We start from the raw sequence: 57,671 nt of genomic DNA on the forward strand, positions 1-57,671 counted from the left end.
CGATATTTTTACCTTTCGACAACCTGCTTAATGCGTTCATCAGCTGTATTGTCGGTTTGTATTTGCCAATGGCAGCAAACGCACTTAACGGTCTAAAATACGCACGCAGGTCTTCGTGCAGCATCTGCTTGGTTACTTTCATCTAAAATCTCCCAAAATTTTTCATCAGAGCACGCAAAGCGTTCTTTCAATACCTAAGCTTGACTGTCACTCAAGGCCAAATGCCTGCTTGAGCACATCGAAATAGATAGTGTGGGCACGACGGGAAACACGAGCACCAGGCACCTTAAACTCAAAGGCGTGAGTGCCGCCCGGGAACACATGCAGCTCGGCGGCCACTCCGGCTTCTAGCAGGCGGCGGGCATAGTCTATATTTTCATCCAGAAACAGATCCAGACTGCCAATGCCGATATAAGCAGGCGGTAGGTTGGAGAGGTCCTCAACCCTTGATGGAACCGCATAGCCGGGTAGATTTTCAGGCTTCTGGTCTCCCAGGTAGGCGTCCCAGCCCTTGCGGTTTGAATCTCTATCCCAGGCTATACCGGTTAATTCAAAGTGTGTTGAAGGCTGATCATTGCGGTCATCCAGCATCGGGCAGAACAGCAACTGGAACATCAACTCCAGCTCACCACGGTCTCGTACCATCAGTGCCAGAGCCGCCGCAAGTCCCGCCCCAGCGCTTACCCCACCCACTGCGATACGCTTGGGATCAATATTCAACTGTTCAGTGTTTACCGTCATCCATTGCAGCGCGGCATAACAGTCGTTGAGCGGCGCGGGAAAAGGATGCTCCGGGGCAAGCCGGTATTCAACCGCAACAATGGTACAGCCAACACCATCGGCCATCATCTGCATCAGTGGCACTTCCAAGTCGATAGTGCCCAGTACATAACCACCGCCGTGTATCCACAACATGGCCGGCGCCGGGTTACTGATATTGGTGGGCTGATAGACCCTGACGCGAACCTCCGGGTCCTGCTCCAACCCGGGGATGTTGTGATCTTTGAAGGGGACATGCGCTAGCAGAGGACTATCCGCCAGGCGGGCCTCGAGATATTTATTAAAGAGGACACGGCTGGTGGGCAGGTCTGCCCAGAGATCAAAGTCCATCACTGCTTCCGGTTCAACCAGTAGTTCTGGATCTATCAAATGTTTAACCATGCCACGTAGCCTCTCTATAGTCTGTAATAGATGTCACATTAGACTTGTAATTAGTCAGAAAATAGTCGAATACTACTGAAAATCAGCAAAATACTACTGCCATGGATTTGGGGTGCCTCAAATATCGACAGTACGATTCAACGTTACATTTCGCATTTCGTTTTTGAGCAAACACCTCCCATAAACAAAAATACAGCGTGACCTTCTTTTGGGGAGAAGGCCGCTCTGAATTTAAAGTCATGCCACTAAGTTTCTCCACTTAATAGCATGGCTGGTTTTAACTTTTCAAGCGAGCCGCTTTTGCCGCCTCAATCAGTCCAGGGTCCATACCTTCCAGGGCAGGTCCAAGATTGTTTGAGGCCACGACATTACCACTCACCTCCAGCTTGCCGCCAAAGTACAGTTGCTGAGCATCGGCCTGGCCGATGTGCTCCGCAACACCCAGGGACTCGAACCCCAAGGAGGGAACACCGACATCCATCGCTTGCAGTAACATAGGGCATATTTTATTACCTCTTAATCTGTTTTATGGGGCTGCTGCCATCAAATAGTTTTGTCATAAAAGAACTCAGTTTCAAACGGCTTCGGCTTCGCTTTTTTCTCTGCATAAAAACTCAACGCGCTTACCAGCCAGGCTGTTTTCGACTCTATCGCGATAGCCTTGTTCGATCTGCTTGCGCTTGATCTTCATGGTAGGCGTGAGATAGCCGCTGTCGATGGTCCACTCAGGCACCACAAAAATCTTGCTCACCCTCTCATAGGGGGGCAGCTCACTGTTCACCTGGTCGAGCAGCGCTTCCAGCGAAGCCTCCAGGTCCGGCTGATCAGCCGCCGCGCCCGTCTCCGACAGGGTCGTTAACAGCACCGGTTGATCCAGCCCGTGGCCCATCACACAAAACTGCGCCAGCAAGTGGCTGCGGGCAAACAAATTCTCCAACGGGGCCGGTTTGATAAATTTGCCCTTGGTGGTTTTGAACACCTCGCTGATACGGCCGGTCAGCCACAGGTTGCCCTCTTCATCGAATTTGCCGGCGTCACCGGTGCGGTACCAGCCGTCTTCCATCACTTCGGCGGTTTTCTCGGGCTCCAGATAATATCCCTTCATGATGCCCGGTGTTTTGAACTGCACTTCGCCAGCCTCTGAGATTCTGACCTGTACCGACTCATCGCTGGGCACACCCACCGAACCGAGCAGCGGCGTATCGTTGTGATGCCAGCTGCAGCCGTGAGCAAAGGTCTCGGTCATGGCATAACCTTCTCGCAGGATGACTCCCAACTGCAGGTACCAGTCCATCACGTCCTGCGGACAGGGGGCGGAGCCGGTCAACACGACTCGCGCCTCGGCCAAGCCCAATTGCTGCACAATGGCCGCCTTCTGCTCAGCGGTTAAATGGGCTTGTGCCGCAGGCGGAATTTTCGCGTCTATGGCCTCTTTGAATTTGATCCACAGGCGGGGCACGGCAAAGAAGAAGGTGGGTTGAACGGAACGCAACTCATCGGCGAAGGTTTCCAGGCCTTCCGAGAAGGAAACGGGCGTATTGCTGTATAAACTCAGCATCTCCACCGTAATGCGCTCTGCCGCATGGGACATAGGCAAAAAGGAAAACAATCGGTTTTCACCCTGCTCCACTTCCATCCCCGGTAACATCTTTGGAATCACCAAACCCGGGGTTTGGTGCATATGCATTACCCCCTTCGGAAGACCGGTGGTGCCTGAGGTGTACATAATGGAGAACACATCGTCGGGTACCGGCACAGGGGAATCGGCGTAGGGCTGATGGTCAGCACAAATCGCCTCCACACTGGTATCGGCCGCGAAGACGCAGCCCAACATGGCCACGGTTTCCATGCCCTCGACCAGAGCATCCGCCACCCTGGCCGATTGGTCGAAGGCGCCACAAAATACCAATCTCGTTTCCGAGTGCTTGAAAATATAGCGGGCGGACTCGGTATCCTGACCCGGGTAGATGGGTACGGAAATATGCCCGGCCAGCATGATCGCCAAATCACAGATGGGCCAGTCTTTACTGTTGGAAGACCAGATACCAATACGACTTCCCGGCGGATAATCTTTACCAATAAGATAGGTGGCAATGCGCCGCACCTGATCGGCAACCTCAGCCCAGGTGTATTCCGTCCACTGCAGATTGTTGGGTTGGCGCAGGTAGACCTGGTCGGGGGTTTCTTTTTCCCACCGATAGAACATTTCCAGCGGTGACTTTCCTAAGAAGGACTCTGTGGACAAGGGCGGCACTGACGACATTCTGGTACTCCTGATTTCTTGTTTAAGATCTGTTTAGACTTATTATTGCTTCTTAAATTTATTGCAAACAAAGCACATCACTGTACCACCTCATTACCCGCTAACCGACACAACCGGGAAGGCATGCTTTTAGGATGCGGGCCTGACCAGGCGCGTAGTGCCGTATTCCGCTTCCCCTGCTTCCGGCGCCTGCTGGCGATCCAGGTCAACAGGCAAGTGGCGAGCGCCCAGATAGAAGTGCAGCCCCGCCCAACCCGTACTGATACTACAGAAGATCAACAGGCTATAACGCAGGGATTCGCTGCCCAGGCTTGCGGACAGCAAGTCACTGACCATACCCACCAGCAGCGGCCCCAGCCCCAGACCGATGATATTGATAATAAAAAACAGGATCGCCGAGGCCATCGCCCGCATCCGGTTTGCCACCAGGCGATGAGTGATGGCAATCACCGGTGCCAGATAGGTCCGCATAACTAAACCGCTGTTCTTCGCCCTCAAAGGGGCACCAGATTATACAATCTTTATCGGGAACCTTATTTGCCCACTGCTGCAACATCCACGGAATATCCATCCCTTTCATCGCGGCCCATGCGCAGCTTTCAATTTGTTCGTTTAAGTTCGTTGTCATGCGATTTCAACCCCCGGATGTATCGGCTAGAAAGCGAAGAATGCGCTTATTAAGTTGCTCCGGCTGGTCCATCGGTTGTTGGTGGCCTGCTCCAGCAAGAAGTTCCACTTGTACATCGGGAATCAGTTTCTGCGCTCTTTGCAAAGCAGCCTGCGGATTATAGATGACCTCTTTGTCGCCAATGACAACAAGCGTTGGCTGTCTTATGGCCTTGAGCTCTTCGTCGCCGAACACAGGCGGCATGTAGACCGGACTGCTCCCAAACTTCCAGGCTTGCCGCAATTGCTCAAGATAGGCGTTATTGCTGTGATCAATACCACCGGATAGATATTTAATAAAATTTGTTACCAAGGGCCGGAACCCGAGAAGAAGACTAAACGCTGCGCGTAGATGAAACCAAAGCGTTATCCTGCGCAATACATAACCAGGTGCCAAACAAATAATCTGACCGATACGTTGAGGGTAAAAACATGAAAAATTCATATTCATGAATCCTCCATATGACAGACCGATCATTGGCGGGTTCTGCAATTCAAGAACATCAAGAACATCCAGCAACCAATCGGCTAATTCCTGCCGGTTCTGGGGTTCGCGCGTGTAAGTGCTCTTGCCCGCATCACCAGGGCGATCAGGGCAATACGTCCTATAGCCCGCCTTGGCCAAATCACCAACCATGGTATACCAACTCGTTGACGAGGGCGCATAACCATGTAACAAAATTACGGGCTTCCCGTCTTCAGGCCCACTGATAATTACATGGGTGTTACCAAATCGGGTAGTGATCTCCTTAGTTTCATAGGGCACTGGCCATAATTCGTCCATGGTACGATCATAGGCCGCCAGGTATTCCGATCTCTGCTGTTCATTTTTAAATAGCGAAGATTCGCCGTTTGCTTCCAACATCTAGTTGTAACCCTTTCAATAATTTCCCCTTACATGACGCATCAAGCCGAGTGCCAATGTAGAAACAGCCACACAAAGCTTGAAAGGCGTAAAAAAGGGCACTGCTACTTAACCATAAATGCAGGCCCCAAAGAGGAGAGGTGAGTTCGATCAAAAATTGTAGTTAAGCTCAACGCCATAGGTCGCAGGGCGCATACGCACCGCATCAAAACCGTTGGCATCAAACACAGCTAACTGAGAAATTTCCGGGTTGGTATCGGTAATATTGGCCCCGGTCAAAAACACAGACCAGTTAACCCCCTCAACACCAATACGGGCATTAACTACGGTAAAGTCATCCGAGGTATAGGATAGTCCTGGCGCATAATCGGTACGTTCGTCGGTAAACGTAGCGCCTATGTAAGCAAATCCGCTTAATTCACCAACCGGCCAAACGTATGTGGCAGAAGCATTCCAGGTCAGCTCAGGCGCCCCCATCATTGATGCGCCATCACTGATTCCCGCATCGACAACATCGCCATCGTACTCAATATCATTCCAGTTGCCCGATGCCGACAGCGTCAATCCGTCATGTTGATAAGTAGCACCAAATTCAAATCCAGCCCCCTTGGCACTGTTGGCATTAACACCCCAGCCCTCGATAGAACCACCGACAAATCCGGAAACAAGGGTAATAATATCGTCCCATTCGAGATAGTAAGCTGCCGTCTCGAGTTGCAGATTCCCGTCTAGCAGTGTCCACTTTGCACCAATTTCGTAGCTTAGTACTTCATCCGGCTCAACAGCCTCGGGGATATTTACCCCATCTGCAATACCTGCATCGACAATGTGTTTTGCCGTTAAGCGACCTGAACGAAAACCTGTAGCAACATTGGCGTAATAGAGCGAGTCTTCGGTAGGAGTCCAAGCCAGGTTCACTCGACCCGTCCACTTATCAAAGTTACCCTTTGCACCATCACTTTGCTTAATATCATCTTCAAAGTAACGAGCACCCAAGGTTAACTCCCATTGATCGTTGAGCTGGTGAACAGACTCACCGAAAAGCGCCCAGGATTCTGACTCAAGTGTAGTTATTGGGAGTGCCGTTACTTCAGCTAAACCAAGCCCAAAGCCTTCAAGAATGGGCCAGTTTGCAGGGTTTTCTGCGGTAAAAACTAGGACGTTTCGCTTCTGGTTTTCCATCTCCAAATAGACGGCCCCCAACGTCCAGTTCCAAGGACCATCATTGTTAGAAGACAGCTTAAACTCTTGAGCAAATGTATCCAGCTTGGGAGAATCACCGAACAATGAAAAACTGGGTGGTGTCTTAAAAACATAACCATCCCAGTTACTGCCCTCCAAATAACTTGTAGTGCTGAGGAAAGAATAATCATCGGTTACATATTCAACCTTAAGGCCATAGAGGTCATTGCTGGTCTCTGCAACCAGAAAATCTTTACCTGCAGGCTGGGAAAGCTCTGTTGTACCAAGCCCGAATAAGGTATCCATATTACTTAATGAGTAGCTGGCCTCATAATTATCATCAGCCCAATCCTGGTAACCTTCGCGCTCGGAACTCCAGTAGGATGCCACAACAGACAGCTCATCTGTAGGCGTCCACAGTAGCTTCACGCGGTAAGAGGTATTCTCCATTTCATTGTAATTATCTTCACCACTCTCAACCAGATCGATATAACCACCATCGTTGACTTGAGCTGCAACGACCCTCATGGCCAGCTTATCGTCAATCAAAGGGATATTAATCGCGCCCTGAATTTTATGACTGTCATCGGCCCCCTTGGTCGACGAGTACCCTGCTGAAACCTTACCTGAAAATTCATTCATGACAGGATCCTGGGTAATAACTCGTACCACGCCCCCCTGCGAACCTGCTCCAAACAGAGTCCCCTGTGGGCCTCGCAACACTTCGACACGATTTAAATCATAGGGGTTTAGATCTGGCGTAATATTACCGTCAATCTCTGTATAGGGGAGATCATCCAAGTAGTAACCGACCACCGAGGCCCCAACAATGGCGGAAACACCTCGAATCTGAACCGACGGCCCTGCATTCGATGCTTTCAATACAGAAACACCAGGACTGGCTGACAAAGCGTCCATAATGGAGGTATAGCCTCTGGACTCCAGCTCCACGCCTGATATAGCGTCAACACTCAATGCGGTATCCATGATTGAGGTACCTTCAGCTCGACGAGTGGCGGTAATTATTATCTCTTCCAGCTCAAACGCTTGTTCCTGTTCCGCAGCCTGTGCCACACCCATTGCCAGTGGCAACAGCACAAAAGGCGCACAACGTCGCATACCCGCCATTATTTTTGACTTTTGTAGTGTTTCTATCATCTGTCTCTCCACTTAACTAGCTTATATTTTTAAACGATGCAGGAGAAAATATGACAGAATCTGCGTTCAAACACAGTCTGCCGGGGTGATCAAATGTCTGATATTGACACTTTTTCTATAGAATAGGCTTTTCGGTAGAAGAAAAGAGCGGCTAAACTCACAAATAGAATAATAGGGAGTATTGATATTTCTGAATGATATTTAGTAACTTACAGCTACTTCTGCCGCCTGACTTGGGAAGGGCTACAGCCAAAACGGCGTTGAAAGGCAATTGAAAAGTTGCGCGGATGCCCGTAGCCGCAGTACTCCGCTATTTCCTGTACGGGCAATTGTGTTTCCTTAAGCAGTTGATATCCCTTCCTCAATCGCACTTCCAACGCATGTACCGCAACAGTCTCACCAAAGACTTTTTTAAAACCCTCAGTCAGTTTTCGGCGATTGAGGCCAACCATCGCACTTAACTCTGCAATAGAGGGCATAGTGCCGGTAGTCTCTTCCAAAATAGCGCGTGCCTGGGACAGCTTTTTGATCTCAGTAAAGGGCAGGCCGCCGCTCGCTGAAAGATCGTTAATGAGGGTTGTTTCTTCCCCCAACAAACAGAAAAGTTCACCGATCTTCAGCCTCAGCATGGTGGTGTGCGCCACCCCTGAACTGGGTAAATTAACCAGTGCACAGGCCAACTGTGTGAACAGCAACGAATTAGGTAATTCGTAAACACGCTCTTCGGTGCTGTTGGCGGTTCTGAGTTTTTGAAACAATGAGGGCGGCATGATACCCAACCGATGCCATAGCTCCCGCTCACCCTCTTCCATGATATTGATAGTGGTAAAGCAAACCTGCTGACCTTCCTGCCACTGCTGCTCGAACTCCCCCGGGTCGGGCTTGTAGTAGACCAATCCCACAGATTCACCGCTGTGAAACACTTGCTGGCCAAAGCGGTAGCTGACATCACCTGTGTGAAAAAGATGCACCGAAATATGATCGTGTGTGGGAACGAATTTACGGGCCAGCTGCCGGAGTGCTTCCGGGTCCTTGGGTGTACAGGTCCAGGTGGCTACCGCAATTCCCGGAAAGGGACGAAAGATTTCAATCCCTCCCTCCCACAGTTCCGGGCTCAAGGAAAGCTGCAGCGCCGTGCCATCAGCTATAAGGGAAGGCGTTGCTTCAAACGCGCCTGACTCTTCAAGTGGGGCAGACGGATGCTCAGCGCGCACCAGCAATTCCAGTGAATCCTTATCGCTGAAACTCTCTACATCACCAGCTATAGCGGGTCGCAGATCGGGTTTATTACTATCAGGAGCCATGGCAAGGTACATTCAATAACAATCGATGATTATCAATGACAGACTATAACAGAGGGTACCATTAGGTTATACGCTACAAGTATACCGCCTACAACGGCAAGGCCGTGCGATTGGCGGGTGATTTCAGTACAAAACTGGAGTTCACGCCTGTTACGCCTTTAATGCGGGTGATCTCCTCCAGCAGCAGCCGCTGAAACTCATCCATATCCTCTACAATGATCTTGAGCATATAGTCGGCATCCTGTCCTGTGATCAAGTGGCACTCCAACACCTCCGGCAGTTTAAGTACATGGGATTCAAACAGATCAAAACGGTCCGGCGTGTGCCGGTCCATACTAATATGAATAAACGCCATCAATTTCAGCCCCAGGTATCGGGCATTCAGCATTGCCCGATAGCCCTCGATCAGCCCGATTTCCTCCAGTCTTTTTACCCGGCGCAAACAGGGCGATGGCGACAACCCTATGCGATCAGCGAGTTCCTGGTTGCTCAAGCGCGCGTCGGCCTGTAAAGCCGCCAGTATTTGACGATCATAACGATCCAATTTCTGAGGTACCTCTGCCATAACCAATGCCCCTTAAACCACTGCTCTTAAACCCATGGCCTTTAAACCCATGCCCCTTAAGAACTCCTAGCCTATGCCCGGCCTTTAAGGCAGGTCTTTCTCAAAAAGCCACTCAAAAAATCACTCAAAAAGCTAGAATACCATAATTTCTGGCAGATTATTGCGCAAATATATAACCATACGCAATATTCAAGAAATATTGAGGCAAGTATTTACCATATTCGCAATCATTGACCCCCTCTATTGCCCTACACTGTACAAACACTGGAGTTACCGCTCCGCCCTGTCGCCATAAGGCCTGTAGCACCCCACAGCCCCATTGCGCGAGCCGATTCCTACCAGGAATCTTAACAACGGACCCAGTCCGGCGAGCCGGGCTCCTCCTACTACCCACAGGCGGCGCCCCAGAACGCTCTCAATTAATCCCAGACCCAAAAGCGCTGTAACAATAAAACACCCCGACAACAGGCAACCCGACCATGAGCTTTGACCACCGCAAATACCAGCCCGCTATTCGCCCCGTTTTGGAAGACAGACAGTGGCCTTCCAAAACCCTGGATACTGCCCCCGACTGGTGTTCCGTGGACCTAAGGGACGGCAATCAAGCCCTGGTCGAACCCATGACAGTGGAGCAGAAACTGCGCATGTGGGACCTGCTGGTGAAAGTCGGTTTTAAAGAAATTGAGGTGGGATTTCCCTCGGCGTCACAGCCGGATTACGACTTTGTCCGCGCCCTGATCGACGGCAATCGCATTCCAGACGACGTTACCATTCAGGTACTGGTACAGGCGCGGGAAGAACTGATCGCCCGCAGCTTTGAAGCCCTGGCGGGTGCCAAACGGGCTATTGTGCATGTGTACAACTCCACCAACCCGACCCAGCGACAAAAGGTATTCGGCCTCGACAAACAAGGTATCAAGGACATCGCCGTGCAGGGTGCAGCCTGGGTGCGCGACTATGCCGCCAAGAATCCCCAGACCCAATGGTCATTCCAATACTCTCCCGAGAGCTTCAGCTTGACGGAAACCGATTACGCCGTGGAGGTCTGTGATGCGGTGATTGCCCAATGGCGAGACACCGGTTGCCCGCTCATTATCAACCTACCCGCGACCGTGGAGTGTGCCAGCCCCAACGTTTATGCCGATCAGGTGGAGTACTTCTGCAAACACAGCCGCTATCGCGACGATTACCGAGTTTCCCTACACACCCACAATGATCGCGGCTGTGGTGTGGCGGCGGCGGAGCTGGGCGTACTGGCCGGTGCCGACCGCATTGAAGGCACCCTGTTAGGCAATGGTGAGCGCACCGGCAATATGGATGTGGTCACCATGGCCATGAACCTTTACAGCCAGGGCGTAGACCCTCGCCTCGACCTGTCACCCATGGACGAAATTATCGCCGTCGTGGAGCAGTGTACCAATATCCCGCTGCACCCCCGCCACCCCTATGCTGGCGACCTGGTATTTACCGCTTTCTCCGGCAGTCACCAGGATGCCATCAAGAAGTGCCTGGCGGTACAGGAAAAAGATGCCCGCTGGGACGTGGCCTACCTGCCTATCGACCCTTGCGATTTGGGCCGCAGCTATGAGGCCGTCATCCGCATCAACAGCCAGTCCGGCAAAGGCGGCGTCGCCTGGGTACTGGAGAACGATTACTGCCTGCAGTTACCGCGCTGGTTACAGATTGACGCCAGCCGTAAAGTGCAGGCCCATGCGGAAGCTACTGCCGGCGAACTGAATCCACAGCAAATTTGGAGCGTCTTCGAGCAGGCCTACCTGACACCGAGCAATGACAACGCACTGCGAAACTTCACCCTGCAACAGAATAACGATCAGCAGCACAGTGTTGACACACTGACACTGCATTTCGATCTCCAAAGCCAGGATATCTGTTTGCAAGGCTCTGGCGACGGTGCAATCAGCGCCCTGACCAATGCCTGGCAGGAACGCTTTGGCAGCCATGTAGAAATCCTCGACTACAGCGAGCACGCACTGAACACGGGCACCGATTCAATGGCGATGACCTATGTATTGGTCTCCATCGACAGTCAGCGTTATATAGGTGTGGCTCGTCATAAGGATATTGTGGCGGCGTCGCTGCAGGCAGTGATTAATGCGGCGGTGCAGTCTGTGAACGTTACAGAAATCAGCGCATCCGCACAGTTATCGGCAGCAGTGTAAGTGGCTGACAAACAGTTTTAGACGAAAGCTCAGAACACAAAAGATATACCAGCAGATCCAGACGCATGCCCGACAATAGCCGGGTATGCATCTGGATTATTACTACTTCAAACTATCCCCACTTTCTAATACCGCTTTTCTAACCCCGCTTTCTAACCCCACTTTCTAACTCCACTTAGGCTCGCGTTTTTCAAAAAACGCCGTGAAGGCTTCAATATTCTCCGGACCTCCCACAAGTCTATCCATAGCCTCCCTCTCAGCACGGTAAGCGGTTTCTATGCCTTGACGCTGAGATAGCTTTAAACAGCGCTTTATTTCTCTTAGCGTATTGGGCGCCTGTTTTGCTATCGCCGAAGCCTTTTCCAGGGTTTTAGCCAGCAGCTCATCGTCATTGAACTTCTTCGCCGCAATGCCCGCCTCAACCACCTGATTAGCGTTGAGAAACTCGGCGCTAAATAATAGATCAGCAGCCCGTTGCGCTCCCACATTCGCCGGTAACAAGTAGGTACTGCCGCACTCCGCGGCAATGCCCAAGCTGGCGAATGGCAGTTTAAAGCGCAGGCTTTCCCCAACGTAGACGATATCGGCATGGAATAACATGGTAGCGCCACCTCCGACGGATATACCTTTGGGGCACATCAGCAGGGGTTTATCAAACTCAAGCAATGCCTTTTCAAGATAATTGAAGGGTCTAAGGCCTGCGTCATCTTTGCCGGTAGTGTCGGATAGATCTTGCCCGGCGGAGAAATCCTTGCCAGCCCCCGTCAGTATGACAACCTTGACCGCATCATTGGTGCGAGCCGCATTTAGGGCTTCTGCCAATGCGACCCAGGCCACACTATTGAAGGCGTTTTTCTTTTCGGGGTTATTGAAGGTGATTACGAGTACACCCTCATTGATTTCTTCTAGCAGCGGTTCTTTCATTTATAGGCTCCACGCTTACGAAAGTGGGGTCAGATGAGACTTTTGGCGCGAGTTATCTAATAGAAAGGCCAGATGACAAAAGTCTCATCTGACCCCAGTTTTTAAACTAATCCCACTTGGGGTCGCGTTTTTCCAAAAACGCCGTAATGCCTTCTTTGGCATCCGCACTTTGTAAACAAGCGTTCAATTGATCGCGTAAAAACGGCAGGGCATTGTCAAATTCCATGGAGTCCTGTTGAACGTAGGCGGCCAGACCCAGTTGCATAGTTCCGGGGGCCAGGCTGGCCAGTTCCGCCGCCAGGCTGGCGACGTGATCCTGTAAGGATTCAGCCGCTACTGCTTCATTAATCAAACCCCACTTTTCAGCTTGCTCGGTTGAAATGGCATTGCCGCGCATGACAAAATCCAATGCGGCGCGTTGCGGCATAACTCGGAACAAACCGCCCATCACCATAAACGGCCAGATACCGCGTTTGATTTCAGGTGCGGAAAACTTCACACCCTCGGCGGCAATGGCGTGAGTGGCATTGCAGAGGAACAACAAGGCACCGGCAAACAGGTTACCCTGCACGCAGACAATAGAGGGTTTGTTGAGGTGGCGAAAGCGCAGGGCCAGATCGTCCTGACCACCGCGGACCGGTACGGTTGAGGTGGTTTCCTGGGTCTTGCCGCTCATCTGTGATAAGTCACCACCGGCACAGAACACATCGCCCTTGGCTGCCAACACGACTACACGAATATCACGTTCCTGTTTGGCGTAATCCAGGGCGTAGACAATCTCAGCTGCCATCGCGGCGTTGATGGCATTTTTACGCTCGGGGCGGTTTAAGGTGATGGTCAGTATATGGTCTTTGATTTCCAACTCAACTGCTTCAAAGACCAGACCTTCCAGGGATAATTTTTCTTCAGTCATTTTGCTTCCCTCTTTAAGGGTTCATTCTTAACTCATATGTTGGATTACGCTTCGCTAATCCAACCTACGCCAGATTTTCAGCCAACAGCGCAGGCACTTCAATCGTTTTGGCGCGCAGGTATTCACCCATGGATTTTGCCTGAGGATCTGTGCGAACCGATGAGGCAACCCCCTCCCCCAGAATACCTTTGATAAAGAAATTCAGGGAATGGATATTGGCCAGGTCGTAGCGAATCACTTCCAGGTCGGCCGCTTCAGGCATCAAGGCTTTTAATCGATCTACGGTTAAAAACTCATGCAAAAAGCCATAGGCAGCTTCACTGGTGGCCCAGACTCCGATATTGGCACAACCGCCCTTATCCCCGGAGCGGGTACCAAATAAACGGCCAAAGGGAATGCTGACAGTCTCACCGCTTGGCGCCACAGGCACTTCAGCTGGCACGACTTGATGGTTAACCGGCTCCAGATCGAGCTGGCTGGTGGGTGTGACTTCGGTGACTTTACCGTCGAGATGAACATACTCAGTGATATATTGACTATCAACCAGCGTCGGCCAGTAGACCAGGAAAGAAGCACCGTGACCGATAGGATTCATAGGACCAAAACCCGGGATGTTGGCCAGGGCAATTTCTGTGAACTTGGCGCTAAACAAACGGCCCACCAAATCCTTATTGGCGGACTTGACAATAATGCGCAGACGCGCGAACGCTTCTTCGTTGAGCCGAGGGTTTTCTTTATCGCTGCGGATTAACTCAATGGAGACTTCGTCAAACTGGTCTTTGCCACCGATGTTGGTAAAAAAGGCGTCGGTTAATACCTTGGCTTTGGCTTCAATATCCAGGCCGGTTATCATGACCTCAAAGCCATTGCGGAAGCCGCCGTGAGTGTTGATACACACCTTGTGACTGGGCGGGGGACAGGAGCCTTTACAGCCACTGACGTACACCCGATCGTCGCCCACCTGTTCAATGCTCAAGGTATCAAAGTGACCAATTACATCGGGGTTTTTGTAGGCCGGATCGCTGATTTCATACAACAGTTGCGCTTTTACCGTGCCCACAGAAACCAAACCCGCTGTGCCCGGGTGTTTAGTGACGGTAAAGTTACCGTTGGCTTCGATCTCGGCAATCGGGTAGCCCGGGCTATCGAAGCTAGGCACTTCCTGAAAAAAGGCATAGTTACCACCGGTGGCTTGCTGGCCACACTCGATCACATGGCCCGCAGCCAAGGCTCCGGCCAGGGCATCGTAATCGGTACGCTGCCAATTAAACTTCCAGGCAGCTGGGCCAATGACCACCGCAGCATCGGTGACCCGTGGGCAAATCACAATGTCGGCACCTTGATCCAAGGCCTCTTTGATACCCCAGGCACCCAGATAGGCGTTAGCGGTCAGCAGATGTTTGTTGTTGTCGGCCAGGTTGGCACCAGTGTCCATATTAACGAAAGCTTCGCCCTCGGCTTGAAGCTCTTCCATGCGCGGTGCAAGATCATCACCATCGATATAGGCGACCTTAACATCAAGGTTAAGTTCTTTGGCGATTTCTTTAACCGCCTCGGCCATGGCCGAGGGATTTAAACCCCCGGCGTTGCTGACGATTTTGATATTCTTTTCGATACAGGGCTTCAGGACTTGTTTGACCTGTTTTAAAAATGTGCCCACATATCCCGTATTCCGTTGCACTTTCTGACCGTGCAAAATAGCCATGGTCAGTTCGGCCAGGTAGTCGCCGGTCAGCACATCAATAGGACCACCTTCGACCATCTCGAGCGCCGCAGACAGTTTGTCGCCGTAGAAACCGCTGCAGTTTGCAATTTTGATTATATCAGTCATCGTCTTATTCTCCTTCAACAGTGGCCAGCAACTGCTTGGATTTAACTTGTTGTCCGGCTTCGCAACTGATAGCAGTGACGGTACCGCTGATACCCGCTTTCAAGGGGTGCTCCATCTTCATGGCTTCCAGTACCACCAGGGTTTGACCGGCCTCGACAGTATCACCTTCTTTTACCAGCACTTCGGCAATGGCGCCATCCATTGAGGCTTTGACCTGGCCACTGCCTGCGCCACCCGCTGCGGCAGCAGGCTGGTGGGTGACGTCTTCAAGGATAAAGTGGCCAGTACCGTCATCCAGGTACAGGGTATTGTTATCGAAGGCAAAGTTCAGAGTTTCGCGTACACCGTTTTCGATAAAGACACAGGTGTTTTCATCTTGGGAAACGAACTCCAATGTTGTGCTTTCTTCATCTGCGCCGTCTTTAACAACGCTGATTTCAAACTGATGCTCGATTTCGGTCAGATTAACGCTAGTGGCTTTGCCATCGAACTCCAGCTTGTATGCGTAACTTTGTGGAGTAGAGCGGCTCCAGTGGAATTTAACATCCTGGCCGGCTTCAATTGAGCGCTGGAAGAAGAGTAAAGCGGCTTTAGCAAGGGTGGTAGCGGATGGCTCTTTTTGATCCATGCTAACGTCGGCGCTGAAGTGTTGCTCAATAAATGCAGTGGTCGCTTCACCGGCACCAAACACTTCGTGGCGCAGTACGTTTTGCAGGAACAGTTTGTTGTTGTTCATGCCCAGCAGTTGAGTGTCCTGAACCGCAGAGGCTAGGCGACGAATCGCTTCGGCACGGTTATCACCGTAGGCAATGACTTTGGCAATCATCGGATCATAGAAAGGGCTGACTTCCTGACCGTTTTGGATACCGTGGTCCATACGGATACCCGCACGCTCACTTGGGTAATCCCATAAGCGAACTTGACCGGTTTGCGGCATAAAATTGTTACGTGGGTCTTCAGCATAAAGGCGCACTTCTACGGCATGGCCTTTTAATTCAACTTGCTCCTGAGTCAGCGGCAGTTCTTCGCCCGCGGCGACTTTTAATTGCCAGGCCACCAGGTCCAGCCCGGTAATCAGCTCGGTAACCGGGTGCTCTACCTGCAGACGGGTATTCATTTCCAGGAAGTAGAAGTTCTTGTCCGCATCCACCAGAAATTCAACGGTACCGGCACCGCGATAACTGCAGGCTTTGGCAGCGTTAACAGCGGCTTCACCCATACGTTGGCGCAGTTCGGGATCTACAAAGGGAGACGGTGCCTCTTCGACGACTTTCTGGTGACGACGTTGAATAGAACAGTCGCGTTCACCCAGGTACACCGCATTGCCGTGTTCGTCGGCAAATACCTGTATCTCAATATGGCGAGGTTCGATCACCGCGCGCTCCAGAATCAGCTCGCCGCTGCCAAAGGCGGTTTCTGCTTCTGAACGTGCAGTGCGGATTTGTTCCGCCAGTTCGCTTTCTTCAAACACCAGGCGCATGCCGCGGCCACCACCACCGGCGGAGGCTTTAACCATCAGCGGGAAGCCGATGCCCCTGGCTTTGGCCAGCAGGGTTTCATCGGACTGGTCGGCATCCTGATAACCGGGAATGCAAGGTACGCCGGCATCGATCATAGCGATTTTAGACAGACGCTTGCTGCCCATTAGGTTAATGGCTTCACTACGAGGGCCAATAAAGGTAATACCCTCCGCTTCACAGGCTTCTGAAAAAGCCGCGTTTTCTGACAGGAAACCGTAACCCGGGTGAATGGCATCGGCGCCGGTTTGCTTGGCGGCGGCCAGTATTTTATCGGCGACCAGGTAAGACTCACCCACAGCCGCAGGACCAATACACACCGCCTGATCGGCTTCCTGTACGTGCAGTGCGCCGGCATCGGCTTCACTGTAAACGGCAACAGTGCGATAACCCAGGTCGCGGGCGGTACGCATCACGCGAACGGCAATTTCGCCACGGTTGGCAACTAATACTTTGGTAATTTTGCTCATGATTTTAAATTCCTGATTTTGCCGTAAGAGGTGTCTTATAAACGTCCAATACCAAAAGTATTGCTGTTGAGCTCACGCTCATCGCCTTCGCGACAAACACTTAAGGCAAACGCCACCACCGCTCGGGTATCGGCGGGATCAATCATGCCGTCATCCCAAACCCGCGCCGTATTGGCCAGGGCATTGGATTTGGCTTCCATAGTCTCAGTCGTGTCTTTTTCCAGAGCGTCGACCGAAGCACGCATCTGCTCAGTAATCTCACCGGCTCGAGCCATTTTGGCTTCTGCTACCTGACGCAAAACACTACCGGCTTGCGCCGGACCCATCACTGACACCACACTGCGAGGCCAGGCGAACAGGAAGCGCGGATCCATACCGCGGCCGGCCATGGCGTAGTTACCGGCACCGTAAGAGCCGCTCACAATGATGGTGATCTTCGGCACAGTACAGTTGGTCACGGCCTGAATAAATTTGGCGCCGTGTTTGATGATGCCTGCCTGCTCTGGTTCAGTACCGACCAGGAAGCCGGTAGTGTTGGTTAAGAACACCAGCGGAGTGCCAGACTGCTCACACAACTGAATAAACTGTGCCGCCTTGGCAGCACCTTTCGCGGTAATCGGGCTGTTGTTACCGATCACACCACAGTGCTGACCTTCAATTTCCATATGGCCACACAGGGTGCCGTTATCGAAATCAGCTTTGAATTCCAAAAAGTCGGAACCGTCGGCGATACGGGCGATCACCTCGCGCATATCAAACGGGGTTTTTGCATCTTCTGGCACAATGCCACGCAATTCTTCTGCCGCGTACAGAGGTTCCTGATAGGACACTTCGGCGTGCAGAGGCTGATTTTTATTCCAGCCTAACTTTTTGGTCACATCGCGGGCGATACGAATACCATCGGCATCGTTCTCGGCCAGGTAATCGTTGGTACCGGCCACTTCGCTGTGCATCTCGGCGCCGCCCAATTCTTCATCGGTGGCGATTTCACCGGTGGCGGCCTTCAATAAAGGAGGTCCCGCCAAGTACATGGTGGATTGTTTTCGCACCAGAATCAGGTAGTCCGACAATGTAGGCTGATAAGCACCACCTGCGGTAGCACTGCCATGAACAACCGTGATTTGTGGAATGCCCGCTGCCGATAAACGACATTGCTTGGCGAACATAGAGCCGGATTCACCAAAGGTATCACCGGCTAATTTCAGGTTACCACCGCCACTTTGGGAAAGGTTTACCATGGGCAATTTGTTTTTTATGGCGATGTCCAGCATACGTCCGCGTTTTTTACCGCCCATTGGGCCGATGCTGCCGCCTTTGGTCAGGTAATCGTCAACCGCCACCACACAGCGAACACCACCGATATAACCGATACCGGCAATGTAGCTACCACCGGCACCGGAACCGTCGGTATCTTCGTCTTGCATATAACCGGCTAAGGTCGACAGCTCGAGAAACGGCGCGCCAGCATCCAGCAACAAGCTCAAGCGTTCGCGGGGTGGGATAAAGCCTTTTTTTATGTAACGTTCGGCCTTGGCCTCTGCCGCTTCAATCACGCGACGCTCAATACCGCGAAATTCGTCTACCGCTGCCGTCATCACTTTTAAATTGTTTTTGAACGCATCGGACTGGGTATCCAGTTGAGATTCGATAACCGCCATAATTTAAATTCCTGTTGCTAGTTTCTTAATTCGCTTACTTATTTGGTTATTTGAGTGAACTCTTCACCAATCTTGGCCACTTTTTGGAAAGCCGGGCGCTCTTTCATGCGATTCAGGTAATCGCGTACCTGGGGTTTATAACGCTCATCAATTTTCAGGGTTTCCCCCAGAAACAGCGCATAAGCAATGGCGATATCGGCAACGGTAAAACGATTGTCGACCAGATACTCGCGGCCATCTTCCAGGTGCTTGTTCAGCTTGCGCAAACGGGCGTGAAACCATTTCATATAGTCTGTTGCCGCCTCTTGCAGGCCACGCTCAGGCGGTTCTTGCAGGGTGTAGCGGATATAAACCGTCTGCGGAAAAGTCAGGGTGGCGTCACTGTGGAACAGCCAATTGAGATAGTCGCCGTACTCCGGATGGTCGGGCTTCAGGCCAAACTCGTGTTTGCCGTAGCGCTCCACCAGATACAATGGAATACCGCATGACTCGGTCATACGGGTGTCGCCATCGATCATATAGGGAATGGTGCCCAACTCATTAACTTCGAGAAACTCAGGCTGCAAAAAACGCGGTGGAAAAGGCATGGAAATGACTTCATAGTCCAAACCCATCTCTTCCAATGCCCATAGGGCCCGCATAGAGCGCGCCTGGTGGGTATGCCAAACTTTAATCGCCATAGAACATTACACTCCGTCTATTTTCTTAAGCGCCCTATTCTCGGACGTTCGGGTCACACAAGGCTTGTGTTGCCTATTTCAGCTCGCGCCGATGATCATTATCCAATTCTATGGAAATGACGCCCCAAGACTTTGGAAAATGCGTAAAAACCATGGAAAACGCGCAAATATCTCTGTAGCATTATGAGTATTCCGTAAAGTGCCCCCAACAAGGGCCTTACGAGAAACCATCAACAAAAAAGGCTAAAATGAAAAAATTATGAGTGTTGTCTACGCAAGCTCATTAGAGCCATTGGCCAAAGTATCCGATGCATTAGGGGTGCCATTTGAAGCACTGGCCCATAAGGTGGGCATTGATATCGGGCTGCTCAATACCCCCGATGCAACCCTCCCAGCCGAAAAGTACATTCGCCTGCATGAAGAAATTTTACAGCAAACGGGCAATGCCGAAATGGGCCTGTTGATAGGCCGGGTCAGCTATCTGGAAAGCTTCCATATCTATATGTCGCTGGCTTCTGCCAGCAACACCTTTCGGGACTGGATTAATCTGATACCAGGCATGTCACCCGCCTGGGGTGATCTCATGAAAACCTCAATCAGGCGCAAGGGCGATTACTTTATTTTAGAAATGCGATTTGAAGGGCTATCCAACTCGAAGCGTTGTTTGATCACTGATAGTTTCTTGGCATCCTCAATGATGGTGATGGACGGGTTTTGCGTATTGCCGGTCAGGCCGGTACGGGTGGATTTCACCTACGCCCAGCCCAGCGACACCACAGCGCTGCAAGAAGCTTTCCGGGCACCTCTGCATTTTGATCAGCCGACCAGCGGGGTGCATTACCACAAAAGTGTTTTGGACCTACCACAGTTGCATGTATCCACTTCAGTTTATGACAATGTAAAAGAAGAGTTGGAAGAGTTCTTAAGCTTTACATCCTGGGCCGGAGATTCTTTTACGACTAACTTGTACACCATAATTCGCCGCCAACTGCCCACGGGTAAGTGTACGGTTAAAAGTGTGGCCGCAGCGTTGAATATGTCGAGCCGCACCCTGCAGTTGCGCTTAAAGGAGCGCGATACGCAATTCCGCTATTTTGTACAACAGGTTAGGTCTACACTGGCGGTCAGATACCTGCAGGACAAGAACTTCAGCATTATCAATATCGCGTTATTACTGGGTTATGGTGATCCCACGTCTTTTTCAGCGGCGTTTAAATCCTGGCACGGCTGTTCGCCCCGGGAGTACCGTAACAGATAATTAGAGGTCACTTGGCTCTGTCAAAACTCAGTCACTTTCTATGCGAGATCCGGTCTACAGCGCCTTGCTATAATGAATAACGCCATAATTTCTGATACTCTCGAAATTTGAGCGGATTGATCCTGCGTCGCTCTGATCGACTCCCGTTTTTCACCCGAAAGTGCTGCCGTAACTCTTCAAAAATCGTAAAGAAACAAACGCTAATTCAGCGGCCCTTAGGGTGACGCTATTTCCGAAGCCGCATCAAGCCTTCCTGGGCCGTGGACGCAACCAACACCCCATCCCGACTGTAAATACTGCCCCGATTGAAACCTCGAGCGTGGGCAGACCTGGGGCTATCCATATGGTAGTAAAGCCACTCATCCACTCGACATTGGGTGTGGAACCACATGGCGTGATCCAGGCTCGCCCCCTGAAACCCTTTGACCATAAAATTAACCGGGTGGGCCCGCAATGCGGTTCCCATAAACCCCAGGTCAGAGATATAGGTCAACAGTGTCAGGTGGTCTATCAACTGATCATCCAGTCGCGGCACCATTTTGAACCAGAAACCCTGTTCCATTTCCCCGGCCTGGGGATCATGGGGATTACGTGGATTCACTGCTCGAATGTCTATCACATCGACTGGAATTTGAAACGGAATTGGCCGCTCAGGGTGTTCATTCAGATAGCGCTCAAAACGGTCCACATCCCGTTCGAGCTCCTCCGGCAGGGGAATACCCTCTGGCATATCGAACTGGTGTTCTAGCCCCTCTTCAAGCTTCTGAAAAGAAACGGCACAGTTAAAAATGGCTTTGCCATTCTGTTTGGCCACTACCCGGCGGGTTGTAAAACTACCGCCGTCGCGGATAGGGTCTACGTCAAAAATAATGGGCCGGGTTACGTCGCCCCTGCGCAGAAAAAAGCCGTGGAGCGAGTGAGGCAGGCGATCCGCTTCCACCGTACAGGCCGCGGCATAGAGGGATTGTGCCATGACCTGCCCGCCGTACACTTGCGGCAACTTCAATGGCAGAGAATTACCTCGAAAAAGCAAGTCATCCAGTTGTTCAACCCGTAAACTGGCCATCAGTTCATCCAGGTCAAACATATAGTTTTGCTTCATAATACTTCTCGATTACAGCGGAAAGCCAGCTTGCACCACAACCACGCCAGGGGCAATGACAGTTTATTACAGCAAAAATAAACAATAACTGTCAAAAAACCCTCTAAAGCTGGCGGCAGATCGATATTTAATCATTGGAAAATAAAAGCAGGCCGCCTGCCTTATTCCCAGACTATCGGGCTATCAGTGCCTGCCACACACAACTCAAGGGTGGAGCGCAATTTTTCTTCAACCTCATCGCGCTTGATCTTGAGTGTATGCGTCAACATCTCATTCTCAATACTCCAGTCTTCCTGACAAATAACGATGTGACTGATACGTTCGTGAACTTCCAGTTCAGCATTGACGTTATTAAGCGTGGCTTGCAGCTCCTCGGCCAACTCGGCCTTGTCCCGCGCTATCGCCGGCTCATTGAGGACAACCAGTAGAATGGTTTGCGGTAATCCGCGACCCACCAGGCACAGCTGCTCCAGGCAGTTAAGAGTGCCAAATCGCTGCTCAATGGGGGCTGGGGCAACATACTTGCCTTTCGCGGTTTTAAAGATATCCTTGACGCGACCGGTAATAAAGACAAAACCGTCTTCATCCACACGCACCTTATCGCCGGTGTGTATCCAGCCATCGATAATAGTCTCAGCGGTTTTTTCCGGGTCTTTATAATAACCCAGCATATTACCCTGTGAACGCAAACACAGCTCACCTTCCTCGGTAATTTTCATTTCCGCTTCATCACTAATCATCTTACCGATACTACCGAACCGGTAAGCATCGGGGGTGTTAGCCGTTCCCGCCAGGGTTTCGCTCTGGCCAAAACCTTCATACAGCGGCATGCCCAGTGTCATCCAGGCTTCAATATCTGTCGCCGGGATGGGAGCAGAACCGGAGAATGCATAAGTCACGCGCTCAAGCCCCATGGAAGCCAGAATTTTCTTGCCCGCTTCCCGTGCCGCTTCCGGGTTTTTCAGCAACTGTTTCCAGGCTTCTTCTCCCATTTGATTCACAATACCCGCCTTCAGGTTATGCCAAATACGCGGCACGGCTAAGAAAAAGGTCGGCCTTGCTCGCAACAGATCGCGAACAAAGGTTTCGCGCGACTCATTAAAGTAAACATGACCACCGCAGTAGAGTGAATGCAACTCAACCACCCCGCGCTCGGCGATATGCGCCAGGGGCAAATAGGAAAAGAACACCGACTGCTCATTAGTCTTCGTCATCTCTGGCATGTGCGCGACGGAATAGGGCAAGGTTTCGAATGAATGCATGACCCCCTTGGGTTTTCCTGTGGTGCCGGAGGTATAGGAAATGGACCAGAGATCATCCGCTGCGCGAACCGGAGAGCCGGCAACAGGCGAATAGGTGTTTATCAGCTCAGTCCAATTCTTATGACCGCCGCTATCCGTCAGGGAAATCAGCTGCACGCTGTTGCCCACGGTTTGCATCAGCGTATCCAGGTTCATGGCACAACTGTCATCGGCAAACAGCACCGTCATATCGCTGTGCTCCATGATGTAGAGCAGCTTGTCCTCCGGCATGGAGGCATAGATGGGGACACTGACACCACCTGCCATCATAATCGCGATATCGGTCATGACCCAGCGTGCGGTGTTGGCGCCATAGAGCCCCACTTTATCGCCGTGTTTAAGGCCCAGTTCCTGTAATGCTGCGGCCATGCGGCGGGCCTGGTCGCCAACCTGAGCCCAGGTGTAATCCCTCCACTGATCATTCCCTTCAGGCTGGCTGAGCCAAACCGCATCGGGGCGTTGCTTCTCCCACTGATAAAAACGTTCCAAGGGTGGCAAAAAAGGCTGCTCGGTCATGTCTCTCTCCATATTTTTCATCAATAGCGATCTCTACACTGCTGGTAGTTCAATATAAGTCTAAATAGGTTACACAATATGAGTTTGACATGACTGGACAATAGGGACATGATATTCGTGTCCCTTTCAAAGGCCGCCACTATGCCGGATTCACATCTCGTTAGCACTGCCCCCATCCGACATATCGCCCGTCTTGTTGAGCAACTAGGCGGGGATATTGACCCGCTGTGCCAACTGGTCGGGCTCGAGCGCAATGTCATTGAGGATATGCAGGTCCGGATACCCTATCCCGCCCTGGTTAAATTAATGGAAGCTGCCGCCCAACAATGCCAGCGTCCCGACTTCAGCTTGCTACTGGCGAACATGCAGCATCCATACAATATGGGTCCACTGGGCCTATTGGCAAATAGTGGGGAAAACCTCAATGAAACCCTGGATTATCTGACCCGCTATTATCACTTACACAATCAGTCGGTAAAACTTCTACTGCAGCGAGGGGAAACCTATTCCCAGCTTATTCGAGAAGACTTGTGGCTCGAGAAATTACCCACCTTTCAATACTGCACGCTGACCTTTGCCCACTACTACCTTAATATGCGCTATGCGCTAGGTGAAGACTATAAACCAGCGTTTGTGACCTTTACCTATTCAGCCCCGGTCAATCGCGGCGACTACGAAGACTATTTTCAATGCCCGGTAGAGTTCGAACAGCCTATTAACGCCTTTGGCTTTCACAGTTACACGCTGGATATCAAATTAACCAGAGCCTCTACCCAGGAAAAAAAGTATTTGCACGATTTGGTCCACCGATTGGCGAAGTCCACTGAATTAACTGTCGTGCAAAATGTAAAACTCCTGACCCGACACCTATTGCATAGCGACAATTGCTCCCAGGAGTATATTGCGCAACTGTTGCAGATTCATCCAAAAAAATTGCAACGTGCCCTGAAGGATTCAGGCACTACGTTCCGGGAAATTCGCGCCGACTCGCGCCTTGCACTGGCTGAGCATTTTTTAAAGGATTCCGATATTCCGTTAACGGTCATCTCAGAAATGCTTGATTTTAGTGAGCTTAGCGCCTTATCTCGCGCCTTTAAAAGCAAACATCAGTTAACGCCCAGAGAATGGCGAGAAAGGCACAAACCCGCATTTATAGACGGGCTCTAATTCAACTTCAACAACCCACCGAGAATACGCTGTAAATCCCGCAATGACTGGCACACCTCCACCTGCGAACAATAGGGTGCGTAGCTGGCCATCACCGAATCACCGGTATTCCAGCTATTCCGGCTTTCCGGGTTTAACCACAGCACACGCTTACTGCGCCGATAAACCTGTTCCCAAACCTGTGCTTCTGCGGGGGCATTGTTGTTGCGGGCATCGCCCAGCATGATCACCGTTGTGTGGCGATCAATTTGATCAAGCGCCAAGCCCGAAAAATCCACTAGCGCGCGACCATAATCCGTGGGCTGATTGGCCCACTCATTCATTATCTCCGCCAAGGCATCCTCCAGATCCTGCTTGGCGAAGCTCTGGGTAACCTCCCCCATGTTGCTGGCAAATACAAAGGAGCGAACCTTCGGCAAAACATCCTGTAAACAATAAAGAAACAACAGCAGAAAGCGAGCCATACGACTGACAGAGCCACTGACATCACAGATCGCCATTACTTTCGGCCGCTCTATCCGTGTTGCCCGCCAACGGGTACGAAACTGGATGCCATCAAACGCAGCGTTGGCTGCTATCGTTTTACGAACGTCCAGCATGCCGCGCTTACTTTGCTTGCGACGGCGGCCATGTTGGCTGGCGAGTTGCTTGGCCGCCTTGCGTACCAGGCGACTCATGCGCTGGTAATGATGGGTATCGATATGGCTGAGCTTGATTTGCGACAGGTTCTGGTCGAACTGACGCTGGTTTTTCTGCTCCGCGTAAAGCAGATATTGCTGCTCCACATAGTCGCCCACCTGCTCGCTCAAGCGCAGCTTCCGCTGCTCCAGCTGCTGTAGCACTTGCCTGGCAGGCAGGCTCTGTTGCGTTTCCAACTGCAGCAACTCCTGATTGAGTGCCTCGACGCCCAGTTGTTGCATTATGCGATAACGGTAGCGCCCTTTCTGGGTAAAGAACTGGATTTGGTTAACATTCTCGGACTGCCCGGCTTCAGCAATAGCGCTGGCCATTTGACTGCCTTCACCTGCCATCAACTGCAGGGCCAGTGGCGATTGCAGCTGCTCGGCCAGGGCCTGGGCCTCCACACTGCTTTCGTCCACCGTTTCAGCTTCCCCCGCCTCGACAACTGAAACGGTGCTATCGCTATTATCAGCCTCCACAGCAGTGTCGTGACTCATAGCTGTCTGGGCGCTAAAAAAATGCTCAAAGACAATATCGTAGCTGTGCTTATGGGCTTCGCTTTTGGCCAACACAAGCCCCAGAGCAAGTTTTAACTGCGGGCGTTGTTCAAGCCCCAAAAGCTGCGCCGTACGGATTGCGTCCAGGGTTTCCGCGGTGGATATGGGAATATCCGCCTGACGCAGCGCGTGAATAAAGTCCCCCAGCAACTGGTGCATCAGCTCTGCTCCTAGGGGCGTGAAGCGGCTTTATGGGCGGCGTTAAGCAACTTGCCAAGCTCTGGAGTCACCAGTTCGATATCTTCCTGGAACTTCAGCAACAAGTTCAGGGTTTTCTCCACCCAACCTTTATCCAAATGCTCGATATTCAACAACAGTAGTGCCCGCGCCCAGTCAATGGTTTCACTGACCGCCGGAACCTTTTTCAGTGCCATTTCCCGCAACTGCTCCACAAAGGCCACCAATTGATTGCGCAAGTCGCTCTCGATATCGGGCACCTGGCTGCTGATAATACGTCGTTCCAAGGCAGGCTCTGGAAATGGAATATACAGGTGTAAACAGCGGCGCTTGAGGGCGTCGCCCAACTCGCGGGTATTATTACTGGTAAGGAAGACTATGGGCTTGGATACCGCCTTGACGGTTCCGATTTCCGGAATAGACACCTGGTAGTCAGACAGCAACTCGAGCAAAAAGGCCTCGAACTCCTGATCGGCTTTATCGATTTCATCCACCAACAGGATTGCGCCCTGCTCCGCCTGCAGCGCTTCCAGCAGCGGCCGGGATTCCAGAAACTCATGGGAGTAAAAAATATCGCCAAACTGGTGCAGACGAGCCACAGATTCGTCCAGGCCCTTGGCGCCCCGCAGCACATCACCCAACTGGTCTTTTAATACCTGGGTGTAAAGCAGCTGCTTGCCATATTTCCACTCATACAGGGCTTTGGCTTCGTCCAGCCCCTCGTAGCACTGCATACGAATCAGCGGCGCACTCAGGTATTCCGCAGTTTTTTTGGCCAGCTCGGTTTTGCCCACACCGGGAGGGCCCTCCACCAGTATCGGTTTTTGCAGCTGGCAGGCAAGGTAGACGGCGGTAGCGATGGCATCACTACAAATATAATTCAGGGTTTCAAAGCCCTGTTGTACTGTCTCGGGTGAGGCAATTTTCTCGGCGTGTTGAATAATCACAGCGGTCTTCCGGGACAATTGAATTCAAATTCTTGGGACTCAGTGTACCAGTATTCGCAGCCGAGCCACACACCTGGGCTCGGCTTAATGTCAAAACGCTTAGCGGGGCTGCATACGAATACCACCATCCAGGCGAACACACTCGCCATTGAGGTATTCGTTCTCCGCCATCATTACCGACAGGTGCGCAATTTCTTCCGGGCGGCCCAGACGCTGGGGATTAACCACCATTTGACCCAGGGCTTTAACCACATTGTCAGGCGCGGAATCAAACAGTGGCGTGTGAATCAGACCGGGAACGATGGTGTTCACGCGAATACCCAGTGGTCCCAGATCGCGAGCCATAGGCAGGGTCATACCAACAATACCGCCTTTCGATGCACTGTAGGCTACCTGGCCGATTTGACCTTCGTAGGCTGCAACAGACGCGGTATTGATGATCACACCACGACCGCCGTGCTCGTTAAAGGGCTCGTTCTTTGCCATCTGCTCAGCGGCATAACGGGCCACATTAAAAGTACCGATCAGGTTAACGTCCAGTACTTTCTTGTAAGCATCCAGAGGGAATACACCATCTTTGCCATAGGTTTTGTGCGCGTTGCCAATACCTGCATAGTTATTGCAAATATGGATGGCACCGAATTTTTCCACAACACCGGCAATGGCCGCTGTGACAGAACTTTCGTCGGCCACATTGACGTTAAAGAAGGCTACCTTGTCGGCACCCAGTTCATTCACCAGCGCATCGCCACGTTCGGCGTTCATATCAAAGATGGCTACTTGAGCACCTTTTTCAACATACGCTTTTACAGTTGCTTCACCCAGACCGGAAGCACCGCCGGTAACAATCGCAACCTTTCCTGAAATATCCATGTTTTTACCTACCTCAATTTAATGTGTAAACATCTCTGTGTAGGAGCCCGCTCCTACATGATTCATCAATCAGCCAACAATTCACGACTGATAATTATTTTCATGACTTCATTGGTGCCGCCATAGATGCGCTGTACACGGGCATCAGCGTAGGCACGGGCTACCGGATACTCCCACATATAACCGTAACCACCGTGTAACTGCAGGCACTCATCGATCACTTTGCACTGCAAATCGGAAGCCAGCATCTTGGCTTTGGAGGCGGTAACGGCATCCAACTTGCCCTGCACATGTAACTCCAGGCAGCGGTCGACAAATACGCGCATGGCGGTAATTTCTGCATCCATTTGCGCCAGCTTGAACTGGGTATTCTGGAAATTGGCAATAGGCTGACCAAAGGCCTTGCGCTCTTTCACATAGTCAACCGTCTGTTGCAGAATCGACTCCATAGCGGCTGTCCCCATAGTGGCAACCATAAAGCGCTCCTGGGGCAGTTCCTGCATCAGGTAGACAAAACCCATGCCTTCTTCACCCAACAGATTCTCTTTGGGTACACGCACATCCTGGAAGAACAGCTCAGAGGTGTCCTGGGCTTTGAGGCCTATTTTTTCAAGGTTAGAGCCCTTCTCAAAACCCGGGGTGCCGGCTTCTACCAACAGCAGGCTGATGCCTTTGGCACCGGCATTGGGGTCGGTTTTACACACCACAATCACCAAATCGGCCTGCTGCCCATTGGAGATAAAGGTTTTCGAACCATTGATGACGTACTCATCACCGTCGGCAATCGCCGTGGTTTTTATCCCTTGCAGGTCAGAGCCGGTACCGGGTTCGCTCATCGCAATGGCGACGAGCATTTCACCGCTCAGACACTTGGGCAGGTACTTCTGCTTTTGCGCTTCGCTGGCATTTCTAACCAGGTAAGGCACGGTAATATTGTTGTGCAAAGCGAACCCTGGCCCGCCAAGCCCCAGCTTTGCCATCTCTTCATCCATAACGGTGTTATAGAGAAAATTCAGCCCCATACCACCGTATTCTTCAGGTACCGAAGGGGCCAGAAAACCCATCTCGCCGGCTTTGTACCAAAGGTTACGATCAACCTGACCATCCTTTTCCCACTGGTCATGGTAAGGAACAACGTGGGTTTCAAGAAACTTGCGCACACTCTCGCGGAACTGTTCGTGTTCCGGTTCAAAAATGGTTCTTGGGATCATAATGTTGTCTCTTTTTAGGGTGGATTAGCATCCGCGTAATCCACCGGTTTCTTGGCGCCTCTGAGCTGATTGGTGGATTACACTTCGTTAATCCACCCTACAAAGCTCTAGTGGGTTTAATAGGGAATTACTGAAACGTCTCACCCGCCGCCAGTTTCTCAGCCACAATCGCCGGCGCCTTATAACGCTCACCATACTTAGCTGCCAGTTCATCACAACGGTCGATAAAGTTCTGCAGACCGTAGGTGTTTACAAACTGGATATAGCCGCCCGTCCAGGCCGGTGCACCGATACCCATAATGGAGCCTATGTTGCCGTCGGCTACGGTGCGCAACACACCTTCCTGCAGACACTTGAGACTTTCGATCACCGAGCTAAACAACAGGCGGTCTTTGATGTCTTCATCGCTGACCTCAAGCTCAGGTTTGTAGTAAAGCTCCAGCAGTTTTGGCCAGATGGTTTTGCCGCCATCGCTGTAGTCGTAGTAACCACCGTCGCCGTGGTGACGCCCGCCGCGGTTGTACTCTTTCACCAGTGTTGTCAGCAAGGCGCTAGCTCCTGGACGGGGATCGTCGTCCGCAGAGATAAGTCCTTCTGCCAGCTGTGTTTCTCCCGCCTCTACGCTCAGGCGCAGACTCACTTCGTCATTCACCGTGATAGGCCCAACCGGCATGCCGATGGCTTTACCCAGGTTATCAACACGTACCGGGTGCAGGCCTTCCGCCACCATCTGTGCCGCTTCCATCAACTGCTGGCCAAAGGTGCGAGAGGTAAAGAAGCCGAGGCTGTCGTTGACCACAATCGGCACTTTGCGAATCTGCTGTACATAGTCAAAGGCTTTGGCCAGGGTTTCATCGCTGGTCTTGTCGCCGCAGATAATCTCTACCAATGGCATTTTGTCCACCGGCGAGAAGAAGTGAATACCGATAAACTTCTCTGGGTTGGCACTGGCTTCGGCCAGCTGTGAAATTGGCAAGGTAGAGGTGTTGGAACCCCACACACCACCTTCGGCCAACTGACCCTCAGTGCTGCTGGTGATCTTGTTTTTCAGTGCCATGTTTTCAAACACGGCTTCGATGATCAGGTCGCAACCGGCCAGATCAGCATCCTTATCCGTGGCTTTAATTAAACCCAGCACAGCTTCTTTCTTTGCCTCATCGGCGCGGCCGCGCTTAATGGCTTTATCCATCAGGCCGGCGGTGTAGGCTTTGCCCTTCTCGGCGGCTTCCAGAGAGACATCTTTCAGCACCACTTCAATGCCCGCCATGGCAGAAACATTGGCAATACCCTGCCCCATCATACCCGCACCAATCACACCCACCTTGGTGGTCTTGCTGCGCTCGACGCCGTGCGGACGACTGGCACCGCCGTTCACCTGGCTCATCTGGAAGAAGAAGGCGGTGATCATATTCTTGGCAACCGCAGTCGGTACCAGGCTGGCAAGCTTGCGCGACTCAATACGCAGGGCGGTGTCAAAATCAACACGCAGCGTTTCAATGGCACAATCGAGAATGGCCTCGGGTGCCGGCAAGAGTCCGCGCGTATTTTTTGTCAGCATGGCTGCTGCACCGCTGATCACCTGCGCGACTTTAGGTGAGTTAGCATTGCCGCCGGGAATCTTAAAACCTTTTTGATCCCACGGCTGCACAGCGGCGTTGGCGTTACCTTTGTTTTCCAGAATCAAGGCTTTGGCACGGGGCACCAGCTCTTCGATGCTGTTCACGGTTGCGTCCACCATGCCTTCGCTCAAGGCCTTGGCCGCCTTGATCTTTTTACCTTCCAGCAGATAAGGCAGGGCTTTTTGCAGGCCCAGTAAATTGGTGAGGCGCACCACACCGCCGCCGCCAGGCAACAGCCCCAGGCCCACTTCCGGCAAACCAATAATGACGGCTTTACTGTCCAAAGCAACACAGTAGTTACAGCTGAGGCAGAGTTCATAACCACCACCCAACGCAGCTCCATTAATGGCCGCCACGACCGGCACCGGCAATTTTTCCAGACGGCGCATGTCTTTTTTAGACGTTTCCAGAAAGTTGTAAAACGCTTCAATCTCGTCCGCACCCGTTTTCACCAGGCCGTTGAGGTCACCACCGGCAACAAAGGTTTTCTTGGCGGAGGCGAAAACCACACCGGTCAGCCCCTCTTCGGCTTCCAGACGCTCTAGGGTAGAACGCATGGCTTCGCCGTATTCGGCGTTCATGACATTGGCTGAGCCCGCCATGTCCATGGTGACGGTTACTATGCCGTCGCTGTCTTTGTCGTACTTAAATGCACTCATGTTCTTGTCCTGAATTCTGTTTGCAGTTTGGTAAAGGCTTAATGCAAGCCTTACACGCGCTCAATAATGGTGGAGATACCCATGCCACCGCCCACACACAGTGACAACATGGCGCGCTTCAAGCCACGGCGCTCCAGCTCGTCCAGCATGGTGCTGACCAACATAGCACCGGTGGCGCCCAGCGGGTGACCCAACGCAATAGCACCGCCATTAACGTTGGTGACTTCGTGGCTGATATCCAGGTCTTTCATGTAACGCATGGCAACAGAAGCGAAGGCTTCGTTGATTTCCCACAGGTCAATATCGGATGCTTTCAGGCCGGCTTTTGCCAAGGCTTTTTTGGCAGCCGGCCCCGGGCCCGCCAACATCAAGGTTGGGCAGGTCGACAGAACCGCCGTGGAGACGATACGACCGCGTGGGGTCAGGCCAAGATCTTTACCGGCTTTTTCGCTGCCGATCAGTACCGCCGAGGCACCATCGACAATGCCCGAGGAATTACCGGGGGTATGCACGTGAGTGACTTTTTCCAGCGCGTTGTACTTACGCAAAATAACGTCATCAAAACCCATGCTGCCCATCATTTCGAAAGAGGCTTTCAGATTGCCCAGGCCTTCCATGGTGGTATGGGGTTTAATGAAATCGTCTTTTTCCAGAATCGTCAGACCGTTTAAGTCTTTAACAGGCAAGACCGACTGATCGAAGTAACCGTTATCGCGGGCATGCGCAGCACGCTTTTGGGATTCCAGCGCATAGGCATCCACATCCTCACGGCTGTAGCCATCCAGATTGGCAATGACATCGGCGCCAATGCCCTGGGGTACAAAACCGGTTTTCAATTGAAAAGCCGCATCGCCACTCATAACGCCACCTGCGGACCCCATAGGGACACGGGACATAGACTCAACACCACCGGCAACGACCAACTCTTCCCAGCCAGAGGCAATTTTTTGCGCAGCCATGTTAACGGCTTCCAGACCGGAGGCGCAGAAACGATCCAACTGAACACCGGCGACTGATTCATCCCAGTCAGCATTCTGCACAATCATTTTGGTGATATCACCACCCTGATCACCAACGGGCGAACAACAGCCCATTACCACATCATCTACGTAGGAGGTGTCCAGGTCATGGCGTGCCTGCAAGCCTTTCAACAGGCCAGCCCCCAAATCAACGGGCTTGACTTCATGTAAGGCGCCGTCTTTTTTGCCCTTACTCCGGGGAGTTCGGACAGCATCGTAGATATAAGCGTGATTAGTCATAATTACCTGGTCTCTATCATCTCTGTTTAAAAAGTTACGAACCCTGTTGAGCTCGACCTACCGAGCTCAACAGGGAATAACGGCGGATCAAATCATTGCGATTTACACGGCAACACTCGACAAGGACAACCTCGCTTTGAACGCAGCTACCTGGATCATTCAGTGCCCCACTCGCATTTTCCCGAGAAAATCCATTTTACCCAGCTCAACGCCGTGCAGTCGCAACACGTCGTAGGCCGTGGTGGCATGAAACATCAGGCTGCTTGTGGTTTTAAGAACGCTGGTAAACAAAAAAACAAAAAACCTGCTCCAGATGAATCGAACAGATTTTCTGTAGGTTAATAATTTTTCTTAGATAAACTTAGCCATATTTAGAACCGATAATTAGCCTGTAGCGCAAGCGTGCGCGGGGCGTCCTGAGAACCGGTGTAAGTTGTAGCGCCAGCCCCCAGCAGTCCAGTCAGCGGGGTCTCAAGTATATAGTTGTAGGTGTCTTTATCGGTGAGGTTCTTACCCAACAGGGCAAGCGTCCACTGCTCGGCCTCCAGTGCAATACGCAGGTTTACCTTGGTCGCCGCACCCTGCTTCACCATAGGGTCCATGGTCGCTTCGACAAACTGCTCACCGCTGTAATTGAGATCCAGTGTTGATCGCAGATCAATACCGTCAACGACAGGCATCACATAATCAGCACTGAAACTGGCCACCAGAGAAGGCGTGTACATATTCTCTTCCCCTTTAAGATCACAGCTAGGGGCGGGGTTGGAGGCCGGACAGGCAGCGCCTTCATATTGTTTAAACTCGAAATCCAGGTAAGCCATTGAACCCGACAGGGTCAGACCTTCTGATACGCGCCAGCGACCATCCAGCTCAACGCCCTGACTCACAGATTGACCGGCGTTGCCGACATTAAAGCCTATAACACCGTCGAAGACACTGACTTGCATATCGTCGTACTCGCTGTAGAACAGGGCCAGGTTTAGGTGAGCGGCGCCACCGGCCAAAGACAGCTTGGCACCCAGCTCGCCACTCAAAACAGTCTCGTCTTCATACTCGAAGATATCAACAGAGCCGCTACTGGTCATAGCGTCGAAACCACCGGCTTTAAAACCTTGGCCGAGCGTCGCATAGAACAGGGTATCGCCCGAGTAATCCCACTCCACCATCAATGTTGGCGTAAAGGAACGCTCGGTACGCGTTTCGTCCAAATCATGTTCCGTCAGGCTATTGTAATCCCCATTCAGGGCGATTTGGGCCGCCGTCAATGCCAGGAAGTCATCGCCATCAGTGGGGTCAATGGTGCCGGTTGCGCTGTTGATCAGATCCAGCACTTTCTGAGCGCTTTTTTCTTCTTCGGTGTAGCGGCCACCCAGAGTCACGCGCAGTTCTTCGCTGACATTCCAGGTTGCCTGCGCAAAGATGGCATAGGTTTCGCTTTCACCTTTATAGCGACGCTCTGCGCTATAGCCGGCTAGCGCTCCCAGAACCTCAAAGCCAAAGGGTGCCCCACCCAAGGCCGCACCGGTACAACCGAGAGCACCAGCGGCTATTGAGGCCAGCGAACCGGCGGCATCGGTGGGGTCTGTTAAACAACTAAGCGCGTCCAGAGAGGCCCCCAGCAAGCCAATGTCCGTGTCCAGCCCCCAAGCGGCGCTCAAACTATATTCAAGATCCCACTGCTGGTAGTAGACTCCCGCAATCCAGTCTACGGTTTCACCGCCGGGAGAGACAAAGCGTATCTCCTGAGAGAACTGGTCGTACTCTTCTGGGCCCCTGGCGCTCGAATACGTATCAATACCGTTTGTATCAGGGTCGAACAGACCATACTTATCATAGGCCGCATAGCCGGTCACCGAGGTCATGGTGACACCACCCAGATCCCAGTTTAGGGTAAAGGTAGCATTGTCAACGTCGTATTCGTTGTGCTCTTCGAGGTTGGTGTTACGACGACGGTCAGCCGTACCGTCTTCGCTGCCGCCGGAAGGCAGGCTGCCATCCCAAGACGCCTGATAGAGATCACTCGTGACAGGATAATTAACCGCATTAATAGCACCAGCCCCTTTTGCAGCGCCCAGTAGAGCGCCGGTCGCCGCCAGAGTATCAATCGTCTGTGAGTAGGTGCCGAGCGGGCCGGTATAACCCGCGATCACCTCATTACCCATGCCGTTAAAAAAGTCTACGGTGCTGTTTTCCAGCTTCAAGGTGGCATCGATGTTGCGATTGATATCGAAACCCAGGGTCAGACGAATGGCCTGCTCCTCGCTACCGCCGTCGTCTTGGCCGGTCAGGTTGTTTTTGTAGAAGCCGTCACTTTCCTTATCCCGCACCACCAGGCGCGCGCGAAGGCCATCGGTCAGGGCGCCAGAAACCATAGCATTCAGGGTTTGGGCGTTGTCCTTTGGTTGGTATTCAACACCCAGGCTCGCTTCAAATTCTTCGGTAGGTTTAGCCGTGGTTGAAGACAGGGCTCCGGCGATACTGTTCTTGCCAAACAGCACGTTCTGGGGGCCGCGCAGCACTTCAATCCGCTCCAGGTCCATAAACGGCATGACCGACAAGGCGCTACGGCCCAGGGCAATGTCGTCCATATACTGAACCACTGACTGCTCAAAACCGGTGTTCGTACCGGAGCCAATACCGCGCACGACCAGGAGTTGACTGAAGCCAACATCAGCCATCTGAAAGTTGGGAACATAGGCGGACAGATCGCCAAGATCGGCAATACCCGCCTCCGTCATTTTTTCGCCGGTTACCGCCGACACGGACATAGGTACATCCTGCAGTGATTGCGCTCGCTTTTGCGCGGTTATAATTACCTCTTCGAGTACAAAGTTCGTATCATCGTTCGAATCATCAGCCACAGCCGTAAAACTGACACTGGAGGTAATGGCCGCAATCGCCAAAGACAAATTATAGTTCTTTTTATAGCTTCTGTTCATTATTGAGCTCTCCGAGTAATACCAATTGTTATAGTCCACACCGGCACAATAGCCTTATAAATCTGATGTTCTAAAAAAATATCACGGCCAAAAGTACAGCCACAATACAATGGGGCAGCATTGGCGTAACATGACACCGTGTTGACGCAAAATAACTCACTAATAAATCATTTCAAATGACATCTAACGGCATATTTCTATTAGCGCTCCATGACTTCTTGTTGCCGCACAATAACCTGAACATCTTTATTAACTTATCTCAGAATAAGAAACGCACGGATAAACACAGAGCCTCTAATAGCACGAAGAAATATCACCCGCGATCCGTTTTCACCCCTGAACAGCGAACCGCCTTACGGCTCACCTATGAGCCCCAGGCAGTTTGGTATAGTAATTACAATCAATATTAAATGTACGCCTGTAAACTACCTTTGCGCCAAGGTTCAATAATCACTTTTGTGTGTTCGCCTCCGGACATCAACGCATCAAATGCGCCTTCTACGCTGTCGATACCCACTCGACCGGTAATTAACTTCTGCCAGGGGATTTCCTGCTTGTTTAACATCTCCAGGCATGTAACAAAGTCTTCCGGCGTGTAATAAAAACTAAACTTCAGCACCAGCTCTTTCATCGTTGCATGCATAGGCTCGATAGTAACACTCGAAGAATGGATGCCGGTAAAGACGACCGTTGATCCCGCCGGTGTACGGCGAATCAAATCCGGTATCATTTTGGGAATACCCACGCACTCATAGACCGCAGTCTTTGATTCACCGGCGATTTCAGCCAGTAACGCAAACTCATCTTGCGACTGTGGGTCAACCGTATGTGTCGCGCCAAATGTTTCGGCCAGTTGGCGTTTATCCTCTTGCGGGTCGCTGGCGATGATGGTTTTTACCCCTCGCTGCTGTAAAGCAATGATACACGCCAGGCCAATCGGCCCACAGCCTGCCACCAGTGCAACCGTGTCAGTATCCTGATCTGCTACATTCACCGAATGCAAGCCAACCGCTAATGGCTCGGTAAGTGCGGCGGCCTCGCTGGGCAGTTGCTCAGGTACAGGTATCATCAGGCTCTCGGTTAAAATAAAATATTCCGAGTAGGCACCATAAAGGCCAGGCCCTACACCAATGCCCACCTGCTCCTCACCGTCGAGAATAAAGGGAATGGACGTCACCCGTGTACCTACGGGCAACTGCTGAGAGGTTTCAGGTCCATAGGCCACCACCTCTGCACAGAACTCATGGCCCAAACTTACCGCAAAATCAGACACAGACGCTTCCGAGTCCATCATCCCCTCTTGCTTCATAAGGGGGACATAGTCATCGGCGTGTTTTAGCATATGAATGTCGGAGCCACAGATGCCACAAGCCAGTGACTTGACCAGCACCTGCCCCGGACCGGGTACTGGAGCAGCGACCTCCTCCAGATGCAGTTGTTTGTCTCGCATAACGATTGTTTGCATGATGATTACCTCATGGTGTTGTGTATTATTTCTTGGTGATTTTTCTTTACTTTTTTATTGTGCCGTTCTTATTCTCTGGCGGTACTCAGCCGGCGTACACTCCTCTTTATTCTTGAAAGCGCGACGAAAATTGGCAGCATCCTGATAACCCAATAAGACAGATATCTTCTCCACGGCAAGATCTGTCTTTTCAAGATAACGCAGCGACCAATTGTGTAATTCATTGGCCCTGATTTCTTTAACGCTGGTACCTTCCAGACTCAAACGTCGATTTAACGTGCGCTTGGATATATGCATTTGTTCCGCAACACAGCTTATATCAGGAAACGGTGGTTCAATTGAACGCAAATAAGACACTACATGCTGAGTGTAAGTGTCATTATTCTCCTGTTGCAGCTCTTGCAACGCACTTGCCAGTTTTACCTGCGCCATTTCCCAGAGCTCTTCAACATAAAATGGGTTGGGAGCATCGAAATCCAAATCACGAAGAACCACTTCATTCTGAGCGGCATTAAATACCACGGTATTCTGAAAGGCCTCATGATAGCGATCTGCATAACTGGGCGGGGGGTAGGCGAAACGAAATTCAGCGCCCTTAAGCGGCTGACCATCGATGAGTTCTATATAATTCTTAAATACCATAAACGGCCCTTCGATATAGTGAGGTAGCATAGTCTCATCAGACAGTTCAACGCGAGAACTCAACGTTAACCCATTCAACCCGGAGCGCATAGAGAAGGTTACATTGTTGACAAGAAGCCGAGAATAGGACTCCAGAAGCCGCAAACCGGCACGCAACGTAGGTGCTCTATTAGCGGCCGCCCCCAGGAGCCCAGGAAGACACGCAGTAAGCCGGTGCGTATAAAGTAAAGTCCATGCCGGATCACCAATGATATTAGCTGCGTTTTTTATCACCACTTCATAATCAGAAAAGGGAACATACTTCTTGGTGTTGAGTTGCTCCAGGGTCAGATTGGTGTTATCGAACAACCTGGTTAAAGAAAACCCTTGTCGAGACATATCACGAATGATTGACAGAACAATTGACGGATCCGTGCTGAGCATCTTGGCACCTCAAGCGTTTAGATTGGGTTTATAGCCATGGGCTTTATCGTCTCAGGCGATTCAGTTTGATGGGATCCAAACCATTGCAGTAGCTTTTCATTAACCGCATCGGGTGCTTCCTGTTGAGGGAAATGGCCAACACCCTTAAGAACACAGAGTTCCAACCCCCGTGGGAAGTCATCTTCCACCATGCTGTCACAAAATACGCCAGAGTCAATACAGCCATCTTCTTGACCAATTATAGCCAAGGTGGGCACTGCTAGCCCATGAGCAAGGCGTTCCATAAGCGCCTTACTGGCCTTATTCTGGATAAGGCTGTTTTGACGGTAGTAGGCCAATGCGCCTTGCAAAACACCCGGCTGGTTAAGGGCATCCTTAACCCGTTGCAAACTGGCCGCTGGCCATGACCAGCTTGGGGACCAGCTGCGCCATAACCAGTCGAGAAATTGCCCCTGCTTGCGTTTAATCAGCCACTCGGGCAGCCAGGGCAGCAGGAAAAAGAAGGTGTACCAGGTGTTGCGTAATTGGCGGGGAGACTTGGGCATAAGCTGCACATAACGTGGCACGAAAGGTACCGACATCATCGTCAGCGATTGAAATTTTTCCGGGGCTATAGCGACACAGGCCTGTGCGATAAATGAACCCCAATCATGACCCACAAGATGTACTTTATCGAGCCCTAACTGCGCCATCCAGGCCAGAACATCTTCGGCCATCTGTGTTATCCCAAACTCGCCATCTTCAGGCAGGCTAGTCGTTTCGTAACCCCGAATTGATGGAACAATCACGCGATAGCCGGCCGCACTTAACGCCTCTAGCTGATGAGAATAAGTCTCACGTACATCGGGAAAACCATGCAGCATTATCACCGCAGGGCCAGCGCCTTTGGTGTCAGCCGTAAACTCCAGCGGGGAATTCAATAACTTAAGCTGTTGTACGCGTTGCTGAGGCATGTTGATTCCTATTTATATTGCTCTAGGTGTCAGGTTCTGTATGAACATTCATGCTATAGCAGGGCATCCAGCATTAACAATAGGATGACGTGTAATGACACCCTGTTGGCGCAAGATACCCTGAACCTAGCGATGATTTTTCCCCACTATACAAATCGAAACAACCCCGAATGAAAGAGCCTGTAATCCGATGACACCCTGTTGGCGCAAAATGCCCTAAATTTTGTCGATTATTTCGCGCACTATTTATCCACTGTAAAAATCATCAAATAACAGAGTGAGTAATTCATGAATTCAATAACCGTGCGGAAGATGACTTTCGACTTTCCAGACGATATGGACCTGATGGTAATCCCAGGTGATCGCATTTCATCGGCATTTCTTATAGGTGCAAGTCTATTGTTGCCCTACCTTGAACCCTACCTGATTCGCACCATGCGCAAAGCCATCCCTCTGGTTGAAGACAAAAAAGTGCAAGAGGAAATGAAACTGTTTTGTGGCCAGGAAGCGAATCATTTCAAACAGCATGCGCAAGTCAACGACATACTGCGTCAATACTGCAAAGACCCCGAAGCACTGGCGACCTTGGAAGCAGAGATGGAAGCGGACTACAGAGGCTGGAGCAAAAATCGCTCGCTTAAGTGGAATCTCGCCTATTCAGAAGGCTTTGAAGCTTTCACCTCGGCTGTTACGTTAATGACCTTTGAAATGGGTATGTTGGATGATGTGACTCATCCATTAGCAAAGGTAACAGAATGGCATTTCATGGAAGAACTGGAGCATCGCACAGTGGCTTTTGATGCCTACAAACACGCTGTCGGTGGTGGTTACCTGTTCAAAAACCGTGTTGCCCTGTTTGCGCAATGGCATTTGCTATCTTATGGATGGCGCATGGGAAAATTATTTCTGATGGATGAAGCCGATATGGCGCCGGAATACCGCACAGCCGAGTTCCAGCGTCAAGTCAGAAACCGGGGACTAAAAATGCTGACCAAAGCACCCTTCGTCGTACTGAAGACGTATCTGCCCGGCTATAAACCCCACAAATTACAACTGCCTGAGCGTTTCGCCGAGCTGCAGGCCAAGTATTCTTGATAGACAGTGTTTTCCGGATAGACAGTGTTTTCCGAAAACATAACAAGCAACCCAAAACAGGACCATGACGATGAATGCAAAAAATGAAGCCATAGAAATCACTAACAACAACATTATGGAAGAAGCGCTTATGGGCATCCCCAAGACTGGCGTATCAGACACCCTTCATGTCGGCCAAGATGACCTTCCCTGGGTCGACACTGGCCACGGTGTAAGCATTCAGCTGCTTCACGTAGACCTTGCCCAGGGACTCTGGATAAACCGTTCAAGATTTTCGCCGGGCACCACCCTACCAACCCATTATCACACCGGCATCGTTTACGCCGTCACCCAAAAAGGAAAATGGTGGTACACAGAGACACCGGAACAAGTCAACTCCGAAGGCTCTTACCTGTTTGAACCGGCCATGTCGATACACACACTCACCGTTGACCCGGATACTACCGAAGATACCGAGGTCTGGTTTGCCATCTACGGCGCCAACGTCGACCTGGATGAAGACGGTAATGTGACGTCTATTCTCGACGCCGCCACCGCCTTAAAACTCTATCGCCAAGCCTGTGCCGCCGAGGGTAAATCCTGCGAAGGGATGATTGTTGTTGGCGAAAACCTGACTCATCACGCTTAAACACCCAGTAGCTCCCTAAAAGGTCAAAAATTTACCATGTCAGATCAATCATTTATCACACCACTGCAAGCCTTTTACCAATGGGAGCGCCTGCGCCCCAATGAGATCTTTCTCAGTCAACCATTACAAGGAGATCAGTGGCGTGATTACACCTGGGCAGACGTTGGTCAGCAAGCACGAATAATTGCCCGCGCGCTGCAGGACAGGGGATTAAAGCACGGTGACACGGTTGGCCTTTCGGGGGCAAACTCTGCCTATTGGGTGATCACCGACCTTGCCATCATGATGGCCGGGGGCGTCAGCGTACCGGTGTATCCCTCCATGCCTGCAGACAAACTGCAATACATCGTCAATCACAGCGACATGAAGATACTGTTTACCGACGCAGACGGCGCATCGAGCATCAACAACCTGGCCGCGACGGTTGGCGACACGGTAACACTTATTTCTCTTGGCGATGAAGGGACAAGGGGAGAAAACACGCCGATCACCCCATGGGGTTCATTGCTGGAGAAGGTGGCCCCGATTGATGGATCACCACTGCGTGCCGATGACGATCTTTGGACCATATCCTACACCTCCGGCACCACCGGCATGCCTAAGGGGGTTATGCATTCTTTTTCGACCATGCCCAGATTCGCCGCCACATTCCCCCAGCTTACCCCTCAAGATAACAATGCCGTATTTTTCTCATTCCTGCCGCTCGCCCATATAGGCGAGCGCGCCGCGATCGAGATCCACGCTTTATACGTCGGCGCAAGGATTTATTTTAACAAGAATCTTGACACCTTCGCCCAAGATCTGCTGCACGCAAGGCCCACCTTCTTCTTTGCCGTACCCCGAATCTGGCACAAGCTAAAACAGGGTATTATCGCGAGCATAGGGGATGAGACTTGGCAACAGGTTTTGCAGGACCCCAAGCTTGCCCATACCGTCGGTAAGCAAGCGTTAACCGCCTTGGGGCTGGAACGGGTGACCACCGCTTTTTCCGGTTCGGCGCCAATCGCCAAAGCCGATCTTGAGGCATGGACAACCCTGGGATTGCCACTGTATGAAGGTTATGGCCAGACCGAACACCTGTCAGGACTGAGCAATCGCCCCGGAGCGGTTAAAGTCGGCAGCATTGGTAAATTACAGCTTGTGGAGGAATTGGCCCAAGTCGCGCAATGCAAAGTGGCCGACAATGGCGAGCTGCTATTGCGAGGCCAGGCCACCATGCTGGGGTATTACAAAGATCCCGAAAAAACCGCAGAAACCATTGTCGACGGCTGGCTGCACACCGGTGATAAAGTGCGTGTTGATGAAGACGGCTTTGTATTTATTACCGGTCGCGTCAAAGAGATCTTCAAAACCGCCAAAGGCAAGTACGTTGCCCCAGCGCCTATCGAAGACCAGTTTGGATCGCTTAACCTTCTCGAGCAGTTATGCCTGGTTGGCCGCGGCATGCCACAAACCGTCTTGCTTGTTGTGCTCACGGAAGATGCTGCAACCCTGGAGCGGGACGATGTGGACGCGCAGCTCTGGGCGGCGCTGGACAGTGTCAATGCAAGCCTTGAAGCACACGAGCGCATTAGCCATATCATTATCTGTCAAGAACCCTGGACACCAGACAACGGGTTACTGACACACACATTAAAAATGAAACGTGATGAAATTGAGGAAAAAATGCTTGCGCTCATAAAGGCATGTACAGAAGATTCCTCAAAAACTATAGTATGGGAAGCGCCCTAGTCGCTTTAACGTCAATAAAATAATAATTCCCGCAAGCTACCAATTCAATTTTTAAACCCGATACTGTTCTTTTCATCGAATACCAAATACAAGAAAACCTGCTCCAGATGAATGAAGCAGGTTTTCTGTAAGTTAAAAATTTTTCTTAAATAAACTTAGATAAACTTAGCTAATTTTAGAAGCGATAATTAGCCTGCAGCGCAACCGTGCGCGGGGCGTCCTGAAAACCGGTGTAGCTCGTAGCGCCAAGCCCAAGCAGTCCAGTCAGCGGGGTCTCAGCTATATAGTTGTAGGTGTCTTTATCGGTGAGGTTCTTACCCAACAGGGCAAGCGTCCACTGCTCGGCCTCCAGTGCAATACGCAGGTTTACCTTGGTCGCCGCACCCTGCTTCACCAGCGGGTCCATGGTCGCTTCGACAAACTGCTCACCGCTGTAATTGAGATCCAGTGTTGATCGCAGATCAATACCGTCAACGACAGGCATCACATAATCAGCACTGACACTGGCCGCCAGAGAAGGCGTGTAGATATTCTCTTCCCCTTTCAGATCACAGCTAGAGGCGGGGTTGGAGGCCGGACAGGTAGCGCCTTCGTATTCTTTAAACTCGAAATCCAGGTAAGCCATTGAACCCGATAGGGTCAGACCTTCTGATACGCGCCAGCGACCATCCAGCTCAACGCCCTGACTCACAGATTGACCGGCGTTGCCGACATTAACGCCTACAACACCGTCGAAGACACTGACTTGCATATCGTCGTACTCGCTGTAGAACAGGGCCAGGTTGAGGTGAGCGGCGCCACCGGCCAAAGACAGCTTGGCACCCAGCTCGCCACTCAAAACAGTCTCGTCTTCATACTCGAAAATATCGGCAGAGCCGCTATTGGTGAGAGCGTCGAAACCACCGGCTTTAAAACCTTGGCCGAGCGTCGCATAGAACAGGGTATCGCCCGAGTAGTCCCACTCCACCATCAATGTTGGCGTAAAGGAACGCTCGGTACGCGTTTTGTCCAAATCATGTCCCGTCAGGCTATTCAAATCCCCATTCAGGGCGATTTGGCCCGCCGTCAATGCCAGGAAGTCATCGCCATCAGTGGGGTCAATGGTGCCGGTTGCGCTGTTGATCAGATCCAGCACCTTCTGAGCGCTTTTTTCTTCTTCGGTGTAGCGGCCACCCAGGGTCACGCGCAGCGCTTCGCTGACATTCCAGGTTGCCTGCGCAAAGATGGCATAGGTTTCGCTTTCACCTTTATAGCGACGCTCTGTGCTATAGCCGGCTAGCGCTCCCAGACCCTCAAAACCAAAGGGTGCCCCACCCAAGGCCGCACCGGTACAACCGAGAGCACCCGCGGCTATTTCTGCCAGCGAACCGGCGGCATCGGTGGGGTCTGTTAAACAACTAAGCGCGTCCAGGGAAGCCCCCAGCACACCTATGTCCGTGTCCAGCCCCCAAGCGGCGCTCGCACTATATTCAAGATCCCACTGCTGGTAGTAGACTCCCGCAATCCAGTCTAGGGTTTCACCGCCGGGAGAGACAAAGCGTATCTCCTGAGAGAACTGGTCGTACTCTTCTGCGGTCCTGGCGCTCGAAAACGTATCAATACCGTTTGTATCAGTGTCAAACAGAACATCCGTATCATAGGCCGCATAGCCGGTCACCGAGGTCATGGTGACACCACCCAGATCCCAGTTTAGGGTAAAGGTAGCATTGTCAACGTCGTATTCGTGGTGCTCTTCGAGGTTGGTGTTACGACGACGGTCAGCCGTACCGTCTTCAAAGCCGCCGGAAGGCAGGCTGCCATCCCAAGACGCCTGATAGAGATCACTCGTGACAGGATAATTACCCGCATTAATAGCACCACCCGCTTTTGCAGCGCCCAGTAGAGCGCCGGTCGCCGCCAGAGTATCAATCGTCTGTGGGTAGGTACCGAGCGGGCCGGTATAACCCGCGATCACCTCATTACCGATGCCGTTAAAAAAGTCTACGGTGCTGTTTTCCAGCTTCAAGGTGGCATCGATGTTGCTATTGATATCGAAACCCAGGGTCAGACGAATGGCCTGCTCCTCGCTACCGCCCTCGTCTTGGCCGGTCAGGTTGTTTTTGTAGAAGCCGTCACTTTCCTTATCCCGCACCACCAGGCGCGCGCGAAGGCCATCGGTCAGGGCGCCAGAAACCATAGCATTCAGGGTTTGGGCGTTGTCCTTTGGTTGGTATTCGACACCCAGGCTCGCTTCAAATTCTTCGGTAGGTTTAGCCGTGGTTGAAGACAGGGCTCCGGCGATACTGTTCTTGCCAAACAGCACGTTCTGGGGGCCGCGCAGCACTTCAACCCGCTCCAGGTCCATAAACGGCATGACCGACAAGGCGCTACGGCCCAGGGCAATGTCGTCCATATACTGAACCACTGACTGCTCAAAACCGGCGTTCGCACCGGAGCCAATACCGCGCACTACCAGGAGTTGACCGAAGCCAAGATCAGCCATCTGAAAGTTGGGAACATAGGCGGACATATCACCAAGATCGGCAACACCCGCCTCCGTCATTTTTTCGCCGGTTACCGCCGACACGGACATAGGTACATCCTGCAGTGATTGCGCTCGCTTTTGCGCGGTTACAATAACCTCTTCCAGTACGAAGTTCGTATCATCAGCCACAGCCGTAAAACTGACACTGGATGTAATGGCCGCAATCGCCAAAGACAACTTATAGTTCTTTTTACAGCTTCTGTTCATTATTGAGCTCTCCGAGCAATACCAATTATAATTATCCACACCGGCGTAATCGCCTTATAAACCTGATGTTCTAGAAAATTATCACGTCCACATGTACAGCCACAATACAGTGGGGCAGTATTGGCTCGTGATGACACCGTGTTGACATCGAATGACCTACTAATAAATGCGCCTTCTACCTTGTCGATACCCTCTCGACCGTTGATCCCGCCGGTGCGTGGCGAATCAAATCCGGTATTATTTATAAAAAGTAAACCTGCAATTATTCAACCTGAATAATTGGTGTAGGTATTACTGGTTATTGTGAGATTTTCTGTAACCCCCCGGGGTAATACCGTGCCATCTTTTAACTTATCGATGGAGGTTCTGTTGCAAATCCGGTGCGTTCAGACAGAATATGCTACTCTACTGCCTGAGACTGATCAGATATCGAACGAGCGAGGATGAAGTTTACAAGACGCCACTTTAAACAGGTGAGCGGTTGCGAATGGACGGGACCTACATCAAGGTCAAAGGAAACACCTTTATCGTGCCGTCGACAAAGAAGGCCACACAGTTAATTTTCTACTCACCGCCAAGCATGACACAAAGGCTGCAAAACGTTTTTCGACAAATGAATAAAACGGCAAAGTAGACCACCATGAGTTAATCTTCTAATGATGTTGTGGTCTAATATCCAGGTGATTTTTCTTTACTTTTTTGGGTCTTCAGAATAATTTGTGGGTTGTTTTATGGCAGCGAAGTGCTGTTTCCGGAAATAGATATGTGCGCTCTTCGAGCGCATTCGCCGTCAGAGCCGGCTCCTACAGGATTCTCCAAGCACCTGTAGGAGCGCGCTTTAAGCGCGAAGGATTTTCTCCGTACGGACTTCAATACTCAAAGATCAGTCCCGGCGCTATTTCCGGTTATGGCACTTTGCTGCTTATCCGGTCTTCCCTAATACTTGTTGCAAATACTGCTCAAATAAAAAAGCTCGATCTTCAACGCAAATTGCCCGTATATCAATAAGATAACCATCGTTACGGTTAAACCCTACCCAAGAATTCCTCAGAGGAACCACTTTTTTATTGTGACGCTCTTATTCTCTGGCGGTACTCGGCCGGCGTACAATGCTCAGTATTTCTAAAAGCGCGACGGAAATTGGCAGCATCCTGATAACCCAATAAGACAGATATCTTCTCCACGGCAAGATTTGTATTTTCAAGATAACGCAGTGACCAACTGTGTAATTCATTGGCCCTGATCTCTTTAAAGCAGGTGCCTTCCAAACTCAAACGTCGACTTAACGTGCGCTTGGATATATGCATTTGTTCCGCGATCCAGCTTATCTCAGGAAACGGTGGCTCCATTGAGCGTAAATAAGACAGCACATGCAGAGTGTAAGTGTCATTACTCTCCTTTTGCAGCGCTTGCAACGCTTTTTCCAGTTGTACCTGCCCCGACTCCCAGAGCTTTTTGTCATAAAATGGGTGCGGAGTATCGAAATCCAAATCACGAAGAACCACTTCATTCTGAGCGGCATTAAATACCACGGTATTCTGAAAGCTCTCATGATAGCGATCTGCATAACTAGGCGGCGCATAGGCAAAACGAAATTCAGCGCCCTTAAGCGGCTGACCGTAAAAAAACTCTATGTAATTTTTTAGCGCCAGAAACGACGCTTCGATAAAAATGGGCAACAGAGATTCATCAGACAGTTCAAGCTGACAACTGTAAGTCAGTCCATTGATTTGAGAGCGCACAGAGTGGGTTAGCATGGTAGTGACAATACGAGAATAGGACTCCAGAAGCCGCAGACCGGCACGCAGAGTCGGCGCGCTATAGGCGGCCGCGCCCAGAAAACCCGGAACACACGCATTAAAGCGGTTCGTGTGCATTAGAGGCCATGCCGGGTCGCCCGTGATATCAACTACGTTTTTAGTCAAAAATTCAACCTCAGAAGCGGGAATATGTTGCTGAGTGTTGAGTTTCTCTAGAGTCAAGCTTGTATTATCGAACAGATTAGCTAATGAAAACCCTTGTCGAGACATCTCTCGAATGATCGACCGAATATGTGACGGATTCGCGCTGAGCATGATGATTACCGCTACAGTTTAGATTGTGCTTATAACATGGGGCTATATCGCCCCAGGCAATTCAGTTATTTAAGGTGCTGCAAGAAAGTCCAGCCTACATCAAAGTGTCTTCTTATGACACCCTATTGGCACATGATGCCCTAAATTTTGTCGATTATTTAGCGCAGCATTTGGCCTACTACTTATCACTGTGCACAAAGCCATCCTGTAACGCGACCAAAGGATGCAACTATGCAACTTAAATATGACGTTATTGCCGAGGGATTACGCTTTCCTGAAGGCCCTATAATTATGCAGGACGGTTCGATAGTGCTGGTGGAAATTGAACGTAAAACCCTTTCACGGGTTATGCCAGACGGCAGCATTGAAGTTATTGCAGAGCTGGGTGGTGGCCCCAATGGGGCAGCCATTGGTCCTGACGGACATGTTTACGTCTGTAATAACGGAGGGGCGCAATTCACCGAACAATTCGGACTTTTGCTGTCAGGACCTGCACCTAAAGACAATGAAACCAGTCGTATCGAAAAAGTAAATTTAACAACCGGAGAAGTTGAAGTTCTGTACGATCATTGTGACGGCCATAAACTGGTAGGGCCTAACGACATAGTGTTCGACAATCAGGGCGGGTTTTATTTTACTGATTTCGGCAAGACCTTCGCGGAGACTCGAACAAGAGCCCTGGGTAATGTCTATTACGCCAAAGCAGATGGTTCAAGCATTGTAGCTATGGAAAACGAAAGACTGTCGCCGAATGGAATTGGCCTCTCGCCTGACGGCAATAGCGTTTACTTTGCCGACACACTCACCGCCAGCCTGTTTGCCTATGATCTAAAGGCCCCAGGAGAACCGAAGCTTCTGGATTTTCCGCCCGTTGCTGCTCGCCTGGTAGCTCGCCTGCCTGGAGAAGCCCTCTTTGACAGCTTAGCCGTAACAGCCTCAGGAGCAATCTGTGTTGCCAGCCTTGTCCACGGCGGTATTACGCAAATTGCCCCCGACGGAAGCTATAAACACTATGAAACACCCGACCCACTGACAACCAATATCTGTTTCGGTGGTGAGGATATGCGCGATGCTTACTTGACTCTTTCCGGCACAGGCAAACTGATTAAATGTCGCTGGCATGAGCCAGGGTTACCGCTCGCTTATAGTGCCTGAAATAGATGCGAGCACTCTGTTAATAAAAGAGTAATAAACATGCATAAACTGAAAAAGGTTGACCTGGATTATCTGAATAAAGGTGCCAATTGTGTTCATGTATCGGTGGAGATAAATCGCTCTGCCCAAGAGGTTTTCAGCGCTCTCGAACAGGCCGAAATCTGGGTTCAAGCCTACGACTCAATTAGAGAGTTTGTCTGGACCTCCCCCAAACCCTTTGGCAAAGGAACAACCCGTACCGTCAGCCTGGTGCTGCCCGCGCAACCACTGATCAAGGGTGTCGAGGAGTTTATTGTCTGGGAACAAAACAAACGAATGGTGTTTTACTATGCACAAATGAGCAAGAAGCTATTTAGTGCCTTACTGGAAGACTATCGAGTTGTCGATAAAGGCAATGCCCGGTGTGAGCTGGTTTGGGATCTTGGTTATCAAGGTGCAGGCATCTACCGGCCACTGTTTTGGCTGATGAAGGGTAAGATGAAGAAGAACAACCAGGCAGCACTCGACAACATCAAAAAAATCCTCGAAGCCAAGGCCGATCAACCTGAGGCAATAGCCGCATAGTCACTCTACGGAAATAGCCTTGGATGCCGTCCTCTATCAACGTTTAACTAAGCGCTGGCGTTTAAGATAGATGATTGCCACCCAAAGACTGAGCCATCTCGGTTAATAAACAGCGTCTTAGCAATTATCACCAAACACGGACCATACCATGTCAGATCAAACATTTATTACACCACTGCAAGCCTTTTACCAATGGGAGCGCCTGCGCCCCAATGAGATTTTTCTCAGTCAGCCATTACAAGGGGATCAGTGGCGTGATTACACCTGGGCCGACGTTGGTCAGCAAGCCCGAATAATTGCCCGCGCGCTGCAGGACAGGGGATTAAAAAACGGTGACACGGTTGGCCTTTCGGGGGCAAACTCTGCCTATTGGGTGATCACCGACCTTGCCATCATGATGGCCGGGGGCGTCAGCGTACCGGTGTATCCCTCCATGCCTGCAGACAAACTGCAATACATCGTCAATCACAGCGACATGAAGATACTGTTTACCGACGCAGGCGGCGCATCGAGCATCAACAACCTGGCCGCGACGGTTGGCGACACGGTAACACTTATTTCTCTTGGCGATGAAGGGACATCGGAAGAAAATACGCCGATTACCCCATGGGGTTCATTGCTGGAGAAGGTGGCCCCGATTGATGGATCACCACTGCGTCCCGATGACGATCTTTGGACCATATCCTACACCTCCGGCACCACCGGCATGCCTAAGGGGGTTATGCATTCTTTTTCGACCATGCCCAGATTCGCCGCCACATTCACCCAGCTTACCCATCAAGATGACAATGCCGTATTTTTCTCATTCCTGCCGCTCGCCCATATAGCCGAGCGCGCCGCGATCGAGATGCACGCTTTGTACGTCGGCGCAAGGATTTATTTTAACAAGGATCTTGATTCTTTCGCCCAAGACCTGCTGCACGCAAGGCCCACCTTCTTCTTTGCCGTACCCCGAATCTGGCACAAGTTAAAACAGGGTATTATCGCGAGCATAGGGGATGAGACTTGGCAACAGGTTTTGCAAGACCCCAAGCTTGCCCATACCGTCGGTAAGCAAGCGTTAACCGCCTTGGGGCTGGAACGGGTGACCACCGCTTTTTCCGGTTCGGCACCGATCGCCAAAGCCGATCTTGAGGCATGGACAACCCTGGGATTGCCACTGTATGAAGGTTATGGCCAGACCGAACACCTGTCAGGACTGAGCAATCGCCCCGGAGCGGTTAAAGTCGGCAGCATTGGTAGATTACAGCTTGTGGAGGAATTGGCCCAAGTCGCGCAATGCAAAGTGGCCGACAATGGCGAGCTGCTATTGCGAGGCCAGGGCACCATGCTGGGGTATTACAAAGATCCCGAAAAAACCGCTGAAACCATTGTCGACGGCTGGCTGCACACAGGTGATAAAGTGCGTGTTGATGAAGACGGCTTTGTATTTATTACCGGCCGCGTCAAAGAGATCTTCAAAACCGCCAAAGGCAAGTACGTTGCCCCAGCGCCTATCGAAGACAAGTTTGGCTCGCTTAACCTTCTCGAGCAGTTATGCCTGGTTGGCCGCGGCATGCCACAAACCGTCTTGCTTGTTGTGCTCACGGAAGATGCTGCAACCCTGGAGCGGGACTATGTGGACGCGCAGCTCTGGGCGGCGCTGGACAGTGTCAATGCAAAACTTGAAGCACACGAGCGCATTAGCCATATCATTATCTGTCAAGAACCCTGGACACCAGACAACGGGTTACTGACACACACATTAAAAATGAAACGTGATGAAATTGAGGAAAAAATGTTGTCCCTCGTGGAGGCAAGCGTAAAAGATTCCACAACAGCGATCGTGTGGGAAGCATCGTAATCATGGGGAGATCTTCATTACCGATAAATTGGCTCAGCATGACACGCTGTTGGCATTCGATACCCTTAGCATCGTTGTTCACCTATCACATAATAAGAAACGCACGGATAAACACAGTGTCTCTTCACAGTGGCTCTTTATAACACTAAGAGCACACGAAGAAAATACGAAAAAACCGCCAGATTAAACCATCACTAATTCGATTTAATTGGAAGAACGCCATGGAAACCTCTGAAAAGAAATCACAAGCCAGCTTTACGCGAATGGATCAAGCCACCAAGGAAGATTTTGAAATTATTGCCAGAGAAGGCATCCACTTTGCTTCATTATTACCAGATAGGATTCTTGCTCACCTCAAACAGCTCGACGGTTCTGTCGATGGTTTTCCGGTTTCACGCTTTGAGCACTGTTTGCAAATGGCAACCATGTGTGAAAAAGCAGGCAAGGACGAAGAATACATAGTCTGCGCCCTATTACACGACATCGGTGATCTCCTGGGTAGTTTCAACCATGCCGACATTGCCGCCGCCATACTGAAACCGGTGGTTAGCGAAAAAAATCACTGGATCGTACAACATCACGCTATTTTTCAGGGATACTATTTCTTCCACCACCTCGGGCTTGATCGCAATATGCGGGATCAATTCAGCGATCACCCCTACTACGATGCTTGTGTGGAATTCTGCAAATTCGATCAGGCTGCATTTAACCCCGACTACCCCAGCTTGCCCCTGGCGCATTTCGAACCCATGGTAAGACGGGTATTTGCCGAACCGAAAAGCTCCATCTATCTCACAGAGAATGGAGAAATGCCGAACATCGCGGAGCAGGCGTAGCCACATTTTTCCATAATCGGTCAAACATCCGTTATTAAGAATATTCATTAGAGGTTTATTTCATGAAAAGAGAAAAAGAACTCGAAATCATCGACACTTTGTTGGACCAAATTGAAAACGACTACAACGCTGATGCAGGCGTACAGACCCGCATGAGCACAGAAGCCTATACCTGTCCAAAAATAGCCGAGCAAGAACAGGACCTTTTCTTTAGAAACACACCACAACTCATTGGTCTTTCAGGCCGGCTGCCAGAGCCAAACAGTTTCTTTACCACCGATCATTTTGGTGTGCCCGTATTGGCAACACGTGACAAGGATGGACAGTTCCACGCCTTTTTAAACATCTGCCCCCATAGAGCGGTACGCCTGACGGATGAAAAATCAGGCAAGCAGAGTCGCTTTTCCTGCCCCTTTCATGCCTGGAACTTTAGCAATCAGGGCGACCTGGTTGCTGTACCTCGCGAAAAGGACTTTGGCAAGGTTGATAAAAAATGCAACAGTCTGACGCCACTACCGGCAGAAGAAAGAAACGGTATGTTATGGGTACATCCGCAACCCGATGGCGTACTGGATCTTAATGAATTTTTGGGCCCCTTGTCGGAAGAGCTTGCAGATACCGAAAGTGGTCGACTGGTGTATGTGGGTGAGAATACCATCGAAGGTGATCTTAACTGGAAGCTGGCAAACGACACCTTTGGAGAAAGCTATCATTTCAGTGTTTTACACAAAAATACACTGGCCAACCTGTTCCATGGCAACAACTCCCACTTTGAAGAATTTGGGCAACACCATCGGTTTATATTTGCCGCCAAAACCATTCTACCCGTAACACAGCAGTCCCCAAGGAGTGAGTGGAAACTCTCTGACACGGCCATCGTCCTCTATTACCTATTTCCCAACATACAATTGCAAATATCGCCAGGCACCGGCATGACGGTATTGTCAAAGATGTATCCGGTAGAGGGTAACCCCAATAAATCCGTTACGCATAATTGTATTTATATGACGCCTGAAGCCCTGGAAATGCTGAATGCTGCCAGACAAGAAGGACAGGCGGTTATGGACGATACAAATCTTTATTCTGCCGATATGGATGCGGTAGCTACAGGTGAGACGGCTGCATCCGTTGAGGCTGCTTTGGAGGCGTTTAAAAGCACCATCGAAGACGAAGACTACCTGATGGGCAAGATGCAGCAAAAAAATGCCCGCTCAGGCTTGGTAAAAGACCTTATCTTTGGCCGCAACGAGCATTCACTGCAACATCATCATAAGACCTTTCGCAAAGCGCTCGGCATGCCCCCTTTAGAAGAGATCAAAGAGGACATTACCGAGAAAAGCCAAGACAAAGAAAGCACAGGAGAAGTAGCATGAACAAACTAAAAGGCCCTGTTCTGGTCACGGGTGGTACCGGTTTTATTGGCACTCACCTGATTGACAAGCTGCTGGAGTTGGAGTTAGAGGTCGTTAGCTTTTCCCTACCCAGCGAACCGGTCCCGGAACATTGGGGTGATCGCGTCAAGGTGGTACGGGGTGATATTTGCGACGCCTCGGCCGTAAATGCCGTTATGCAAGGTGTGGGCACCGTCTTTCACTTGGCGGCTGCGCTCACGGGTGGCGACTATGACAGCCACTGGCGGATAACAGTGGAGGGTTCTCGCCATGTGTTTGAAGCAGCCCTGAAAGAAGGCACAAAGGTTATTCATTGCTCCTCTATTACCGTCTATGGCGAACAGATTGCTCAAGGCGTTTGTCACGATGGCCTACAACAAGGCCAGCAGTATCACGGCCCCTACAGCCGAGCCAAAATGGCCCAGGAAAAACTGGCTCTGGAATACCGAGATAACAAGGGGCTACCGCTGGTGGTTATCCGGCCGGCTAACGTCTACGGCGTTGGCAGTAGCTGGGTCAATATGATGGCGGAGGTTATTGCAGCCGATATGATGTTTATTATAGGTGATGGTGAGGGTGATGGAGGTTTTGTCCACGCCAGCAATCTGTCCGATGCCTTTATTTTGGCCGCATCAAAACCGGAGGCGCTGGGAGAGATATTTACCGTTGCCGATGGATTTGGAATTACCTGGAAGCAGTACTTTAACAACCTGGCAGCCTTGCAAGGTAAGGCGCCACTGCCACATATACCGCTTGATGCAGCCCTTCATGAAGCACAACAACACGAAGACCTTGAGTCATTAGTAGCCCCTGACCCTGAAGCGGCAATTACCCTGGAAGGGCTGAGTATGGTAGGGCATTCTAATCGCTACGACAGCTCAAAAATCAAGAAGATGCTGGGCTGGGCTCCGCAAGTGAGTTACGAGACAGCATTTGCACAGATAAAGGAAAGCCTTACAAATTAGCCCCAGGGCGCCAATAAAGAAAAACCTGCTCCAGATTAATGGAACAGGTTTTCTGTAAGTTAAAAGTTTTTCTTAAATAAACTTAAATAAACTTAGCTAAATTTAGAAGCGATAATTAGCCTGCAGCGCAACCGTGCGCGGGGCGTCCTGGTAACCGGTGTAGGTCGTAGCGCCAGCCCCCAGCAGTCCAGTCAGCGGTGTCTCAAGCATATAGTTGTAGGTGTCTTTATCGGTGAGGTTCTTACCCAACAGGGCAAGCGTCCACTGCTCGGCCTCCAGTGCAATACGCAGGTTTACCTTGGTCGCCGCACCCTGCTTCACCAGAGGATCCATGGTCGGTTCGACAAACTGCTCACCGCTGTAATTGAGGTCCAATGTTGATCGCAGATCAATACCGTCAACGACAGGCATCACATAATCAGCACTGACACTGGCCGCCAGAGAAGGCGTGTAGGTATTCTCTTCGCCTTTCAGGTCACAGCTAGAGGCGGGGTTGGAGGCCGGACAGGCAGCGCCTTCATATTGTTTAAACTCGAAATCCAGGTAAGCCATTGAACCCGATAGGGTCAGACCTTCTGATACGCGCCAGCGACCATCCAGCTCAACGCCCTGACTCACAGATTGACCGGCGTTGCCGACATTAAAGCCTATAACACCGTCGAAGACACTGACTTGCATATCGTCGTACTCGCTGTAGAACAGGGCCAGGTTGAGCTCAGCGGTGCCACCGGCCAAAGAAACCTTCGAAAGGGGACGGAGAGATTAAGATATAATCCCTCCGTCCCCTTTTCTGTTTCTCTCCCCTTTTCTGTTCGGGGCTAGAGCCGGGAAATTCCTGTCTTCTTACAGTCCGTATTCACGGGACGCAAGATCGCGCATGATTTCCTCGGAGCCACCGCCAATTGCCTGAACTCGCACTTCGCGGTAGATGCGCTCTACCCGGTTATCGCGCAGGTAACAGGCACCACCCAGTATCTGGCTGGCCTCACGGGCACAAAACTCCATGGTCTGGCTGCACATAACTTTTAATAAACCGATATCAGCCGGTTTTGCGGTACCTTCCATTACTTCGCGGGTACTGTGAATAATCATCGCCTGACAGGCGTTGATGCGCTGTTTCATCTCCGCGATTTTGTGCCTAATCACCTGATGATCGGCCAGGCGCTTGCCAAAGGTCTTGCGCTGCTGAGCCCAGTTCACCGCTTCTTCCAGGCACACACGAGAGTAGGCTTCCATTTGAACGATCATGCTCATACGTTCGGCATTGAGGTTATTCAAAAAGACCTTGAAGCCCTGATTTTCTTCGCCAAGCAGGTTCTCCACCGGCACCTTGACGTTGTCGAAGTAGATGGTGGCGGTATCTGAGCACCACCAACCCTGTTTGCGCGCAAGCTGAGTGCGCGATACACCCTCAAGGTCCATGGGAATCAAGAGCGCTGATACCCCAGCGCCGCCCTCGCCACCAGTACGTACCGCCGTGGTGATCCAGCTGGAACGCATACCGCCGGTGATAAAGGTTTTGGAGCCGTTAACAAGGTAGTACTCCCTGCCTCCCTCTGTTACGCGCTTGGCGGTCGTTTTCAGGTTGGCCAGGTCCGAGCCCACGTCGGGCTCGGTTAAACCCAGGCAGATGACTTTATGACCGCTTACCACCGCCGGGATGATCTCTTGCTTAAGCGCCTCGCTGCCGAAGTTGGACACCGGTGGCAGGCCGATACTGAAACCCAACAGGGCGGCTGTGAAACCACCTACCCCCGTACGCGACAACTCTTCGCCGACAATATTGTTGTACCAAAGATCGATGCCCTCGGTGATACCTCCGTATTCTTCCGGGTAACCCATACCCAGAAGGCCCATTTCAGCGGCCTTGATGCGGATTTCATCCGGGATTTGTCCGGCCTCGTCCCACTCGGCGGCAAAGGGCATGATTTCGCGTTCAACAAAGCGGCGTATCTGGCTGCGATACTCCTCGTGTTCCGGGGTTAAATAGGGATTTTTTAGTCTGGCACTATCAAAATCTAGTGACATGGTGATGCTCCTTTGCTCTCGAAAATGTGCTTCGGGTTTGTAGTTCGTTGGTTGATTCTAGGGGATTTCAGCCCCAAGAAATTATGAAGTGCGCCAGAAAGTCTATATAATACGCAAATATCTCGATAACATACGGGCTAATCTGTAGGGCCGACCAGCACACGCCCCGCCCAAAAACGACAGAACAGAAGTAATTATGAGTATTGTCTACGCCAGTGCATTGACCGTAACGGCCAAAATGTGCAACGCACTAGGAGTGCCATTTGAGGCACTGGCTCATAAGGTAGGTTTCGACCCCGATCTACTCAACCGCCCAGATGCAACCCTCTCGGTCGACAAATACCTTCGCCTTCACGACGAAATAATGGCCATGGGCAAAGAAGATTTTGGCCTATTGATGGGCAGGATTTCCTATATGGAAAGTTTCCATCTTTATATGTCGGTGGCGTCAGCCAGTCACACCTTTCGGGACTGGATCAACCTGCTACCGGCGATGAACCCGGCTCTGGGCAATCTGATAAGCTCCATTGTCAAACGCAAAGCTGATTACCTTATCTTGGAAATGGGCTTTGAGCGGCCAGCAACGCCAACACGTTGTTTGCTCACGGATAATTTCTTATCAAGTGTTGCAATGCTGATGGACGGGTTTTGCATGTTGCCTGTCAGGCCAGTACGAGTAGATGTCACCTACTCCCAGCCAGCTGATACCAAAATGCTTAATGACGTCCTCCGCGCACCGCTGTATTTTAATCAGCCGGCCAGTGCGCTTTATTATGACAAAAGTATTTTGGATATCCCTCCGCTGCATGTATCCACCTCAGTTTATGACAATATGAACGAAGAGCTGAATGAGTTCTTAAGTCACAATTCCTGGACGGCAGATTCATTTACAACGAATTTATATTCGATGATTCGCCATCAACTGGCCAGTGGTGAATGTACGCTAAAGAATGTGGCCGAGAAACTGAATATGTCGAGTCGCACCCTGCAGCTGCGATTACAGGAGCGCGACACGCAGTTTCGCCATTTAGTACAACAGGTTAGATCCTCATTAGCGCTCAAATATCTTCGCGACAAGAACTTCTCTGTTATTAATATAGCGATACTGCTCGGCTATCGGGATTCCACGGCATTTTCGACCGCTTTTAAATCCTGGCATAACTGCACGCCTAGTGAGTACCGAAAGAAAATAGCTCGACAGGCCACCACCCAAAAACCCTACGGTTAACATGGCGTAACGCAGGGGTACTCCTACTCTCTTGTTTAACTTTTCAAGCGAGCCGCTTTTGCCGCCTCAATCAGTCCAGGGTCCATACCTTCCAGGGCAGGTCCAAGATTGTTTGAGGCCGCAACATTACCACTCACCTCCAGCTTGCCGCCAAAGTACAGCTGCTGAGCATCGGCCTGGCCGGTTAGCATGCCAATCAGATTTTCCTCTGACACACCAAGCGTGACGTCGGGTTTGTCCAACACGCCCGCTTCGACTTTACCTTCACCGGATTTCAGGTCCACATACCACTGACTGTCTGGATTACTCACATTA

Annotated in this window: 45 protein-coding genes and 1 pseudogene (1 of these 46 running past the window's edge); 14 read left to right on the forward strand and 32 right to left on the reverse strand. The window is 51.1% G+C overall.

Going from position 1 to position 57,671, the window contains the following annotated elements; genetic code table 11:
- Nucleotides 1–207 precede the first annotated feature (207 nt).
- The 8 genes from HBA55_RS33990 to HBA55_RS34025 form a co-directional block, all read right to left on the reverse strand.
- Nucleotides 208–1,161: an alpha/beta hydrolase gene (locus HBA55_RS33990; RefSeq protein ID WP_167000198.1), complete on the reverse strand. Its 954-nt coding sequence runs from the start codon at nt 1,159–1,161 to the stop codon at nt 208–210.
- 277 nt (nt 1,162–1,438) lie between these two features.
- Nucleotides 1,439–1,657 (reverse strand): hypothetical protein, encoded by a 219-nt coding sequence (locus HBA55_RS33995; protein WP_167000199.1) that lies wholly within the window; start codon nt 1,655–1,657, stop codon nt 1,439–1,441.
- Nucleotides 1,658–1,735: 78 nt separating this feature from the next.
- Nucleotides 1,736–3,424: an AMP-binding protein gene (locus HBA55_RS34000; protein WP_167000200.1), complete on the reverse strand. Its 1,689-nt coding sequence runs from the start codon at nt 3,422–3,424 to the stop codon at nt 1,736–1,738.
- A gap of 129 nt (nt 3,425–3,553) precedes the next feature.
- The gene (locus HBA55_RS37275) at nt 3,554–3,895 is read right to left on the reverse strand and encodes a hypothetical protein (protein WP_206020111.1); all 342 of its coding nucleotides are present in this window, start codon (nt 3,893–3,895) and stop codon (nt 3,554–3,556) included.
- A gap of 163 nt (nt 3,896–4,058) precedes the next feature.
- A complete protein-coding gene (locus HBA55_RS34010; protein WP_167000201.1) occupies nt 4,059–4,955 on the reverse strand; it encodes an alpha/beta fold hydrolase in 897 nt (298 codons plus the stop codon).
- Between the two features lie 150 nt (nt 4,956–5,105).
- Entirely contained in the window at nt 5,106–7,295 is a 2,190-nt protein-coding gene (locus HBA55_RS34015) for a TonB-dependent receptor (RefSeq protein ID WP_167000202.1), read from the reverse strand.
- Nucleotides 7,296–7,510: 215 nt separating this feature from the next.
- Complete coding sequence (locus HBA55_RS34020; RefSeq protein ID WP_167000203.1) at nt 7,511–8,599, reverse strand: helix-turn-helix transcriptional regulator; 1,089 nt, start codon at nt 8,597–8,599, stop codon at nt 7,511–7,513.
- Between the two features lie 88 nt (nt 8,600–8,687).
- Nucleotides 8,688–9,164, reverse strand: coding sequence for an Lrp/AsnC family transcriptional regulator (locus HBA55_RS34025; RefSeq protein ID WP_167000204.1), 477 nt, complete (start codon nt 9,162–9,164; stop codon nt 8,688–8,690).
- Nucleotides 9,165–9,643: 479 nt separating this feature from the next.
- Here HBA55_RS34025 and leuA point away from each other — a divergent pair, with 479 nt between their 5' ends.
- Nucleotides 9,644–11,344 carry a 2-isopropylmalate synthase gene (leuA, locus tag HBA55_RS34030; RefSeq protein ID WP_167000205.1) on the forward strand — a complete coding sequence of 567 codons (1,701 nt, stop codon included), beginning with the start codon at nt 9,644–9,646 and terminating at the stop codon, nt 11,342–11,344.
- 165 nt (nt 11,345–11,509) lie between these two features.
- On the opposite strand, the gene HBA55_RS34035 is transcribed toward leuA, so the two are convergent.
- The 6 genes from HBA55_RS34035 to HBA55_RS34060 form a co-directional block, all read right to left on the reverse strand.
- On the reverse strand, nt 11,510–12,268 hold the full coding sequence (locus HBA55_RS34035; RefSeq protein WP_167000206.1) for an enoyl-CoA hydratase/isomerase family protein: 759 nt from the start codon (nt 12,266–12,268) through the stop codon (nt 11,510–11,512).
- Between the two features lie 106 nt (nt 12,269–12,374).
- Nucleotides 12,375–13,181, reverse strand: coding sequence for an enoyl-CoA hydratase/isomerase family protein (locus HBA55_RS34040; RefSeq protein WP_167000207.1), 807 nt, complete (start codon nt 13,179–13,181; stop codon nt 12,375–12,377).
- 64 nt (nt 13,182–13,245) lie between these two features.
- The gene (locus HBA55_RS34045; protein WP_167000208.1) at nt 13,246–15,012 is read right to left on the reverse strand and encodes an acyclic terpene utilization AtuA family protein; all 1,767 of its coding nucleotides are present in this window, start codon (nt 15,010–15,012) and stop codon (nt 13,246–13,248) included.
- Between the two features lie 4 nt (nt 15,013–15,016).
- A complete protein-coding gene (locus HBA55_RS34050; protein ID WP_167000209.1) occupies nt 15,017–16,999 on the reverse strand; it encodes an acetyl/propionyl/methylcrotonyl-CoA carboxylase subunit alpha in 1,983 nt (660 codons plus the stop codon).
- A 35-nt stretch (nt 17,000–17,034) separates the two neighbouring features.
- Entirely contained in the window at nt 17,035–18,657 is a 1,623-nt protein-coding gene (locus tag HBA55_RS34055; RefSeq protein ID WP_167000210.1) for an acyl-CoA carboxylase subunit beta, read from the reverse strand.
- Between the two features lie 38 nt (nt 18,658–18,695).
- Nucleotides 18,696–19,337, reverse strand: coding sequence for a glutathione S-transferase family protein (locus HBA55_RS34060; protein ID WP_167000211.1), 642 nt, complete (start codon nt 19,335–19,337; stop codon nt 18,696–18,698).
- Nucleotides 19,338–19,596: 259 nt separating this feature from the next.
- Here HBA55_RS34060 and HBA55_RS34065 point away from each other — a divergent pair, with 259 nt between their 5' ends.
- Nucleotides 19,597–20,595, forward strand: a complete 999-nt coding sequence (locus HBA55_RS34065; protein ID WP_167000212.1) for an AraC family transcriptional regulator — start codon at nt 19,597–19,599, stop codon at nt 20,593–20,595.
- 226 nt (nt 20,596–20,821) lie between these two features.
- Here the strand turns inward: HBA55_RS34065 and HBA55_RS34070 are convergent, their stop codons facing one another.
- On the reverse strand, nt 20,822–21,697 hold the full coding sequence (locus HBA55_RS34070) for an acyl-CoA thioesterase (protein ID WP_240946440.1): 876 nt from the start codon (nt 21,695–21,697) through the stop codon (nt 20,822–20,824).
- A 161-nt stretch (nt 21,698–21,858) separates the two neighbouring features.
- Complete coding sequence (locus HBA55_RS34075; RefSeq protein ID WP_167000213.1) at nt 21,859–23,514, reverse strand: AMP-binding protein; 1,656 nt, start codon at nt 23,512–23,514, stop codon at nt 21,859–21,861.
- Between the two features lie 117 nt (nt 23,515–23,631).
- Between HBA55_RS34075 and HBA55_RS34080 the strand changes: the two genes are divergently transcribed.
- Nucleotides 23,632–24,681 carry an AraC family transcriptional regulator ligand-binding domain-containing protein gene (locus HBA55_RS34080; protein WP_167000214.1) on the forward strand — a complete coding sequence of 350 codons (1,050 nt, stop codon included), beginning with the start codon at nt 23,632–23,634 and terminating at the stop codon, nt 24,679–24,681.
- On the opposite strand, the gene HBA55_RS34085 is transcribed toward HBA55_RS34080, so the two are convergent.
- The 11 genes from HBA55_RS34085 to HBA55_RS34135 form a co-directional block, all read right to left on the reverse strand.
- A complete protein-coding gene (locus tag HBA55_RS34085; RefSeq protein ID WP_167000215.1) occupies nt 24,678–26,078 on the reverse strand; it encodes a VWA domain-containing protein in 1,401 nt (466 codons plus the stop codon). The genes HBA55_RS34080 and HBA55_RS34085 overlap by 4 nt on opposite strands.
- Before the next feature lie 11 nt (nt 26,079–26,089).
- Nucleotides 26,090–27,043 carry an AAA family ATPase gene (locus HBA55_RS34090; RefSeq protein WP_167000216.1) on the reverse strand — a complete coding sequence of 318 codons (954 nt, stop codon included), beginning with the start codon at nt 27,041–27,043 and terminating at the stop codon, nt 26,090–26,092.
- A 99-nt stretch (nt 27,044–27,142) separates the two neighbouring features.
- On the reverse strand, nt 27,143–27,916 hold the full coding sequence (locus HBA55_RS34095) for an SDR family NAD(P)-dependent oxidoreductase (RefSeq protein WP_167000217.1): 774 nt from the start codon (nt 27,914–27,916) through the stop codon (nt 27,143–27,145).
- A gap of 65 nt (nt 27,917–27,981) precedes the next feature.
- On the reverse strand, nt 27,982–29,127 hold the full coding sequence (locus HBA55_RS34100; protein ID WP_167000218.1) for an acyl-CoA dehydrogenase family protein: 1,146 nt from the start codon (nt 29,125–29,127) through the stop codon (nt 27,982–27,984).
- A 127-nt stretch (nt 29,128–29,254) separates the two neighbouring features.
- A complete protein-coding gene (locus tag HBA55_RS34105) occupies nt 29,255–31,405 on the reverse strand; it encodes a 3-hydroxyacyl-CoA dehydrogenase NAD-binding domain-containing protein (protein ID WP_167000219.1) in 2,151 nt (716 codons plus the stop codon).
- A gap of 50 nt (nt 31,406–31,455) precedes the next feature.
- Nucleotides 31,456–32,664, reverse strand: coding sequence for an acetyl-CoA C-acetyltransferase (locus HBA55_RS34110; RefSeq protein WP_167000220.1), 1,209 nt, complete (start codon nt 32,662–32,664; stop codon nt 31,456–31,458).
- A gap of 159 nt (nt 32,665–32,823) precedes the next feature.
- Nucleotides 32,824–32,955: a DUF1993 family protein gene (locus HBA55_RS34115; RefSeq protein ID WP_240946441.1), complete on the reverse strand. Its 132-nt coding sequence runs from the start codon at nt 32,953–32,955 to the stop codon at nt 32,824–32,826.
- 80 nt (nt 32,956–33,035) lie between these two features.
- Nucleotides 33,036–35,603, reverse strand: coding sequence for a TonB-dependent receptor (locus HBA55_RS34120; protein ID WP_167000221.1), 2,568 nt, complete (start codon nt 35,601–35,603; stop codon nt 33,036–33,038).
- A gap of 406 nt (nt 35,604–36,009) precedes the next feature.
- Nucleotides 36,010–37,068, reverse strand: coding sequence for a zinc-binding dehydrogenase (locus tag HBA55_RS34125; RefSeq protein WP_167000222.1), 1,059 nt, complete (start codon nt 37,066–37,068; stop codon nt 36,010–36,012).
- A 54-nt stretch (nt 37,069–37,122) separates the two neighbouring features.
- Nucleotides 37,123–38,133, reverse strand: coding sequence for an AraC family transcriptional regulator (locus tag HBA55_RS34130; protein ID WP_167000223.1), 1,011 nt, complete (start codon nt 38,131–38,133; stop codon nt 37,123–37,125).
- Between the two features lie 17 nt (nt 38,134–38,150).
- Nucleotides 38,151–39,086: an alpha/beta fold hydrolase gene (locus HBA55_RS34135; RefSeq protein ID WP_167000224.1), complete on the reverse strand. Its 936-nt coding sequence runs from the start codon at nt 39,084–39,086 to the stop codon at nt 38,151–38,153.
- Nucleotides 39,087–39,374: 288 nt separating this feature from the next.
- On the opposite strand from HBA55_RS34135, the gene HBA55_RS34140 reads away from it, so the two are divergent.
- The 3 genes from HBA55_RS34140 (at nt 39,375) to HBA55_RS34150 (ending at nt 42,540) form a co-directional block, all read left to right on the forward strand.
- The gene (locus HBA55_RS34140; RefSeq protein ID WP_167000225.1) at nt 39,375–40,181 is read left to right on the forward strand and encodes a metal-dependent hydrolase; all 807 of its coding nucleotides are present in this window, start codon (nt 39,375–39,377) and stop codon (nt 40,179–40,181) included.
- 70 nt (nt 40,182–40,251) lie between these two features.
- Entirely contained in the window at nt 40,252–40,809 is a 558-nt protein-coding gene (locus HBA55_RS34145; RefSeq protein WP_167000226.1) for a 2,4'-dihydroxyacetophenone dioxygenase family protein, read from the forward strand.
- A 36-nt stretch (nt 40,810–40,845) separates the two neighbouring features.
- The gene (locus HBA55_RS34150; protein WP_167000227.1) at nt 40,846–42,540 is read left to right on the forward strand and encodes an AMP-dependent synthetase/ligase; all 1,695 of its coding nucleotides are present in this window, start codon (nt 40,846–40,848) and stop codon (nt 42,538–42,540) included.
- A 175-nt stretch (nt 42,541–42,715) separates the two neighbouring features.
- On the opposite strand, the gene HBA55_RS34155 is transcribed toward HBA55_RS34150, so the two are convergent.
- Nucleotides 42,716–45,271, reverse strand: coding sequence for a TonB-dependent receptor (locus HBA55_RS34155; RefSeq protein WP_167000228.1), 2,556 nt, complete (start codon nt 45,269–45,271; stop codon nt 42,716–42,718).
- A gap of 484 nt (nt 45,272–45,755) precedes the next feature.
- Between HBA55_RS34155 and HBA55_RS34160 the strand changes: the two are divergent.
- Nucleotides 45,756–45,883: pseudogene (locus HBA55_RS34160) on the forward strand (DDE-type integrase/transposase/recombinase); the annotation flags it as partial.
- Nucleotides 45,884–46,335: 452 nt separating this feature from the next.
- On the opposite strand, the gene HBA55_RS34165 reads toward HBA55_RS34160, so the two are convergent.
- On the reverse strand, nt 46,336–47,346 hold the full coding sequence (locus tag HBA55_RS34165) for an AraC family transcriptional regulator (protein ID WP_167000229.1): 1,011 nt from the start codon (nt 47,344–47,346) through the stop codon (nt 46,336–46,338).
- 231 nt (nt 47,347–47,577) lie between these two features.
- On the opposite strand from HBA55_RS34165, the gene HBA55_RS34170 reads away from it, so the two are divergent.
- The 6 genes from HBA55_RS34170 to HBA55_RS34195 all read left to right on the forward strand — a co-directional run bounded on the left by HBA55_RS34170 (nt 47,578) and on the right by HBA55_RS34195 (nt 54,100).
- A complete protein-coding gene (locus HBA55_RS34170; protein WP_167000230.1) occupies nt 47,578–48,501 on the forward strand; it encodes an SMP-30/gluconolactonase/LRE family protein in 924 nt (307 codons plus the stop codon).
- Nucleotides 48,502–48,540: 39 nt separating this feature from the next.
- On the forward strand, nt 48,541–49,065 hold the full coding sequence (locus tag HBA55_RS34175; protein WP_167000231.1) for an SRPBCC family protein: 525 nt from the start codon (nt 48,541–48,543) through the stop codon (nt 49,063–49,065).
- 148 nt (nt 49,066–49,213) lie between these two features.
- Nucleotides 49,214–50,908 (forward strand): AMP-binding protein, encoded by a 1,695-nt coding sequence (locus tag HBA55_RS34180; RefSeq protein WP_167000232.1) that lies wholly within the window; start codon nt 49,214–49,216, stop codon nt 50,906–50,908.
- 221 nt (nt 50,909–51,129) lie between these two features.
- Nucleotides 51,130–51,744, forward strand: coding sequence for an HD domain-containing protein (locus tag HBA55_RS34185; RefSeq protein ID WP_167000233.1), 615 nt, complete (start codon nt 51,130–51,132; stop codon nt 51,742–51,744).
- A 62-nt stretch (nt 51,745–51,806) separates the two neighbouring features.
- Nucleotides 51,807–53,117: an aromatic ring-hydroxylating oxygenase subunit alpha gene (locus HBA55_RS34190; RefSeq protein WP_167000234.1), complete on the forward strand. Its 1,311-nt coding sequence runs from the start codon at nt 51,807–51,809 to the stop codon at nt 53,115–53,117.
- Complete coding sequence (locus tag HBA55_RS34195) at nt 53,114–54,100, forward strand: NAD-dependent epimerase/dehydratase family protein (RefSeq protein ID WP_167000235.1); 987 nt, start codon at nt 53,114–53,116, stop codon at nt 54,098–54,100. The genes HBA55_RS34190 and HBA55_RS34195 overlap by 4 nt, the downstream gene beginning before the upstream one ends.
- Before the next feature lie 102 nt (nt 54,101–54,202).
- Here HBA55_RS34195 and HBA55_RS34200 read toward each other — a convergent pair whose 3' ends face one another.
- Nucleotides 54,203–54,835 (reverse strand): TonB-dependent receptor domain-containing protein, encoded by a 633-nt coding sequence (locus tag HBA55_RS34200; RefSeq protein ID WP_167000236.1) that lies wholly within the window; start codon nt 54,833–54,835, stop codon nt 54,203–54,205.
- Between the two features lie 108 nt (nt 54,836–54,943).
- Entirely contained in the window at nt 54,944–56,128 is a 1,185-nt protein-coding gene (locus tag HBA55_RS34205) for an acyl-CoA dehydrogenase family protein (protein ID WP_167000237.1), read from the reverse strand.
- A 196-nt stretch (nt 56,129–56,324) separates the two neighbouring features.
- Between HBA55_RS34205 and HBA55_RS34210 the strand changes: the two genes are divergently transcribed.
- A complete protein-coding gene (locus HBA55_RS34210; protein WP_167000238.1) occupies nt 56,325–57,356 on the forward strand; it encodes an AraC family transcriptional regulator in 1,032 nt (343 codons plus the stop codon).
- A gap of 35 nt (nt 57,357–57,391) precedes the next feature.
- On the opposite strand, the gene HBA55_RS34215 is transcribed toward HBA55_RS34210, so the two are convergent.
- Nucleotides 57,392–57,671, reverse strand: partial view of a peroxisomal multifunctional enzyme type 2 gene (locus HBA55_RS34215; RefSeq protein ID WP_167000239.1) — the end only. It continues 1,946 nt past the right edge of the window; the window shows 280 of its 2,226 coding nt (coding positions 1,947–2,226); the start codon falls outside the window, past its right edge — the gene reads right to left on this strand; the stop codon is at nt 57,392–57,394.

The organism is Pseudomaricurvus alkylphenolicus, assembly GCF_011683955.1.
Classification (GTDB): Bacteria; Pseudomonadota; Gammaproteobacteria; order Pseudomonadales; family Cellvibrionaceae; genus Pseudomaricurvus; species Pseudomaricurvus alkylphenolicus.

Coding starts and splice junctions, on each gene's coding strand:
- HBA55_RS34175 (WP_167000231.1), top strand. CDS start 48,541: ATGCATAAACTGAAAAAGGTTGACCTGGATTATCTGAATAAAGGTGCC.
- HBA55_RS34150 (WP_167000227.1), top strand. CDS start 40,846: ATGTCAGATCAATCATTTATCACACCACTGCAAGCCTTTTACCAATGG.
- HBA55_RS34045 (WP_167000208.1), bottom strand. CDS start 15,012: ATGACTGATATAATCAAAATTGCAAACTGCAGCGGTTTCTACGGCGAC.
- HBA55_RS34070 (WP_240946440.1), bottom strand. CDS start 21,697: ATGAAGCAAAACTATATGTTTGACCTGGATGAACTGATGGCCAGTTTA.
- HBA55_RS37275 (WP_206020111.1), bottom strand. CDS start 3,895: ATGCGGACCTATCTGGCACCGGTGATTGCCATCACTCATCGCCTGGTG.
- HBA55_RS34110 (WP_167000220.1), bottom strand. CDS start 32,664: ATGACTAATCACGCTTATATCTACGATGCTGTCCGAACTCCCCGGAGT.
- HBA55_RS34105 (WP_167000219.1), bottom strand. CDS start 31,405: ATGAGTGCATTTAAGTACGACAAAGACAGCGACGGCATAGTAACCGTC.
- HBA55_RS34050 (WP_167000209.1), bottom strand. CDS start 16,999: ATGAGCAAAATTACCAAAGTATTAGTTGCCAACCGTGGCGAAATTGCC.
- HBA55_RS34060 (WP_167000211.1), bottom strand. CDS start 19,337: ATGGCGATTAAAGTTTGGCATACCCACCAGGCGCGCTCTATGCGGGCC.
- HBA55_RS34015 (WP_167000202.1), bottom strand. CDS start 7,295: ATGATAGAAACACTACAAAAGTCAAAAATAATGGCGGGTATGCGACGT.
- HBA55_RS34205 (WP_167000237.1), bottom strand. CDS start 56,128: ATGTCACTAGATTTTGATAGTGCCAGACTAAAAAATCCCTATTTAACC.
- HBA55_RS34125 (WP_167000222.1), bottom strand. CDS start 37,068: ATGCAAACAATCGTTATGCGAGACAAACAACTGCATCTGGAGGAGGTC.
- HBA55_RS34095 (WP_167000217.1), bottom strand. CDS start 27,916: ATGGATATTTCAGGAAAGGTTGCGATTGTTACCGGCGGTGCTTCCGGT.
- HBA55_RS34085 (WP_167000215.1), bottom strand. CDS start 26,078: ATGCACCAGTTGCTGGGGGACTTTATTCACGCGCTGCGTCAGGCGGAT.
- HBA55_RS34000 (WP_167000200.1), bottom strand. CDS start 3,424: ATGTCGTCAGTGCCGCCCTTGTCCACAGAGTCCTTCTTAGGAAAGTCA.
- HBA55_RS34185 (WP_167000233.1), top strand. CDS start 51,130: ATGGAAACCTCTGAAAAGAAATCACAAGCCAGCTTTACGCGAATGGAT.
- HBA55_RS34025 (WP_167000204.1), bottom strand. CDS start 9,164: ATGGCAGAGGTACCTCAGAAATTGGATCGTTATGATCGTCAAATACTG.
- HBA55_RS34100 (WP_167000218.1), bottom strand. CDS start 29,127: ATGATCCCAAGAACCATTTTTGAACCGGAACACGAACAGTTCCGCGAG.
- HBA55_RS34020 (WP_167000203.1), bottom strand. CDS start 8,599: ATGGCTCCTGATAGTAATAAACCCGATCTGCGACCCGCTATAGCTGGT.
- HBA55_RS34140 (WP_167000225.1), top strand. CDS start 39,375: ATGAATTCAATAACCGTGCGGAAGATGACTTTCGACTTTCCAGACGAT.
- HBA55_RS34165 (WP_167000229.1), bottom strand. CDS start 47,346: ATGCTCAGCGCGAATCCGTCACATATTCGGTCGATCATTCGAGAGATG.
- HBA55_RS34135 (WP_167000224.1), bottom strand. CDS start 39,086: ATGCCTCAGCAACGCGTACAACAGCTTAAGTTATTGAATTCCCCGCTG.
- HBA55_RS34055 (WP_167000210.1), bottom strand. CDS start 18,657: ATGGCGGTTATCGAATCTCAACTGGATACCCAGTCCGATGCGTTCAAA.
- HBA55_RS33995 (WP_167000199.1), bottom strand. CDS start 1,657: ATGTTACTGCAAGCGATGGATGTCGGTGTTCCCTCCTTGGGGTTCGAG.
- HBA55_RS34195 (WP_167000235.1), top strand. CDS start 53,114: ATGAACAAACTAAAAGGCCCTGTTCTGGTCACGGGTGGTACCGGTTTT.
- HBA55_RS34155 (WP_167000228.1), bottom strand. CDS start 45,271: ATGAACAGAAGCTGTAAAAAGAACTATAAGTTGTCTTTGGCGATTGCG.
- HBA55_RS34010 (WP_167000201.1), bottom strand. CDS start 4,955: ATGTTGGAAGCAAACGGCGAATCTTCGCTATTTAAAAATGAACAGCAG.
- HBA55_RS34170 (WP_167000230.1), top strand. CDS start 47,578: ATGCAACTTAAATATGACGTTATTGCCGAGGGATTACGCTTTCCTGAA.
- HBA55_RS34065 (WP_167000212.1), top strand. CDS start 19,597: ATGAGTGTTGTCTACGCAAGCTCATTAGAGCCATTGGCCAAAGTATCC.
- HBA55_RS33990 (WP_167000198.1), bottom strand. CDS start 1,161: ATGGTTAAACATTTGATAGATCCAGAACTACTGGTTGAACCGGAAGCA.
- HBA55_RS34190 (WP_167000234.1), top strand. CDS start 51,807: ATGAAAAGAGAAAAAGAACTCGAAATCATCGACACTTTGTTGGACCAA.
- HBA55_RS34120 (WP_167000221.1), bottom strand. CDS start 35,603: ATGAACAGAAGCTATAAAAAGAACTATAATTTGTCTTTGGCGATTGCG.
- HBA55_RS34040 (WP_167000207.1), bottom strand. CDS start 13,181: ATGACTGAAGAAAAATTATCCCTGGAAGGTCTGGTCTTTGAAGCAGTT.
- HBA55_RS34075 (WP_167000213.1), bottom strand. CDS start 23,514: ATGACCGAGCAGCCTTTTTTGCCACCCTTGGAACGTTTTTATCAGTGG.
- leuA (WP_167000205.1), top strand. CDS start 9,644: ATGAGCTTTGACCACCGCAAATACCAGCCCGCTATTCGCCCCGTTTTG.
- HBA55_RS34035 (WP_167000206.1), bottom strand. CDS start 12,268: ATGAAAGAACCGCTGCTAGAAGAAATCAATGAGGGTGTACTCGTAATC.
- HBA55_RS34145 (WP_167000226.1), top strand. CDS start 40,252: ATGAATGCAAAAAATGAAGCCATAGAAATCACTAACAACAACATTATG.
- HBA55_RS34130 (WP_167000223.1), bottom strand. CDS start 38,133: ATGCTCAGCACGGATCCGTCAATTGTTCTGTCAATCATTCGTGATATG.
- HBA55_RS34210 (WP_167000238.1), top strand. CDS start 56,325: ATGAGTATTGTCTACGCCAGTGCATTGACCGTAACGGCCAAAATGTGC.
- HBA55_RS34180 (WP_167000232.1), top strand. CDS start 49,214: ATGTCAGATCAAACATTTATTACACCACTGCAAGCCTTTTACCAATGG.